This is a genomic window from Kribbella sp. NPDC054772, assembly GCF_053611945.1.
This window is the reverse complement of sequence record NZ_JBSHBJ010000046.1, coordinates 8,351-50,998: the sequence shown is the minus strand read 5'-3', so window position 1 is coordinate 50,998 and position 42,648 is coordinate 8,351. Positions and strand designations below refer to the sequence as shown.

36 protein-coding genes are annotated in these 42,648 nt (G+C 68.5%); 17 read left to right on the top strand and 19 right to left on the bottom strand.

Features of this window, described 5'->3' with window-relative positions:
* The first annotated feature begins 655 nt into the window (after positions 1–655).
* The 5 genes from ACWGID_RS38770 (at position 656) to ACWGID_RS38750 (ending at position 6,313) form a co-directional block, all read left to right on the top strand.
* Positions 656–2,086, top strand: coding sequence for an extracellular solute-binding protein (locus ACWGID_RS38770; protein WP_452204361.1), 1,431 nt, complete (start codon positions 656–658; stop codon positions 2,084–2,086).
* Positions 2,086–3,030: a carbohydrate ABC transporter permease gene (locus ACWGID_RS38765; protein WP_452204359.1), complete on the top strand. Its 945-nt coding sequence runs from the start codon at positions 2,086–2,088 to the stop codon at positions 3,028–3,030. Before ACWGID_RS38770 ends, ACWGID_RS38765 begins: the two co-directional genes overlap by 1 nt.
* On the top strand, positions 3,027–3,845 hold the full coding sequence (locus tag ACWGID_RS38760; protein ID WP_452204358.1) for a carbohydrate ABC transporter permease: 819 nt from the start codon (positions 3,027–3,029) through the stop codon (positions 3,843–3,845). The genes ACWGID_RS38765 and ACWGID_RS38760 overlap by 4 nt, the downstream gene beginning before the upstream one ends.
* Positions 3,846–3,906: 61 nt before the next feature.
* Positions 3,907–5,028, top strand: a complete 1,122-nt coding sequence (locus tag ACWGID_RS38755) for an ABC transporter ATP-binding protein (RefSeq protein ID WP_452204357.1) — start codon at positions 3,907–3,909, stop codon at positions 5,026–5,028.
* Between the two features lie 37 nt (positions 5,029–5,065).
* Positions 5,066–6,313 (top strand): CehA/McbA family metallohydrolase, encoded by a 1,248-nt coding sequence (locus ACWGID_RS38750; RefSeq protein WP_452204356.1) that lies wholly within the window; start codon positions 5,066–5,068, stop codon positions 6,311–6,313.
* 62 nt (positions 6,314–6,375) lie between these two features.
* Here ACWGID_RS38750 and ACWGID_RS38745 read toward each other — a convergent pair whose 3' ends face one another.
* The 7 genes from ACWGID_RS38745 to ssd form a co-directional block, all read right to left on the bottom strand.
* The gene (locus ACWGID_RS38745; protein ID WP_452204364.1) at positions 6,376–6,813 is read right to left on the bottom strand and encodes an NYN domain-containing protein; all 438 of its coding nucleotides are present in this window, start codon (positions 6,811–6,813) and stop codon (positions 6,376–6,378) included.
* 402 nt (positions 6,814–7,215) lie between these two features.
* Positions 7,216–7,836, bottom strand: a complete 621-nt coding sequence (locus ACWGID_RS38740) for a response regulator (RefSeq protein ID WP_452204355.1) — start codon at positions 7,834–7,836, stop codon at positions 7,216–7,218.
* Positions 7,837–8,826: 990 nt separating this feature from the next.
* Positions 8,827–9,450, bottom strand: coding sequence for a TadE family type IV pilus minor pilin (locus tag ACWGID_RS38735; RefSeq protein WP_452204354.1), 624 nt, complete (start codon positions 9,448–9,450; stop codon positions 8,827–8,829).
* A 63-nt stretch (positions 9,451–9,513) separates the two neighbouring features.
* The gene (locus ACWGID_RS38730) at positions 9,514–10,320 is read right to left on the bottom strand and encodes a DUF4244 domain-containing protein (protein WP_452204353.1); all 807 of its coding nucleotides are present in this window, start codon (positions 10,318–10,320) and stop codon (positions 9,514–9,516) included.
* A 106-nt stretch (positions 10,321–10,426) separates the two neighbouring features.
* Positions 10,427–11,143, bottom strand: a complete 717-nt coding sequence (locus tag ACWGID_RS38725; RefSeq protein WP_452204352.1) for a type II secretion system F family protein — start codon at positions 11,141–11,143, stop codon at positions 10,427–10,429.
* 861 nt (positions 11,144–12,004) lie between these two features.
* Positions 12,005–13,273, bottom strand: a complete 1,269-nt coding sequence (locus ACWGID_RS38720) for a TadA family conjugal transfer-associated ATPase (RefSeq protein WP_452204350.1) — start codon at positions 13,271–13,273, stop codon at positions 12,005–12,007.
* Positions 13,270–14,340 (bottom strand): septum site-determining protein Ssd, encoded by a 1,071-nt coding sequence (gene ssd / locus ACWGID_RS38715; RefSeq protein ID WP_452204349.1) that lies wholly within the window; start codon positions 14,338–14,340, stop codon positions 13,270–13,272. The genes ACWGID_RS38720 and ssd overlap by 4 nt, the downstream gene beginning before the upstream one ends.
* Before the next feature lie 237 nt (positions 14,341–14,577).
* Here ssd and ACWGID_RS38710 point away from each other — a divergent pair, with 237 nt between their 5' ends.
* Both ACWGID_RS38710 and ACWGID_RS38705 read left to right on the top strand, forming a co-directional pair.
* Positions 14,578–16,287 carry a glycosyl hydrolase family 18 protein gene (locus tag ACWGID_RS38710; RefSeq protein WP_452204348.1) on the top strand — a complete coding sequence of 570 codons (1,710 nt, stop codon included), beginning with the start codon at positions 14,578–14,580 and terminating at the stop codon, positions 16,285–16,287.
* Positions 16,288–16,315: 28 nt separating this feature from the next.
* Positions 16,316–17,857 (top strand): cellulose binding domain-containing protein, encoded by a 1,542-nt coding sequence (locus ACWGID_RS38705; RefSeq protein WP_452204347.1) that lies wholly within the window; start codon positions 16,316–16,318, stop codon positions 17,855–17,857.
* Positions 17,858–17,893: 36 nt separating this feature from the next.
* Here ACWGID_RS38705 and ACWGID_RS38700 read toward each other — a convergent pair whose 3' ends face one another.
* Positions 17,894–18,667: a hypothetical protein gene (locus ACWGID_RS38700; RefSeq protein WP_452204346.1), complete on the bottom strand. Its 774-nt coding sequence runs from the start codon at positions 18,665–18,667 to the stop codon at positions 17,894–17,896.
* Positions 18,668–18,755: 88 nt separating this feature from the next.
* The gene (locus tag ACWGID_RS38695; protein ID WP_452204345.1) at positions 18,756–19,643 is read right to left on the bottom strand and encodes a LysR family transcriptional regulator; all 888 of its coding nucleotides are present in this window, start codon (positions 19,641–19,643) and stop codon (positions 18,756–18,758) included.
* 71 nt (positions 19,644–19,714) lie between these two features.
* On the opposite strand from ACWGID_RS38695, the gene ACWGID_RS38690 reads away from it, so the two are divergent.
* Positions 19,715–20,926 carry an MFS transporter gene (locus tag ACWGID_RS38690; protein ID WP_452204344.1) on the top strand — a complete coding sequence of 404 codons (1,212 nt, stop codon included), beginning with the start codon at positions 19,715–19,717 and terminating at the stop codon, positions 20,924–20,926.
* A 4-nt stretch (positions 20,927–20,930) separates the two neighbouring features.
* Positions 20,931–21,380: an aminoacyl-tRNA deacylase gene (locus ACWGID_RS38685; RefSeq protein ID WP_452204343.1), complete on the top strand. Its 450-nt coding sequence runs from the start codon at positions 20,931–20,933 to the stop codon at positions 21,378–21,380.
* On the opposite strand, the gene ACWGID_RS38680 is transcribed toward ACWGID_RS38685, so the two are convergent.
* Both ACWGID_RS38680 and ACWGID_RS38675 read right to left on the bottom strand, forming a co-directional pair.
* Complete coding sequence (locus tag ACWGID_RS38680) at positions 21,377–22,279, bottom strand: helix-turn-helix domain-containing protein (protein ID WP_452204342.1); 903 nt, start codon at positions 22,277–22,279, stop codon at positions 21,377–21,379. The two genes, ACWGID_RS38685 and ACWGID_RS38680, sit on opposite strands and share 4 nt — an antisense overlap.
* A 2-nt stretch (positions 22,280–22,281) precedes the next feature.
* Positions 22,282–23,961 (bottom strand): chitinase, encoded by a 1,680-nt coding sequence (locus ACWGID_RS38675; protein ID WP_452204341.1) that lies wholly within the window; start codon positions 23,959–23,961, stop codon positions 22,282–22,284.
* A 407-nt stretch (positions 23,962–24,368) separates the two neighbouring features.
* On the opposite strand from ACWGID_RS38675, the gene ACWGID_RS38670 reads away from it, so the two are divergent.
* The gene (locus tag ACWGID_RS38670) at positions 24,369–25,178 is read left to right on the top strand and encodes an HAD family hydrolase (RefSeq protein WP_452204340.1); all 810 of its coding nucleotides are present in this window, start codon (positions 24,369–24,371) and stop codon (positions 25,176–25,178) included.
* Between the two features lie 350 nt (positions 25,179–25,528).
* Here ACWGID_RS38670 and ACWGID_RS38665 read toward each other — a convergent pair whose 3' ends face one another.
* The gene (locus tag ACWGID_RS38665; RefSeq protein WP_452204339.1) at positions 25,529–26,308 is read right to left on the bottom strand and encodes a cell filamentation protein Fic; all 780 of its coding nucleotides are present in this window, start codon (positions 26,306–26,308) and stop codon (positions 25,529–25,531) included.
* A 24-nt stretch (positions 26,309–26,332) separates the two neighbouring features.
* Between ACWGID_RS38665 and ACWGID_RS38660 the strand changes: the two genes are divergently transcribed.
* The 4 genes from ACWGID_RS38660 (at position 26,333) to ACWGID_RS38645 (ending at position 32,317) form a co-directional block, all read left to right on the top strand.
* On the top strand, positions 26,333–28,444 hold the full coding sequence (locus ACWGID_RS38660; RefSeq protein WP_452204338.1) for a bifunctional glycosyltransferase/CDP-glycerol:glycerophosphate glycerophosphotransferase: 2,112 nt from the start codon (positions 26,333–26,335) through the stop codon (positions 28,442–28,444).
* Positions 28,445–28,573: 129 nt separating this feature from the next.
* Positions 28,574–30,247 carry an arginine--tRNA ligase gene (gene argS, locus ACWGID_RS38655; RefSeq protein WP_452204363.1) on the top strand — a complete coding sequence of 558 codons (1,674 nt, stop codon included), beginning with the start codon at positions 28,574–28,576 and terminating at the stop codon, positions 30,245–30,247.
* Between the two features lie 16 nt (positions 30,248–30,263).
* Entirely contained in the window at positions 30,264–31,295 is a 1,032-nt protein-coding gene (locus ACWGID_RS38650; protein WP_452204337.1) for an alpha/beta hydrolase-fold protein, read from the top strand.
* A gap of 41 nt (positions 31,296–31,336) precedes the next feature.
* Positions 31,337–32,317: a GNAT family N-acetyltransferase gene (locus ACWGID_RS38645; protein WP_452204336.1), complete on the top strand. Its 981-nt coding sequence runs from the start codon at positions 31,337–31,339 to the stop codon at positions 32,315–32,317.
* Here ACWGID_RS38645 and ACWGID_RS38640 read toward each other — a convergent pair.
* The gene (locus ACWGID_RS38640) at positions 32,306–33,790 is read right to left on the bottom strand and encodes an MFS transporter (protein ID WP_452204335.1); all 1,485 of its coding nucleotides are present in this window, start codon (positions 33,788–33,790) and stop codon (positions 32,306–32,308) included. The genes ACWGID_RS38645 and ACWGID_RS38640 overlap by 12 nt on opposite strands.
* A 123-nt stretch (positions 33,791–33,913) precedes the next feature.
* On the opposite strand from ACWGID_RS38640, the gene ACWGID_RS38635 reads away from it, so the two are divergent.
* Positions 33,914–34,513 carry a TetR/AcrR family transcriptional regulator gene (locus ACWGID_RS38635; RefSeq protein WP_452204334.1) on the top strand — a complete coding sequence of 200 codons (600 nt, stop codon included), beginning with the start codon at positions 33,914–33,916 and terminating at the stop codon, positions 34,511–34,513.
* Here the strand turns inward: ACWGID_RS38635 and ACWGID_RS38630 are convergent.
* Positions 34,473–34,991, bottom strand: a complete 519-nt coding sequence (locus ACWGID_RS38630) for a dTDP-4-dehydrorhamnose 3,5-epimerase family protein (protein ID WP_452204333.1) — start codon at positions 34,989–34,991, stop codon at positions 34,473–34,475. The two genes, ACWGID_RS38635 and ACWGID_RS38630, sit on opposite strands and share 41 nt — an antisense overlap.
* On the bottom strand, positions 34,988–36,193 hold the full coding sequence (locus tag ACWGID_RS38625) for a DUF2786 domain-containing protein (protein WP_452204332.1): 1,206 nt from the start codon (positions 36,191–36,193) through the stop codon (positions 34,988–34,990). The genes ACWGID_RS38630 and ACWGID_RS38625 overlap by 4 nt, the downstream gene beginning before the upstream one ends.
* Before the next feature lie 123 nt (positions 36,194–36,316).
* Between ACWGID_RS38625 and ACWGID_RS38620 the strand changes: the two genes are divergently transcribed.
* Positions 36,317–37,693, top strand: a complete 1,377-nt coding sequence (locus ACWGID_RS38620; protein WP_452204331.1) for an FAD-binding oxidoreductase — start codon at positions 36,317–36,319, stop codon at positions 37,691–37,693.
* On the opposite strand, the gene ACWGID_RS38615 is transcribed toward ACWGID_RS38620, so the two are convergent.
* Genes ACWGID_RS38615 through ACWGID_RS38600 form a run of 4 tightly spaced genes read right to left on the bottom strand, consistent with a single transcriptional unit; the run spans position 37,690 to position 40,125 of the window.
* Positions 37,690–38,436 carry an SDR family NAD(P)-dependent oxidoreductase gene (locus tag ACWGID_RS38615; RefSeq protein WP_452204330.1) on the bottom strand — a complete coding sequence of 249 codons (747 nt, stop codon included), beginning with the start codon at positions 38,434–38,436 and terminating at the stop codon, positions 37,690–37,692. The two genes, ACWGID_RS38620 and ACWGID_RS38615, sit on opposite strands and share 4 nt — an antisense overlap.
* Positions 38,429–39,670: an AMP-binding protein gene (locus ACWGID_RS38610; protein ID WP_452204329.1), complete on the bottom strand. Its 1,242-nt coding sequence runs from the start codon at positions 39,668–39,670 to the stop codon at positions 38,429–38,431. The genes ACWGID_RS38615 and ACWGID_RS38610 overlap by 8 nt, the downstream gene beginning before the upstream one ends.
* Before the next feature lie 7 nt (positions 39,671–39,677).
* Positions 39,678–39,929 (bottom strand): acyl carrier protein, encoded by a 252-nt coding sequence (locus ACWGID_RS38605; RefSeq protein ID WP_452204328.1) that lies wholly within the window; start codon positions 39,927–39,929, stop codon positions 39,678–39,680.
* Positions 39,886–40,125 carry a hypothetical protein gene (locus tag ACWGID_RS38600; protein WP_452204327.1) on the bottom strand — a complete coding sequence of 80 codons (240 nt, stop codon included), beginning with the start codon at positions 40,123–40,125 and terminating at the stop codon, positions 39,886–39,888. The genes ACWGID_RS38605 and ACWGID_RS38600 overlap by 44 nt, the downstream gene beginning before the upstream one ends.
* Positions 40,126–40,241: 116 nt before the next feature.
* Here ACWGID_RS38600 and ACWGID_RS38595 point away from each other — a divergent pair, with 116 nt between their 5' ends.
* A complete protein-coding gene (locus ACWGID_RS38595; RefSeq protein ID WP_452204326.1) occupies positions 40,242–42,641 on the top strand; it encodes a hypothetical protein in 2,400 nt (799 codons plus the stop codon).
* Positions 42,642–42,648: the final 7 nt, after the last annotated feature.

The window sequence follows — 42,648 nt, the reverse complement described above, 5'->3', positions numbered from 1 at the left end:
CCGCCCGCCACGCCCGATCACCGCGGGATTGCCAGGCAGTACGGCGTACCCCCCCCGCCCCGCCCCCCGGGTCCAGATACCCCCCCCGGCCCGGGCCCCCCGCCGCCCCGCCCCCCCCCCGGGGGCCCCGGCCCGTTTTCTCTCCTTCGGATCGACACGTTCTGATTCGGTTGTCTTCTGGTGAATCGAACGACGGTCGTTGCAGTGCTCGGGGATGAGTCCCGGGATGCCCCGCTGCTTGCGCGTCAGCGGGAGCCGGGCTGTGTCGTCACCTCGCGACCGTCAGGTCCGCAGCCGTCACCAGGCGGCCGCGGTCACCACCAACACCAGCAGTCGAGCAGGTCGTCGAGAAGGCAAGCAACTCCGTGGAGCAGTCTCATGTCTGTCACCTCCGATCCACTGAACCGAACGGCAAGACAGTAGCTCCCGTGATCACCCTCTGTATCTACTCAATTACCTGTTGCCACAGAACCTTGAGCATCCTTTAACTCTTTCGCAACGCATCCCGTGGAATCCCGGCTTGACAGTCCGCTGTTGGTTGCCTACAGCACCTGACAACGTTCACTCAGGGTTGGGAAAAAGTCTTCACATAGTCGCCCGAGGATGCCAATGTTTGACCGGCACTGTCGCTGGACCACTTTTGCTAGGAGCCCTGATGCGATCTCTCTCGCGGTTGACCACCGCCGGCGTGCTCGGCGCCGCAGCCCTCGCCCTGCTCACCGGATGCCTCGGGTCGTCCGGGTCCGGCAGCAGCGGCGACCAGGATGCGAACCGGAACGCCGACGCCAAGCAGGTCGAGCTGACCATCGGCTCGAACTCGGTCAAGGGCGGCAAGAGCAGCGCCGGCGCGACCTTCATCTCCGACGTACTGATCCCGAAGTTCGTCGCCGAGCAGAAGGGCAAGGGCGTCGACGTCACCGTCAAGTTCCAGGGCGACGGCTCCGACGACGAGGTCTACAAGCAGAAGCTGTCCCTCGACCTGTCGAACAAGTCCGGACCGGACCTGTTCCAGATCGACGGCATCTGGGTCGGCGAGTTCGCCCAGGCCGGCTACATCAAGCCGCTCACCGACACCGTCGGCGACGCCGGCAAGGTCAACGACTGGGACGGCTGGAAGCAGATCCCGGAGTCGGTCCAGGCGCTGGGCAGCTACAACGGCCAGCGGTACGGCGTTCCCGGCGGGACCGACGGCCGCGTGCTCTACTTCAACAAGAAGCTGTTCCAGCAGGCCGGTCTGCCCGCCGACTGGCAGCCGAAATCCTGGGACGACATCATCTCTGCGGGCCAGGCGCTGAAGAAGATCTCCGGGGTCACCCCGATCCAGATCAACGCCGGCACCGCGATGGGCGAGGCAACCAGCATGCAGGGCGTGCTGCCGTTGCTGGTCGGCACCGGCGCCACCGTGAACGCCGACGGCAAGTGGCTGGGCGACACCCCGAAGCTGCGCCAGGTGCTGGACTTCTACCACAAGATCTACGGCGCCGGTCTCGGTGACCCGGTGCTGCAGCGCGAGGCCAAGGGCCGCGACAAGTCGTTCGCCGAATTCGCCGCGAACAAGATCGGCATCCTGCTGGAGGGCGACTACTTCTGGCGCAGCGTCGTCGAGCCGAAGGCGGGCGTCGCGAAGATGGCCGACCGGGACACCGCCGTCGGCTATGCACTGATCCCGGCCGCCCTGCCGGGTGCCGGCGTGAAGGGTCAGGACTTCGTCTCGATGTCCGGCGGCGGCGCGACCGTGATCAACCCGAACACGAAGTTCCCGCAGCAGGCCTGGGAGCTCATGCAGTTCATGAACTCGGCGGAGATGGTCAAGGCGTCCCTCGACGGCGCGGCCAAGATCACCCAGCGGAACGACGTCAACAGCGAGGTCCTCGCGAGTGACCCGATGTTGAGCTTCGTCGCCCAGAAGGTCCTCCCGATCACGCAGTTCCGTCCCGGCCTGGCGGAGTACCCGAAGATCTCGGCCGCACTGCAGCAGGCCACGGCCGACGTCGTCGGCGGCAAGTCGACGGACGCGGCCGCCCGGGCCTACCAGAAGGCCGTCGAGACCGCGGCCGGCGGCAAGGACAAGGTCGCCGGCAACTGATGACTTCCGCTTCCGCACCTCCGGTGCCCGCCGAACCGGCGCCGGGACGTGGATCGGCGCAACCCCGGGGACCCGCGCGCGACGTCGCGGGACTCGGGGTCCGCCGGGCGCTCGGATTCCTCGCGCCCGCGCTGCTGCTGATCGGCGCGTTCCTGATCTTCCCCGCGCTCTGGACCATCTACATCGGCGTCACCAACTACCGGCTGACCGGCGTCGAGGCCGTGTCGCCGTCGATCGTGGGACTGTCGAACTACACCAAGGCGATCAACGACGCGCTCTTCCACAACGCGTTGTGGCTGACGATGCTGTTCGTCCTCGGCTCGGCGATCATCGGCCAGAACGTCCTCGGCTTCACGCTCGCCTGGATCATGCGGCGCGCCCGTCCCGCGGTCCGGCGTACCGTCGAGGCGTTCGTGCTGCTCGCGTGGATCCTGCCGTCGACCGTGGTCGCGTACTTGTGGGTCGCGTTCTTCGACCGGGACGGCGGCACGCTGAACAGCTTGCTCGGGACTCCCGGGACCGCGTGGCTGATCGACTACCCGATGGCCTGTCTCGTGGTGTTCAACACGTGGCGCGGTACGGCGTTCTCGATGATGCTCTACTCGTCGGCGCTGCAGGCCGTGCCACCGTCGCAACTCGAGTCGGCGCGAATGGTCGGCGCGTCGGGCTGGCAGACGCTGCGGGACGTGGTGTTCCCGCACATCCGCGGCCACGTGCTGACGAACACGCTGCTGATCTCGCTGTGGACGGCGAACGACTTCTCGCCGTTCCTGCTCACCAAGGGCGGGCCGAACCACGAGTCCGAGACCGTGCCGGTCTACATCTACAACGTGGCGCTGCAAGGCGGTGAGCTCGGGTACTCGTCGGCGATCTCGTTCCTGCTGCTGATCGCGAACCTGCTGGTCTCCTTGGTCTATCTGCGGTTGCTTCGGAGGCGGTCATGACGTCCTTTGTGTTGCGCCGCATCGGGTTCTACGTGCTGATCTGTGCGATCACGCTGTTCTTCGCCGTACCGATGTTGTGGATCGCGTCGGCGCCCTTCGACAGCAATCCCGGCCTCGGGGTGCGCTGGCCGGACTGGACTTTGGAGAACGTCCGGAAGACCTTGGACCACCCGTATGCGATGCATTCAATGGTCAACTCGCTGCTCATCTGCGTAACGACCGCGGTGGCTGTGACCGCGTTCGCCGCGCTGGCGTCGTACGCGTTGTCGCGGGTGCGTATCCCGGGACGGGACGCGCTGCTGTACGGGTTGCTGTTGTTGTCGTCGGTGGTGACGGGGACCGCGGCGATGGTGCCGATCTTCGTGATGATGTTCCAGCTCGGGCTGATCGACTCGCGGTTCGGCGTCGCGCTGGTGATGACCGGCGGTCTGTTGCCGGCGGCGATCTTCATCCTGAAGGACTTCGTCGACGCGGTGCCGAAGTCGTACGAGGAGTCGGCGCGGGTCTTCGGCGCGTCCACGGGCCAGATCCTGCGGGACGTCGTACTCCCGGTCGCGCGGCCCGGACTGGCGACCATCATGGTCTGGGCGTTCGTGAACTCCTGGGGCAACTTCCTGGTGCCCTTTCTGCTCATCCGGTCGATCGACAAGCAACCCGGTGCGGTGCTGATGCAGACCCTCACCGACGAGGGCGGCAGCGTGAACCTGCAGGTGCTGCCGGTGTTCTCGCTGCTGTTCTCGATCCCGGTCGTCGTGTTGTACCTGTTGGTGAACTCGCGGTACGGGTTCCGCTTCCACGGAGGGATCAAGAGCTGATGTCTGTCCACAAGGATTGGTTGCTGATGGCGGGCATCTCGCACGAAGGGATCACGGTCTGATGGCGGGCATCGACATCGAGGGCCTCGCGACCGTCTACCCGAACGGCGTCCGCGCCGTCGACGGGCTGGACCTGCACGTGGCCGACGGCGAGTTCTTCGCCCTGCTCGGCCCGTCGGGCTGCGGCAAGACCACACTGCTGCGGACGATCGCCGGCCTGGAGTCCGCGACCGAGGGCACCGTCCGCATCGACAGCGCCGACGTCACCCGCACCGAGCCGGGCAAGCGCGGCGTCGCGATGGTCTTCCAGGACTACGCGCTCTTCCCCCACATGAACGTCTCCGAGAACATCACCTACCCCTTGAAGGTACGCCGAGTTGCCGCGGCCACCCGTACCGCGACAGCCGAGCGCACCGCCGGCGAACTGTCGCTGCAGGGTCTCCTCGAGCGGAAGCCCGGTCAGCTGTCCGGGGGTCAGCAGCAGCGTGTCGCGCTGGCCCGTGCGATCGCCTCCGAGGGCAAGGTGCTGCTCCTCGACGAGCCGCTGTCGAACCTTGACGCCCGACTCCGCCTCGAGGCGCGGACCTTTCTGAAGAAGCTCCAGCGCGACCTCGGCATCACCACGGTCTTCGTCACCCACGACCAGGCGGAAGCCCTGGCTCTCGCCGACCGAATCGCCGTCATGGAGTCCGGCAAACTCCGCCAGCTCGGCTCGCCGCGCGAGGTCTTCGCCCGCCCGGCGAACACCTTCGTCGCCAACTTCATCGGCTCCACGCCGATGAACCTGCTGCCCGGAAAGGTCCTGTCCTCCGCCTCGGACCATTCCGACGCTGCGCAGGGAGCAGTCGCGGTCGCCGGCGGTTCATTGCCTGCGACAACCTTCTCGGTGCCGGTCGACGCCGAGGTCACGGTCGGCATCCGGCCGGAGTACCTCACCCTGGCCGCCGGCGACGTCACCGGCCCCGCCCTCCGCGGCACGGTCGTGGTCGCCGAGAACCTCGGAACCCAGTCGCTCGTCACCGTCGAGTGCGACGACACCCTGGTCGGCGTGACCGTCCCCGAGGAAACCGAACCGTCTCCAGGCACCACGGTCGTCCTCACCGCCCCCGCGTCCCGAGTCCTGCTGTACGACCGGGACTCCGGCGAGCTCCTCGCCCGCCAACCGGCCACCGTCGCCTCATGACCGTTGCCCGAAGCCTTGCGAACTGGGATCTCATCTGATGGCTGTCACCTCCTACCGACGACGCTGGACACTCGATGACCGCGCCGAAACGGTCTGGCACTCGCTTCCGGTGGACATCCCCGCCGACTGCCCGGGCCTCCTGGTCACACTGACTGTCCCGCCGGTCGAGGGCGCGGTCATCGACATCGGCTGCGCGGGCGCGGCCGGCTGGCGCGGCTGGTCAGGAGGTGCGCGCCGGACCTTCGCCATCACCCCCGACGCGGCGACGCCCGGTTACCTCGCCGGCGACCTCGAGCCGGGCACGTGGTGGGTCGTCCTCGGTCTCCACCGAGTACCCGTCGAAGGCGTCGAACTCCTCGTCGAAGCAGTCACCGGTCCCGTCGACACCATCCCCGGCCTGACCGAGTACGCCGACGCTTCCGCGGCCATCGCCGTACCCTCGCGACCTCCTCGCCGTACCCTGCCGGCGTCGTCCGGACTCAAGTGGATCGCGGGCGACTTCCATGCTCACTCGTTGCACTCCGACGGGTCCACGCCGGTCGCCAACCTCGCGGCCCTCGGTGTGTCATCCGGCCTCGACGTACTGGCCGTGACCGACCACAACACGGTCGCCCATCACGCGGAACTCCCTTCCGTCGGTCGTCGCTTCGGCATCGGCCTCATCCCCGGCCAGGAAGTCACCACAGACACCGGCCACGCCAACGCGTTCGGTGACATCGGCTTCATCGACTTCCGCCGACCCGCCGCGACCTGGGTCTCGGAGGTCGCTCAGCGCGGCGGTCTGCTGTCCATCAACCACCCGCTCGGCGGCGACTGCTCCTGGCGTCACCCGCTCCCCGAGCACCCACCGCTCGCGGAGATCTGGCATTCCTCCTGGCTCGATCACACGTGGGGCGGACCTGTCGCCTGGTGGCAGGCCTGGGGCCTCGAAGGCACCACCCCGATCGGCGGCAGCGACTGGCACAACCCGACATCCGTCGGCACGCCGGGCGCGCCCACCACCTGGATCGCCGTCGACGCCTCCGCCGAAGGCCCCGACGAACTCCCTGCAGCCACCCTCGAAGGCCTCGCCGCCGGCCGAACCGCCCTCTCCTGGTCCTACACCGCCCCCGTCCTCCTGCGCGTCGACGACGAACTGATCGCACTGGACGCGCCCAACACCCTTGTCATCTCCCCCGACGGCACCCGCCACGCCATCAACACCTCAGAAGCCCACATCCCCGCCGCCCCGGGCCCCCACCTCCTCGTAACCCACACCGGCAACTTCCTCTCCACCTGCGCCTAACGGAGTCGACGCAGGCTGAGTGGCCGGGCGTGGGCCGTTCGGGACGAGGTCGTTGCGGCCGGTCAGCTGTGCGGTTGTTGAGGTAGCTCGTCCAGCTGATCCAGAAGCCACCGAGGCCCCGTGGCGACAGCACCGGTTGCTTCTATCCGTTGCCGAAGCCCCCGATCCGCGGTGACAACCGTGACCGCGGAATCTTGCGCAACTTCCGCCGTGACGCGAACGATGGTGTCATCACCAGACCCCGGCGCGAGCACCACACGAACCCGACCGGTATCCGGCGCATCCACCCCAGACACCGCCCGACAAGCAGCCCCCTCCAACACCACGATCAGGTCCGTCTCCACCAACTGCTCCTGCAAAACCGCTAGCCGCCCAAGCAGCCGCCGAGCAGCCCCAACCCGGTCCCGCCACCACCCGTCCGGCCGCGACCCCACCACGTTCGCAGCATCAACAACAACCTTCCGCCCACCATCCACAACCCCAGTCTCCTTCCAACCCATCAAGCTCGCCGCACAAACCTCCGACACCCGCGTCGCGTCCTTCGCCCCGACCGGGCCCCTGTCGACCTCAGACACACCCCGACTGCCTTCGTCACGATCCGGACCGCCCAGCGAGCCTCCGACATACTCGCGTCCGCGGTCGTCGCGCCCCGACCGCCTAGCGAACCGCCGACATCCGCCCGACCGTCTTCGTCGCGCCGGATCGCCTAGGAAACCTCCGACGTCCGCCCGACTGCCTTACCGCATAGGCGCCGCCTGTCGAGCCTCTGGGTGTGCCTGGCCTCGCGCGACTCGTCTCGCGACTGCGGACCTGTCACCTTTCGCCGAGCGGCGTCCGGCACGGGCCTAGCAATCAACTAGAGCGAAACGTCGTACACACAGTCGGGCGCCGCGAGCGACGGATCAGTCGAGGAGCCAGCCGTTTTGTTCGGCTACCTGGACCGCGTCGGAGCGGGTGCGGGCGCCCGTCTTGCCGATGGCGGACCACAGTCGAGTGCGGACGACTCGCTCGGATACCTGAAGCTTCCGCGCCATCAATGCGACAGAACCGCCGTCGCGCGCCGCACGGAGGGTGTCGGTCTCGTCTTCGTTCAGCGGAGTCTCGGAGTACCTGAGAGTCTCCGCCTCGAGGTTCGCATCGACGACCCGGAGTCCGAGGTGCACTCGCCGTACCGCATCCGCCAACTGCGGCGCCGGACTGCCCTTCAACGCAAACCCCTTCGCCCCGGCATCGAGCCCACGACGAAGATGCACCGGCCGCCCGTACGTCGTGAGCATCACGACGCGGCACTCGGGCATCGACGTACGCAGCTTGGTCGTGACGGTGATGCTGTTCTGCGCCGGCCCCGCCGCGTCGAGCAGCGCGACGTTCGCCCGGTGTCGCTTCGCCGCGCCCACGACGTCGTCGGTTCGGTTGAGCTCGGCAACGATCTCCAGATCGCGCTCGCGTTCCAGACCGCTCCGGAGCAAACCTCGGCTGAGGATCTGGTCGTCGACCAGCAACAGCCGAATCGGGTCGGGCAAGCGAGCCTCCGAGGTAACCGTCCGGGCGCCGGGGAAGTACGTCCGGGAAAATGAGCAGTACTCGGGTCCCGATTTTGAAGGGCCCGCGAGGACATCGTCCACATCAACGCGTCATCTCTACCAGATTGCGACCAGATCGCGATCACGCCCGCACCCACCCCGATTTGCTGCCCCATCAGGCAGGTCCCGCCCGAGAGGTCGCGGTGAGCACTGGGTGGGCCACCCGCAGATCGAGTTCAAGCGAAACCTCGACCGTCACCACCGCCGAAGTGAGGCTGCAAGCACTCAACCGCACCCCGTTGAGCGCCGCTGTACGAGCCGCCGTCACGCAAGGCCCATCCACTGACACAGCAGGCAATAGTTGCCGATTGCTGGGGGCTAGCGGCGCACGTACGACGAACACACTGCCCGCCTCACCGACCGCTGGAGCAGCCTCACCAGCTGATCGGGGCGCAGCCGGAGAAGGCGTCGTAGTCGGCGCGGGAGTCGCAGGAGGTGGCTGGGCTCTCGGGGAAGCAGTGGCACCTGACGACCAGGTAGTGGCTAGTGGCTGGGCTGTGGCTGCGGACCGAGCGGTGGTTGAGGTCAGGGCGACGGCTAGCGCGGGAGTCCCGGCTGCGGAAGGAGCGAGAGTCGGCGCGGGGATCCACGCTGGTGGCGGAACGGCAGCCAGCGCGGGGGTTGCGGCTTGTGAACTCGCGGCTGTCAGCGACGGGTCGGTGCTTGCGGACGGGTCGGTGGTCGCCGACGGGGCAGTGGTTGCGGACGGCGCGGTGGTTGCGGACGGGTCGGTGGTCAGGGACGGCGTGGTGGTCGTGGACGGGGTGGCTAGGGACTGGGCGGCGCTGAGGGCGGTTAGGTCTGCTGCGGCGGCGAGTTTGTGGCGGGCTGTGGAGATGGCGGACCAGAGGGTTGCGGCTGCGAAGGCGGTGAGCAGGAGTGTGGCGGCGATGAGGGTGTGGAGCGTGGCGCTGCCTCGTTCGGATCGGGTCATGAGGTCTCCGGTTCGGCCTGGAGGGTTGCGGTTGCCGTGATGCGGGTGGGGGTGATGAAGGTGAGGAGCGGCGGCTTGTTGGCGGGGGTGGCTGTGACGGTCACCTGGATGTCTGAGGCCTCGCGGGTGATGGTGACCGAGCCTGTAGGGATGGCTCGGCGGCCGATAGCTTCGGCCTGATCGGGTGGCTCACCCCGCGCGACTGCGCGTGCGACGTCTCGGGCTGCGTCGATGCACTGGATGTTGAGGACGACCAGGCCGATCGCCCAGATACCAAGCATCAGAAGGGCAACCAGTACCGGCAGAGCAATCGCCAACTCCGCCACAACAGCACCACGCTCACGCTCATCCACCTCACGGGCCTGCCCCAGCCATCCGAGCCTGTCCGGGCGGCGACCGGACGTCTTCGTGCCGACCGGAACGCCCGATCCGATCGACGCGCTCGGCCCGACCGGCGTACTCGGCCGGGTGGAGTCGATCGAGCCGGCGGGACGACTGACCTGTTTGGCGCGGGTCCACCTATTGGTCTGGCGTCCGGCTCCGGCCGGGGCTCGCGGATTGGCATAGGTGCGTATGTGCGCGTGAAGTCGTCGTGCGTTGGTGTTGCGGTGGGAAGGCATCCGGGGCTCCTTGGGGTGGCGACCGGCCGGGGAGGGGTAGCCGACCGGTCGCCGGATTGGGGGTTAGAGGTGGACGCCTTCTACGCCGGCTAGCTTCAGGGCGTAGTTGATGAGGGCTTTGAGGGCGTTCATCATCACGGGGGATTTGAGGAGTGCGACGAGGACACCTCCGAGGCCGCAGGCGGCGACGATGGTGATGGCGTACTCCGCGGTTGCGGCGCCTCGCTCTGTTCGTGCACGAAGGTGGTTGAAGGCGCTGGCGCGGAGTCGTCGGACCGAGTGAGGGCTGCGGCAACTAGCCAGGGTGAGGTTGCCGGGTTTGGGGAGCGGCATGCTGAGCGCTTCGGCGAGACGGATGTTGAATGGCTCGGCAGTGCGGATGGTTGCCAGCTCGACAGAGTCCCTGCCGGACAGCGTGTCAGGACGGATGCTGTTGGAGCCGGCGGGGCGGATGTCATCCGACGAGGCTCGGCGGGTGTCGTCGGGCTCGACGGCACAGCCGTCGGCCGGCTCCGCGGTGTAGTTGTCGGCCGGTTGGGTGGTGCGGGTGTCGATGGGCTTCGCGGTGCAGCTGTCGATCGGCTCCGGAGTGCGGCTGTTGACCAGGTTAGCGGTGCGGCCGTCGACGGGCTCCGCGGTGCAGCTGTCGATCGGCTCCGGAGTGCGGCTGTTTACGGGGGCTGCGGTGCGGCTGTTGATGGGTTTGGCAGGAGGAGCGCATTTCAGGTCGGCGGGGTGGGTGGTGGACGGCTTGGTCGGGTGGGTGGTGGGTGGGTTGGCGGAGTTGGTGTTGGGGGGTTCGGTGGCGGTGGGGAGCGGGTGTTGGGTGGGGTTGGGCGGGGTGTGGGGGAAAGTTGTTGGGTTGGGCATGAGGGGCTCCTCGGCGGGTTTGGGGCGATGCGTGGTGGGGGCTTGAATGGAGGATGCCGTTGTTGGGAGGCCTTTTTTATAAGGAGTTTTGGGCTGTGGATGAGGGCTAGGGGTGGAGGAGGTTGGGGATGAGGGCGTCGGCGATGGTGGGGACTATGGAGAGGAGGACGAAGGCTGGGAGGAAGCAGAGGCCGAGTGGGAGGGCGGCGCGGGATTCTGCGGATCGGGCTTGTTGGTCGGCGGTGTGGTGACGGGTGCGGCGGGTCTCGTCGGAGAGGTGTTCGAGGGTTTTGGAGAGGGGCGCGCCGGAGCGGAGGGAACGGGTGATTGCTCGGGCCATGGGGGCGCAGGCGGGTTCGGCGCGGAGGTGGGACCAGGCGGTGGTGGGGTCGGCGCCTAGTGCGAGGTGGTGGGCGATCTTGGTGAAGACGTCGGCGAGTGGGCCGGGGAGGGCTTCGGCCACCAGGGCTAGGGCGTGTTGGGGTGGGCGGCCGGCTCGGAGGCATGCGGCGAGGAGGTCGATGGCCAGGGGGAGGTCGCGGGCTAGTTGGGCGTTGCGTTGTTTGGTGGCGGCTGGTTCTAGGCGGGCGAGGGCTTTGGGGATGGCGTAGTACGCGATCGCGGCCGGGATGACGCCCCAGGGGAGGCCGATGATGAGGAGGGTGGCTAGGGCGGCGACGGTGGCGGCTAGGCGGGCTGGGCGTGGGGTTTTGGGACGGTTGCGGGGCTTGGGTGGGGTCAGGCGGCGGAGGTTGGGGCGGGGCGGGATCAGCAGGTAGGTGCTTAGGGCAACAGATATGGCGGCGGCTGTGGCTTGGGGCATGCGGGAGGCCTGGTCAGGTTGAGGGCTTGGAGAGGTGAGTGGTCCAGTGGAGGCCTGCGGCGGTCAGGGCCAGGCCGGCTGTTAGGCAGAGCCAGCCGGGTGGGGTCGCGGTGAGGAAGGTGAGTGGGTCGGCGCCTAGGGAGTAGCCGAGGGCTATGCCGAAGGTGGGGAGGGTTGCCAGGAGACGTGCGGTGGAGTGCGCGCCTGCGAGGCTGGATTCGGTTTGGCGGTGGATGGCTTCGTCGGCTCGGAGGGAGTCGGCGAGGCGTTCGGTGAGGGTGGCGAAGGCGGCGCCGGATTGTTCGGTGACTCGCCAGGCGGCGGCCAGTGCGCGGAGGCTGGACGCTCCGGGTGCGGTTGATGCTCGGGTCAGGGCGGCGGGGACGTCGGCGCCGAGGTTGGCTGCTGCGTGGGCTACTTGGAGGTCTGGGCTGATTGAGGCGGCGCCTTCCAGTGCCGCTATGGGTGGGCGGCCGGCGGAGAGGTCTGCGGCTAGGACGTCGAGGGCTTCGATGATTTGGGCTCGGCGGGCGGAGGTGGATTTCTGGCGCCGGTGGTGGGCTCGTTGGGTTGCGATTAGGGCTAGGACGGTGGTTGTTGCGAGGGTTGCGACGAGGGCTTGGGGGCCCAGTGCGGCGGTGGCTATGGCAGTTGGTGCGGCCAGGAGCCAGATGCGGGTTCGTGGGGTGCGCCGGCGTCGGCGGGGCGGTTCGGGGTGGGTTGGGTCTGGGCTGGTGCGTTGGTTGCGGGTGAGCTGGCGGCGGGCGGCAGTTGGTTGCAGGCGGTGGAGGCCTGGGGATGGGGGCGGGAGGGCGAGGGCGCAGGTGAGGAGGGCGAGGACAGCCGCGAGGAAGGCTGGGCTCATGTGCCACCGGTCGCGGGTGTGAGCGGTGCGGGAGCGGGCTGTGTATCGGTGGCAGACGCCGATGTCTGCGGCGTGAGCGCAGTGCGGGTGGCTGGGGAGGGTGGGGCGGGTGGCGGTAGTTGGGTGAAGAGGTGGGCGGGTGGGTGGAGGGTGAGGGTGTTGTTGGGGTGGAAGGTGACGGCGGGGTGGGTGGTGAGGGGGCCGGTGGGGGATCTGGTGAAGGTGTGGATTTCGGCTATTCGGCGGTGGCCGGTGGGGGTTCGGGTCAGGTGGATCACGGCGTGGAGGGCGGAGGCTGCCTGGCTGTGGATGGCTTGGGGGGATTGGCCGGCCAGGGCGCCCAGGGCTTCGAGGCGGGCTGGGACGTCGGCGGCTGAGTTGGCGTGGATGGTGCCGCAGCCGCCCTCGTGACCGGTGTTCAAGGCGGTGAGGAGGTCGACCACCTCGGCGCCGCGGACCTCGCCGACGACCAGGCGGTCGGGGCGCATGCGGAGGGCTTGACGGACCAGGTCGCGGAGGGAGATCTCGCCGGTGCCTTCGACGTTCGGCGGGCGGGCCTCGAGGCGGACCACGTGCGGATGGTCGGGGCGGAGTTCGTTGGCGTCTTCGACCAGGACCAGGCGTTCGGACGGGTTCGCCAGGGACAGTAGGGAGTTCAGCAGGGTGGTCTTGCCGGTCCCCGTGCCTCCGCTGATGAGGAACGCTACGCGTGAGTCGAGCAGGTCTTGGAGGATTGCGGCGCCGGGTTGCGGGAGGGCGCCGGCGGCGACGAGGTCGTCGAGGGTGAAGACCTTGCGTGACGGTACGCGGAGCGACAGGCAGGTGCCTGGCGCGGCGATCGGGGCCAACACGGCGTGGAAGCGTGTGCCGTCGGCCAGGCGTACGTCGACGTACGGGGTGGAGTCGTCGAGGCGGCGGCCGGCTGCGGCGGCGAGGCGGGTGGCCAGGCGGCGGATGGCGGGTTCGTCGCCGGTGCGGATGGCGACGAACTCGAGGCCGCGGCCGCGGTCGATGTAGACCTCGTCGGGGCCGTTGACCAGGATGTCGGTCACGCCGGGCTCGGCGAGCAGGCTGTCGAGAGGGCCGGCGCCGAGGGCTTCGCGGCGGAGGGCAGTAACGACGGCCAGGACCATGGCGTCGCCGCAGATAGTGCCGTCGGCGCGGAGGGCTGCTGCCACGTGGACCGGGGTCGGTGCCGCGCCTGTGAGGGCCAACGTGCCGCGGACGCGATCGAGCAGGTCGGCGGGAACGACCGTGCTGGTCATGCGAACACCGAGCTTGCGAGAGCGGATGGGGCGGCCGAGTCGGTGAGATCGAAGAGGTCCAGGAGGGTGGTGGCCGCGCGGGTCAACGGGCTTCTGGGATGCGGGACGAAGTGGCCCTGGTCCATCGCGCGAGGAAGCGTACGGTCGGTGCCGATTTTTGTTGCTACGGGCAATGAGAGGTGGGTTGAGACGTCGGCGGCCGAGAGGCCGGGGCGGGATTCGCGGAGGACGACGCGCAGGTCACCGGCAACGGAACGGAGTGGGCCGGAGAGGCGTTTCGCGGCGGCAACCGAGCGGACGTCGCACGGGATGACGAGGAGGGTGGCGGTGGAGCGGATGAAGCCTTCCTCGACGGTGGGATCGGCGTGCCGGGGCAGGTCGAGGACGACGAGATCGTTGCTGCGTTGGGCGGCGCCGATGACCGAACTCATGGTGTCTGGCGGCAGCACGGTGACATCGGACTGGTCCCAGGACAGGACGGCCAGGCCGTCGATCGAAGGGAGCGCCGAGCGCAAGGCCGACGCGCCGATCCGGCCGGAGGCGTTCAGGAGTTTGGGCCAGCGGTCGCCGGCGTCGCGCTCGATGCCGAGAGCGAGCTCGATGCCGCCGCCGAGCGAGTCGCCGTCGATCAGCATCGTGCGGAATCCACGGCGGTTGCCGAAGACAGCCACCGCAGCCGCGAGCGTGGTGGACCCCGCTCCCCCGCAGCCGCCAACAAACGCCAGCGTGACGGCGGTGCGCGTCGAACCGTCCAAGGCGTCGGCCAGCTTGCCGGCGAGCGTGGTCTCGTCGTCGGGCAGTCGGCAGACCACATCCGCTCCGACGTCGAACGCGCAGCGATAGAGATCGTCCCCGTCCAGCGCCGAGCCGACCACGACGACGCCAGGTCGTTGGGCGGGCTGGAGACGAGCCAGCGGCTCGGCGAGGTCGCGACCGACGACGACCAGGGAACAGGTGTGCCAACTGCGCCGGAGGCCGAGCAGGTCGGGCTCGACCAGCGGTGTGATCGACGCAGCCGCGGCCAGTCTGAGCAGGTCGTCGAGAAGCGCCTCGTTAGTAGTTGCCATGAGCACCGATGGGGTTGGTGAGTTCGTGTCCATGCCTAGAACATGCCGTTGTTCGGCCCGTTCTGAGCACGCGACCGGATCACCTGTGGACAAAGGGCTGTCGGGTTTCCGTCAGCAGCGGGAACCCGCCACGACGAGCCCGCGACTAACCCGCCGGGAACGGTTACGGTTCCTTTCGAAGCGTCTTTAACTAAATTTCACCGGACCGCTTCGCCCCATCGCTCCGGAGGAACTCTGATGAGTCGATTGCGCACGCTCGCCGCCGCGGCCACGGTCGCCGCCACAGCCCTGATCACCGCCGCCGGCGTCTCGCTCGCGAGTCCGGACGCCACCGCGGCCACCACGGCGCCGCAGGCGACCAGCGGTGGCGTCAAGACGGCGTACTTCACCCAATGGGGGATCTACGCCAACGCCTTCTACCCGAAGAACATGGTCACCACCGGCGTCGCCGGCAAGCTGGATTTCCTGAACTACGCCTTCGCGAACATCGACCCCACCAACCACACCTGCTTCATGGCGAACAAGGCCGCGTCGCAGGACGAGAACAACCCGAGCGCCGGAGACGGCGCAGGGGACGCGTTCGCCGACTACGGCAAGTCGTACGGCGCCGACATCAGCGTCGACGGGGTGGGTGACGTCTGGAACCAGCCGATCCAGGGGAACTTCAACCAGCTGAAGAAGCTCAAGGCGAAGGCCCCGAACCTGAAGATCCTGATCTCGATCGGCGGCTGGACCTACTCGAAGTACTTCTCCGACGCCGCTTCCACCGACGCGAAGCGCAAGGCCTTCGTGAGCTCTTGCGTGAACATGTTCGTGAAGGGCGACCTCCCGGTGATCGACGGGTTCGGTGGTCCCGGCTCGGCGGCCGGCATCTTCGACGGTGTCGACATCGACTGGGAGTACCCCGGGTCGCCGAACGGCCACGTCGGCAACCACTACAGCGCCGCCGACAAGCAGAACTTCACGCTGCTACTGGCCGAGTTCCGCGCGCAACTCGATGCCTATGGCAAACAGAGCGGCAAGAAGTACTACCTGACCGCCGCGACCCCCGCCGGTCAGGACAAGATCGCGACGATCGAGACCGACAAGGTCGGGCAGTACCTCGACTACAACAACGTGATGTCGTACGACATGCACGGCGGCTGGGAGGCCACCGGGCCGACGAACTTCCAGGACCCGCTGTACACGGCGCCCAACGACCCGAGCAACCCGATCCCACCGGGTCAGGGGAAGTACTCGATCGACTCCGCGGTGAAGGCGTGGACGAAGGGCGACTCGGCGTACGGCATCCCCGGTGGGTTCCCGGCGAACAAGCTGAGCATCGGATATCCCTTCTACTACAGGGGATGGAAGGGCGTTGCGGCCACGGACAACGGCAAGTACCAGACTGCGACCGGACCGGCCGACGGTCACGCGATGAGCGGCAACGTGCCCGGAGTGTCGTTCTACAAGGAGCTGACCGGTTTCGTGGACAGCCCGGTGGCGACGCACTTCGACGATGTCACGAAGTCGTCGTGGTTCTACAGCAACGGCACCTTCTGGTCCGGTGACAACGCGCAGTCGATCAAGGCCAAGGCCGACTACCAGCACTGCAACGGACTGGCCGGCGCGATGATGTATTCGCTCGAGGCGCTCGACCCGAACGTCACCCTGTTCAACAACGTGGTCGACGCGGTCAACGCAGACACCGCGGGCTGCAGCGGACCACCTACTACCACTCCGCCGACGACGCCTCCCACGACGCCGCCGACCACTCCGCCCACCACACCGCCCACGACTCCCCCGACCACTCCACCGGGTACGGCGGCTCCGTGGGCCCCGAACACGGCGTACGCGACCGGTGCGCTCGTGACCTACAACGGCGTCACCTACAAGTGCATCCAGGGCCACACGTCCCTGACCGGCTGGGAACCGCCGAACGTCCCCGCACTCTGGGGCCGGGTCTGATCAAGTACCGCCCACTGATCGGAGCATCATGAAACGCATCTCCCTGGCGATAGCAGCCATCACCGCGGTGGTCGTCGCCCTCCTCACTGCACAGACAGCCAGCGCGGCAGGAGTCTCTGCCACCTTCACCAAAGTGTCCGACTGGGGCAGCGGCTTCGAGGGCAAGGTGACGGTCACCAACGGCACCACCAGCTCTCTCAGCACCTGGTCGGTCTCCCTGGACTTCCCGTCCGGCTACAACGTCACGAGCACCTGGGACGCCAACCACACCAGCAGCGGACAGACGCATACGTTCACTCCGCCGAGCTGGGCCGGCCCGCTGGCGCCAGGAGCGTCCGTCTCCTTCGGCTTCAACGGCAGCCCCGGCAACTTCGCCGGAATCGCGTCCTGCCGTTTGAACGGCGCCGCCTGCTCCGGCGGCGGTGGCGGCACCGTCCCTGGTGCACCAACAGGTCTCTCCGGTACGGCGTCCGCGTCGTCAGTGAGCCTCACCTGGTCGGCCACGTCCGGTGCAGCCAGCTACAACGTCTACCGCAACGGAGCGAAGGTGGGCAGCCCGACCGGTACGTCGTACACCGACTCGGGGCTCACCGCGAACACGTCGTACAGCTATCAGGTCAGCGCCTCCAACAGCGCGGGTGAGGGCGCGAAGAGCAGCAGCGTCTCCGTCAAGACCGGTATCGGTGGTGGAAACACCGGCAGCAAGCAGGCCGCGCCGTACCTGTACATGGGCTGGGGTGACCCGCCGAACCCCGCGACCGTGATGAACGCGACCGGGATCAAGTGGTTCACGATGGCGTTCGTCCTGGCGTCCGGTGGCTGCAACCCGGCCTGGGACGGCAGCCGACCGCTGCAGGGTGGTGCCGACGCCACGGCAATCGCCGCGATCCGCGCGGCCGGTGGCGACATCGTCCCGTCGTTCGGCGGCTGGAGCGGTAACAAGCTCGGCCCGAACTGCGGTACGCCGGAAGCTCTCGCCGGCGCGTACCAGAAGGTGATCGACGCCTACAGCCTGAAGGCGATCGACATCGACATCGAGAACTCCGACGAGTTCGAGAACGAGGCCGTGCAGGACCGCATCCTGAACGCGCTGAAGATCGTCAAGCAGAACAACCCCGGCATCCAGACGATCGTCACCTTCGGTACGTCGACCACCGGGCCGACGTACTACGGCAACCGGCTGATCGACCGGTCGAAGGAGCTCGGCGCGAACATCGACGTCTTCACGTTGATGCCGTTCGACTTCGGCAGCTCGAACATCTACAACGACACGGTCGGTGCGTCGACGGGTCTGAACAACAAGCTGAAGAGCACCTTCGGGTGGACCACCGCGGAGGCGTACGCGCACCAGGGTGTCTCCGGCATGAACGGTCTGTCCGACCAGCAGGAGATGACCACCACTGCGACCTGGCAGAACATCACCAACTGGGCGAAGACCAACGGGCTCGCCCGGCTGGCGTTCTGGTCGGTGAACCGCGACCGCGGCTGCGCCGGCGGCGGCGTGGTGTCCAACTGCAGCGGTATCGCTCAGGGCGACTGGGACTTCACGCGGATCACCGCAGGCTTCTGAGGGGACGAGGTCGGCTGGGTGTGGCGGGTGCTGCGCTCAGCCGGCCTTGATCGCGTCGATGATCAGGCCGTTGCGGGCGTTCTGCCCGAGCGGGACCGACGGGTGCAGGCCGTCGCGGAGGTAGCGGGCCAGCCGGTTCGGGCTGGAGGCCAGGTGCTCGGCCCAGTGCACGATCCGCAGGTTGTCGTAGCGACGCTGCGCATCGGAGAGCTGCAGGTTGATCCAGGCGCTGTTGCGCTGGTCGGAGACCTTGACGTCCACACCGTGCGCCGTCCGCGCCGCCTGCACGTTGACCCAGTAGACCGTCCGCTCGTCGCCGACGATCTGCATCGTGCGGTCGACCTGGGCGGCGACCGCCGGCGGCGTGAAGATGTCGTTCGAGCCGACCGACATCAGGATCCGGTGCGGCAGGCCGTAGTCCTGCGCCCAGGTGTCCAGTGCGTCGACCGCGGGGGTCACCGGGCGACCGGCCCAGTTGTGCACGGCAATGCTGATCCCGAGCTTCGTCAGCTGCCTGGCCAGCGCCGGTCCGTCCTGGACGCCGATGCTGTCGCCGAACATGAAGACGCCGTCGTTCTCCCGGGCGCGGCGGATCTGCGCCTCGTTCGAGATCGCCCGTGCCTGGCGCTCCCAGGCGCCGAGCACACCGGACCCGTAGTTGCCCAGGGCGCCCGCGGCGTCGAGGGCGGCCTGCGGGGAGCCCGGGGCCGCCTCGGCGGCCGTGGCCGCAACCGTCGACGCAGCCGCCGCCGTCCCGGCTGCGAACAGCAGCCGGCGACTCGGCCGGAACGAACCCAGACGCTTCCTCACGCAGGAAAGAGTGCGGTGGAAAGCCCTCTCACTGCAAGTCGACACCGGGAAAATTGGACGAACGCTGCGGAAGTCACTGTCTCAGCAGTCAGCTGGACGTCACCGGCCGAGATCGGACAAATGTCCGGAACCGCTCCGCCGCCGGAGTCAGCGGCGCACCCAATCGCCAGGCCATCCCGATCTCCCGACGAGCCTGTACGCCGGCCAGCGGCACGGAAACCGCCCCGCTGTCGTTCCCCCGCACCGCGCCGGCCGGCAGGATCGCCACGCCGAGGCCCGCGCCGACCATGCTGTCGATCGTCGCGAGGTCGGTCGCCTCGAAAGCGAGCTGTGGACTGAACCCGGCCGCCGCGCACAGCTGGTCCGTCACCCGTCGGAAGCCGAAGCCGGGCTGCAGGCCGACAAAGGCCTCGTCCCGCGCCGCCTCCAGCTCCACCCGGTGCCGGGTCGCCAGCGGGTGGCCAGGCGGCACGTGCAGGCACAGCCGCTGACGCTCGAGCAGGTGCCAACCGAAGCGCGAGGGGTCCGGCCGCGGCGCGATGATCGCGATCTCCGCTTCGCCGGTCTCGAGATCCTGGACGATGTCGTGCGCGGGCTCCTGCCGCAGCGCGAACTCGACGTGCGGCGCCACCGCCCGGAACGCCTTCAGGAGGTCGGGCATCAGGCTGGTCGCGACCGAGTGCAGGAACGCCAGCCGCACCGTGCCGGACTCCGGGTCGAGCAGCGCGTCGATCCGGCGCTGCGCAGTATCCACTGCCGTCGTCGCCGCACGGGCCGCCTCCAGCACCAGGCGGCCGTAGGGATTCAGCCGTACGCCGCGACGCTCCCGCTCGAACAGCGGCACCCCGAACGCCCGCTCGACGCGCTGCAGCGAACGGGTCAGGTTGGGCTGACTGGTCCCCAGCGTCGCGGCGGCCTCGGTCAGGTGCTCGGTCTCCGCCAGTACGGCGAACCACCGCAGATCCTCGACATGCATACTGAAATCGTATCGATTTCTGCTGAGATCGACATTTTACGTATCGCTCCAGGCGTGCGACCGTCGAAGACATGCATCAGTCCGTCGCTCGCCACACCGGGTACCTTCCCGGGGATCCGGAGTACCGCAAGCTGTCTGTCGCGCTGTTCGCGGCCGGGCTGGCGACGTTCGCGCTTCTCTACAGCACGCAGCCGCTGCTGCCCCAGCTCGTCGACGCCTTCCACGTCTCCCCCAGCCAGAGTGCGTTCAGCGTGTCCTTCGCGACGTTCGGCCTCGGTCTGGCGCTGCTGGTCGCCGGCCCGGCGTCCGAGGTGCTCGGGCGGACCAATCTGATGCGCTGGTCGGTCGCGGCGACCTCTCTGTTCGCACTGCTCAGTGCCTTCGCGCCGACCTGGCACCTATTGCTCGCGCTGCGCGGACTGCAGGGCATCGCCATGGCTGGGCTGCCAGCGGTCGCTATGGCGTACCTGCGGGAAGAGGTGCATCAGGACAGCCACGCACGCGCCAGCGGGCTCTACATCGCGGGTACGGCGGTTGGCGGCATGGCGGGCCGTCTGATCGCAGGAGGACTGTCGGACGTCGGCGGATGGCGCTTCGCGACCGGCGGGATCGCAGTGGTCGGCGTACTGTGCGCGGCTGTCGTCTGGCTGCTGCTCCCGGCGTCGCGGAACTTCCATCCGAAGGCCGCGCGGCCCCAGGACCTCTTCCAGGTACTACGGGATCCCGCACTGCTCGCGCTCTACGGGATCGCTACGACGGCCGTAGGCGCGTTCGTGGCGGTCTACAACGGGGCGGTCTTCCGACTGTCGGGTTCGCCGTACGAGCTGAGTGCTGGGGCGGCCGGACTGGTGTTCTGCGTCTATCTGCTGGGGTCGGTGGGGTCCGCGACCGCGGGGACGCTGGCGGATCGGTACGGGCGGCGCGCTGTGGTTCCGGTTGGCTGTCTGATTACGCTGGCTGGTGTAGCGATCACACTGGCCGCCCCGCTGCCGTTCATCGTGCTGGGGCTGGCTGTGATGACGGCGGGGTTCTTCGCGGTCCACGGAGTGGCCAGTGGCTGGGTGCCGGCTCGGGCGCACGCGAGTGGAGTCGGGACCGGACAGGCATCGAGCATGTACCTGTTCGCGTTCTACCTGGGCTCCTCGGTCTTCGGAGGCCTAGCGGGTACGGCGTGGAGCCGCGCGGCGTGGACCGGGGTCGCGGGAGAGGCCGGGGTGTTGTTCGTCGTGACGCTCGTCCTCGCCGTACTGCTCAAGAACGTTCCCAGCAAGGTGCAAAACTAGCCGGGTGACGAAAGCTACCGATGCGGCCGATCAGCTGGGTCTCAGCTACGAGGTGACCAGGCACGGCCGGGTGAACTCGCTGGAGGAAGCCGCAGCGGCGCGGGGTATCGAGCCGGCGCGGTTGATCAAGACGATCGTCGTACGGCTGTCCGACGACGACTACCGCTTCGTGCTGGTGCCGGGCGACCGGGAGATCGCGTGGCCGAAGCTGCGGGCGCTGCTCGGGGTGAACCGGATCTCGATGCCCGACAAGGACACGGCGTTCGACGTCACCGGGTACGTGCGCGGGACGATCACGCCGCTCGGCAGCACCCGCGACTGGCCGGTGATCGCCGACGAGCGGATCACCGGCACGATCTCGATCGGCGGCGGGGACCACGGCGTCGGGATCACCGTGGACGCCGAGGCCCTCACCAAGGCACTCGGCGCCACCGTGGCTGATGTGACCGACTAGACCAGAAGGCCTTGCTGGCCGGCGCGCAGGCCGGCTTGGAAGCGGGTAGTGGCGTCCAGCGCCTTCAGGATGCGTTGCATGCGGCGTTCTACGGTGCGTTGAGCGACGCCCAGGCGCCGCGCTATGGCTTGGTCTGTCAGACCGGCTGCGGCCAGTGAGAGCAGTTGCTGGTCGTCGGACGTGAGTGGTCCCTCGGACACGGCCGGAGTCAACGGGCTGGCCTGTTGCCACAGCAGGTCGAAGAGGCGCACCAAGGCGTCCAGAAGACCGGAAGGGCCGAGCTCGACGACGACATCAGGAGCTGTTGGCAGCAGAGCGATCCGGCGATCGACCAGAACCAGCTTGAGCGGTACGTCGCGCAGCATCCGGCAGCACCCGGTCGACCGAGCAGCAGCCAGGTCGTCGGGCTCGGACAGAGACGCCATGTCATAGATCCGTCGGTACCGCAGTCCCTGGGCCCGACGTGGCTCCACCAACATCCGGTCCAGCACGAGTACTTCGTCCTGCGCGCACTGCTGGGCCTGATAGAACCGCTGCGCAATCGCCTCGGCGCCACGGATGACAGTGAAGGCATCCGGCTGCCGGAACTCCGCAGCCAACACGGCAGCACCCAACCGTGCCTCCACGATCGCCTTCTGCTTCCGCAGCGCGAGCAGCTCGACCGCAGCCTCTGGCACTGCCGGCAGGTAGCGAGCCGGTCGGCCTGGCGTCCGGGACGCCAGGCCGAGAGACAGTAGAGACCTGAGGTGCCGGCCGACCCGGTTCGCCGGCCAGGCCACGAAGGAGGCCAGGTCGGTCGCAGTGGATTCCGGGCGGGCCAGAAGCGCCCGGTAGAGCTGCTCGTCCTCCGAGCAGACACCGAGCGCCTCCAGCACCGGAGCCGGTCGATAGTTGTGCATGATCAGGGCAACGCGTGGACGTGGCCGCCGACCTGGGAAGCGAACTGGTTGCCGTTCGTCGCGTCCCAGTTCGTCGACCAGGTCATCGCCCCACGCAGCGACGGCCACGGGGAGCTCGGCTTGTAGTTACCGCAGCCGGTGCCCTTGGTCAGGCAGTCCAGTGCGTTGTTCACCACCGACGGGGCGACGTACCCGCTCCCGGCGGCCTGGGAGGACGCCGGCAGGCCGAGGCCGACCTGGTCGGGACGGAGACCGCCCTGCAGCATGATGCAGGCCTGCGAGGTGATGAAGTCGACCGAACCCTGCGAGTAGACCTGACCGTTGCAGCCGTTCATCGAGCCGGAGTTGTAGTACTGCACGTTGACGATGGTCAGGATGTCCTTGATCGCCAGCGCCAGCTTGAAGTACTCCGTCGACGTGCTCTGCATGTCGATCGTCTGCGGCGCCATGGTGATGACCAGCCCGTTGCCGAACTGACTCTGCAGGCTCTTCAGCGCCTGACCCATGTACTGCGCGTTGACGCCGTTCTCGAGGTCGATGTCGATCCCGTCGAACCCGTACTCGCGCAGTACGGACAGGGCGCTGCCGGCGAAGTTCGACGCGGCCGTCGGGTCCGCGACCGAGATGGTGCCGTTCTGGCCGCCGACGGACAGGATGACCTTCTTACCGGCCGCGTGCTTCGCCGCGATGTCGGCCTTGAACTGGGCGACCGTGTAGCCACCCAGACCGGCGCTGTCCAGATTGAACGTGATGGCGCCGGGCTTCGACGCGTCGGCGTCCGCGAAGGCGACCGCGATCAGGTCGTACGCCGCCGGTACGTCCGCAATCTTCTGCACAGTCGCGCCATTGTTGAAGTTCTGCCAGTACCCGGTGAGCACATGCGACGGCAGGTTGCTGACCGGCGGGTTGGTCCCGCCGTCCGACGTGGTGCCCGACACCGCAGCGCCGTACGGCGAGCAGTTGCCGCTCGGGTCACAGGCCCGGACCTTGAACGAATACGTGGTTTGCGGGCTCAGACCGGTCGCGGTCCAGCTGGTCACGTTGCCGACGCTCTGCGCGGCGCTGGTACCGCGGACGACGTCGTAGTGGTCGATACCGCTGGCGTCGGACGCGGCCGACCAACTGAGCTTCAGTGAACTTGAAGTCGGGCTGCTCACCGCCAGACCGGCGGGTGTCGACGGCGGCGTGGTGTCCTGTGTTCCACCGGGACCGTCCAGCACGACGTCATCGACCTGGTACGCCGGGAGCGCGTACCAACTGTTGACGTAGATCGTCACCGACGTCGCTGAACTGCCCGTGATGAACGGGACGGTCAACTGACTCCAGCTGGAACTGGTGGTCCACGTACTCGGGCCACCGTCCACACCGAGGTAGACGTTCGATCCCTTCACCCAGGCCGACAGCGTGTACGCCGTATTGGGCTGGACCGCAATCGATTGGGAGCACCGGGCGATGTCACTCCCGCTCGGTGTCGCCTCGAGGGCGTACGAACCGGAGTGTGGCGTGGAGGTCGTGACGCCGCCGGCCGGACACGACCAGCCGGAGAGCGCGCCGGACTCGAAGCCGGAATTCGTGACGAGATTGGTCGCCGCGGAGGCGGCGCCGGGGGCCAGGAGGCCCATGAGTACGGCGAGCAGGCTGATGACGACCGCTGCCTGGGGGCGGTATGCAGGCGGTTTCATGCCTTACAACCTGTGACTGCGCGATTACATTGTCAAGACCCTGCATAAAGTGGGAACGCTCCCACGCACACAAAAGCGAGAATCTTTACGGGTCCTTCGCGAACCGCAGGAGGAAAGGCGACGGCCCCCGGCGGGGGGGTGACCGGGGGCCGTCTTCGGCCACGGGCTCGGGGGGAGGAGCCGGGGGCCGTTCAGGAGGCGACAGTCTGCCACTGTCGGGGGTTATATACCCCCAAGACCGGGCTCTACACATCTCAGTTCGATTTCGACTGCGAGCGTTTCACCCAAACGCTGGTCCCACCCGATCGGGCGCTTCCAGCCAGTGTCACTGTCACACTGATCACCAGTCTAACGGGATACCGGCCCATGCAAAAGCCCGGGTCCCCCGGCGTTTCTCACCGCTGCCTATGCTCGGTCCCATGGCGCACCCCGGAACGGCCCGACCGGCGGCATTCTTCGATCTGGACAAGACCATTCTGGCGCGCTCCAGCACCCTCGCGTTCTCGCGGCCGTTCTACACCGGCGGGCTGATCAACCGCCGGACCGTCCTGCGCAGCGCGTACGCGCAGTTCGTCTATCTGCTCGGCGGCGCCGACCACGACCAGATGGAGCGGATGCGTGAGTACATCTCGGCGATGTGCACCGGCTGGGACGTCGCGACCGTGAAGACGATCGTCGCGGACACGCTGGACCACATCGTCCGGCCGATGATCCACACCGAGGCCGTCGAGCTGATCGCGCAGCACCACGCGGCCGGCCGGGACGTGGTGATCGTGTCGTCGTCCGGCGCCGAGGTGGTGGAGCCGATCGGTGCGATGCTCGGCGCCGACAAGGTGATCGCCACCCGGATGGTCGTTGCTGACGGCAAGTACACCGGCGAGATCGCGGACTACGCCTACGGTCCACACAAGGTCACCGCGATGAAAGCGCTGGCGGCGACCGAGGGCTACGACCTGGCGAGTTCGTACGGTTACTCGGACTCGATCACCGACGAGCCCTTGCTGGCCGCGGTCGGGCACCCGTTCGCGGTCAACCCGGACAAGGCCTTGCGCAAGATCGCGGTCGAGCGCGGCTGGCCGGTACTGGAGTTCACCGAGCCGGCCGAGCGGCCCGTCTTCCCTGCCGTACGACGGCCCGCGGTGGCCGCCGGGGTGGCCGCGGCAGTGCTCGCCGGCGTCGTCCTCGTGGCCTCCCGCCGACGCTCCCGGGCAAGCTGAATCCAGCGGTCCCAGGGAGCTGAAACCGACCTCCCACCACCGGTCCTGGAGGGCTGAAAGCTGAAGATAGCTTCATTGTTCTCAACTCCATGAAGACGCCGCATCCCCTTCCCAGAAAGGGGTTTCAGGAGTACAAAGGAAGGCAACAAAGGATCTTCGGATCCGGTAGAGATCGCACGGCAGCCAGGCACCCACGCGGCGACCAGCCCATCCCAAAGGGGCAGCGCGACCCAGGTTCGACCTGAGGCGGCAGACCGGTGCACGCATGGTAACCAGGATGGCGTGCCAGCGACGGCGTTCTCATCAGAGAGCGCCGTTCGCATGTGTGGCGACAGGTGCGGCGGAGGCCTTCAGTCGGTCGAAACCAGCGGCGACAGCTCGGCACCTTTTGTCACGACCTCGCAGGACCGCAGCAACCAATCACGGACCCCCGTCAAACCTCGCGCTGCGTAGTCGCGCAGGCCGGACGCATAGGTCGCCTGCAACACATAGTGACCGGCCTCGGGGACCGTGACCGCGACCGGGTCGATGCCCCGGGCAACCAAGAGGCAGCGCTCGGCGGCCCGGGCGACGAGACCGTTGGCGGTCGGGAACGGACGCAGTACGGCCAGCTCGGCGTGCACGATCGCCGCGACCACCAGACCGGGTGCCTTGGTCGGGCGCGTGAGGTTCTGGGCTAGCGCACTCAACCGCTCCCACATCTCGTCCGCGGGCGGCGCCGGCGGCAGGCCGGGGATGTCGTCGGGGATCGGCTCGGCGGCAGTCCGCAGGTGACCGAGTTCGGCCGCCGGTCCCAGGTCCAGACCGGCGAGCTGGTGCAGTCTGGTCCAGACCTGGACGGGTGCCTTGTCCACCTGCGGTGCGAGCGTCATCAGCTCACCGGTCAGTCGCACCGCGCCGGAGGCGAGTCCGTCGGCGACACCACGGCGTACCTCGTCGGGGGTCGCCGTGCTGCCGGCCAGCGCGGCGGAGGCATGCGCACCGCGCAGCAGCGCCTCGGCGGTCATGTCCGACCCGACCCGTCGCAGCCCACGATCCCGGAGCAGTACGTCGACCGCATCGCGGGCCGCCCGCGCCGCGGACCCAACCCCTTCCAGCCCGGCCAACGGCTCGAACACGTCAACACTCATGCCCGCAGCCTAGGATGACGTGGCATGGCGCTCGGCACCGTCCCCAGGTTCAGCATCGTGGTCCCCTGCCATGGCTCGCGGGCCTGGTTGCGTCCCTGCCTGGACTCGGTGCTCGGCCAGTCGTTCACCGACTTCGAGGTGATCGGGGTGGACGACGCGGACCACGACGGCTCCGGCCGGATCCTTGACGAGTACGCCGCCGCCGACCCGCGGGTGCGGCCGCTGCACCTGGACGAGAACATCGGGCTCGGGCCGACCCGGAACGCCGGGCTGAAGGAATGCCGTGGTGAGTACGTGCTGTTCCTGGACGCGGACGACGTCTGGCTGCCCGGCTCGCTGGAGGCCATCGCGACCAGGATCGACAACGCGCGCCAGCCCGACATCGTGATGTTCGACTACGAGCGGATCTTCTGGGACGGCCGCGTGGTCGGCAGCCAGCGGCACGACGCGTTCGCGCGCGAGGGCGCCGGCGTGTTCAGCGCGGCCGAGCGGCCGATCTTCCTGACCTTCCTCGAGGTGGTGTGGAACAAGGCGTACCGGCGGGCGTTCCTCACCCGGCACGGGTTCGCGTTCACGTCCGGCTTCTACGAGGACGCGCCGTGGACCTACTCGACGATGCTGACCGCCGAGCGGATCGCCACCCTTGACCGGGTCGTCGTGCACTACCGGCAGCACCGGGCCGGCGGCAACATCCACGCCACCAGCGGACGCTCGCAGTGGGACATCTTCGACCAGTACGACCGGGTGCACGCGTTCATCCAGTCCGACCCGGAGCTGACCGGCTGGCGGCGGTTCGCTTTCGACCGGTCGCTGGACCACATCATCGCCGTACTGGCGAAGCCGGAGCGGATCGACACCGACGACCGGGCCGACTTCTTCCACGCCGCGCATGCGTTCGCGAAACGCTGGAAGCCCGACGGCTACACCAGCGACCGGACCGCCCGCGGTTTCAAGCGGTGGCTGCTGATCCACGACGACTACGCGACCTACTCGACGCTCAAGCTGAGTGCGCGGATGCTGCAGGCCTCGAGCCCGCGCAAGACCGTCGGCAAGCTGTTGCGCCGTACCAAGCTGGACCCGAACTTGGTCGCTTACGCGGCCTACCGGTTCCAGCAGTACGCCTGCAACCCGCGGGCGATCTTCGAGAAGGCGGCCGAGCTGGCGCCGCACCTCCGCGGCGTCTGGGTGGTCGACAACGAGCACGTGGACGCGATCCCGGAGGGCGTCGAGTACGTCGTCGCGGACTCCCCGGCGTACGAGAAGCTGGTCAGCCGGGCGACGTACTTCGTCAGCAACATGAACTGGCCGAAGGACCTGGAGAAGCGGGCGGGCCAGATCCACCTGCAGACCCAGCACGGGACGCCGCTGAAGCGGACGGGCACCGATCTGCGGGCAGGGCAGGACGCGGACCTCGACGAGCTGATGCGCGAGGTCGACCGCTGGGACTTCAACCTGTCCTCGAACCGGTACTCCTCGGAGATCTGGGAGCGCACCTACCCGGCGTACTTCGAGGAGCTCGAGTACGGGTACCCGCGCAACGACCGCCTGCTCACCGCGACCCTCGACGACGTCCGCGCGATCCGGGCCGAACTCGGGTACGACGACTCGCACCTGGTGATCCTCTACGCGCCCAAGGATGCGGCACGGCTCGACCGCGACCAGCTGGCGCAGGCGGCCTGCGAACACGCTCGCGTCCTGGTGCGCTCGGACGGCGTGTTCTCCAAGGCCACGGATGCCCGGCAGCCGCGGATCGAGGACCTGATGCTGGCGGCCGACGTACTGGTCTCGGACCACTCGTCCCTCACGTTCGACTACGCGAACCTGGACCGGCCGATCGCCCTGCACGTTGAGGACACCGCGGTCGACACGTACTTCGACGTCGCCGAGTTCCCGCCCGGCGTGGTGGCGCGCTCCGCCGAGGAGCTGTTCGCCGCGTTGCGGACCGGCACGTTCGCCTCACCGGAAGCGGCCAAGCACCGGCAGCTGTACCGCGAGAAGTTCTGCGAGTTCGACGACGGGCAGGCGGCCGAGCGCGTCGTACGACGGGTGCTCCTGGGCGAGACCGACGTACCGGCGATCGTGCCGCTCGCGAACCGGTCGCCGGCACCGTCGGCGTACTTCGTGCATAATGGCTGACATGTCGATCAGCCTGAAGCCTTCTCACGCCCTTCGCGTGCGCTTCAGCCTGCGACGACGACGCACTGTCTGAACACCTCAACCTGTTCCAGTCGCGTCTTCCTGAAGGACCCTGCCATGTCCGCAGTTCTGCCTGTCCTGTCCACCCGGCTCTCCGTTGCCGCCGAGGCCGCCTTCGGTACGCCGTACGACCCTGAGCTGCGGTCGGCGACCAAACCCGAGTTCGGCCACTTCCAGAGCAATCTCGCGTTGCGGATCGGCAACGCGGTGGGTCTGCCGCCGCGGGAGGTCGCGGCCCGTCTCGTCGAGGCACTGGAGATCGACGACCTGTGCGAGAGACCGGAGATCGCCGGGCCCGGGTTCATCAATCTGACGCTGTTGCCCTCGACGCTGGCCGCGGCGGTGAACGAGCCGGAGACGTTCGGCAGCAACGGCCTGCGGGTCGTCGTCGACTACTCGCAGCCGAACGTCGCGAAGCAGATGCACGTCGGCCACCTCCGGTCGACCGTGATCGGCGACGCGCTCTGCAACGTCCTCAGCCACGTCGGGTACGACGTGATCCGGCAGAACCACGTCGGCGACTGGGGCACGCAGTACGGCATGATGATCGAGCAGCTGCTCGCGGAGGGTATCGCGGCGGAATCCCTTGATCTGGAGGGATTGCAGAAGCTCTACGAGCGGAGCCGGAAGCATTTCGATGCCGACGGCACCTTTGCGGACCAGGCCCGGCTGCGGGTCGTCGCGCTGCAGTCGGGTGACCCGGAGACGCGGACGATCTGGCGGCACATGGTCGACGTGTCGATGGACGACTTCGAGAAGGTGTACGCCTTGCTCGGGTCGAAACTCACCCGGCAGGACGTGGTCGGCGAGAGCGCGTACAACGACGACCTGCCGCGGGTCGTGGCCGAGCTGGAGACGCAGGGTCTGCTGACCGAGTCCGACGGGGCGATGTGTGCGTTCCTCCCCGGCTACCTCGGCCGGGACGGCGATCCACTGCCGGTGATCGTGCGGAAGTCCGACGGCGGATTCGGCTACAGCGCAACGGATCTGGCCGCCGTCCGGCACCGGGTGAGCACGCTGCACGCCGACCGGATCGTGTACGTCGTCGACCATCGGCAGGCGTTGCACTTCGACATGATCTTCACGCTGGCGCGGACCGCCGGCTGGCTACCGGCCACTACTCCGGCTGAGCACGTTTCGTTCGGCACCGTCCTCGGTCCGAACGGAAAGCCCTTCAAAACAAGAGAAGGCGGCACCGTCAAGCTGGTCGACCTGCTGAACAGCGCGGTTGCGCGGGCCGATGCGTTGCTGGACGGCCGGGAGGGTGTGGACCGGAACGCGACCGCGAAGGCGGTCGGCATCGGCGCGGTCAAGTACGCCGACCTGTCGAGCGACCGGGGCAACGACTACGTCTTCGACCTGGACCGGATGGTCGCGATGACCGGCAACACCGGCCCGTATCTGCAGTACGCACACGCCCGGCTCACCAGGCTGCTGTCCAAGGCCGGCAGTACAGGCGGTCAGGTGACCGTCCTCGAGGAGCCGGCCGAGCAGCGGCTGGCCCTCCTCCTCACTGGTTTCGCCGCCACCGTGCAGCAGGTCGCAGACACGCTCCAGCCGCACAGACTGTGCACCTACCTGTACGACGTCGCGTCAGCCCTGAGCGTCTTCTACGAGCAGTGCCCGGTGCTGAGCAGTGAAGGCGCGACCAGAGCAAGCCGGGTCGCCCTCTGCACGGCAACCCGCAAGGTGTTGCAGGATGGACTCGGCCTGTTGGGGATCGAGGCCCCCGACGCAATGTGACTCTCTGGAGGTACGGATGCTGCCGTGGTCTGCCGAGCTCGCGGGACGACTGGACCAGACGACGTACACCAGTGAGTTGTTGTGGGGGAACCCGCTCGGCGATCCGCACGAGCGCCCGGTGCTGGTGTACCTGCCGCCCGGGTACGACGACTCGGACGACCGCTACCCGTCGATCTACGTGACGATGGGCTACACCGGGCACGTCGGGATGTGGTTCAACCGGACACCGTTCCGGCAGCCGTACCCGGAGCTCCTGGACGCGATGTTCGCCGACGAGGGCGTGCCGCGGGCGATTGTGGTGTTCGTCGACTCCTGGACCAGGTACGGCGGGAGCCAGTGTCTGGACTCCCCCGGGACCGGGCAGTACCAGTCGTACCTGTGCGACGAGATCGTGCCGTGGGTGGACGCGACGTACCGGACCATCCCGGACCGTGACCACCGCGCCGTCACCGGCAAATCGAGTGGTGGGTACACGGCGATGGTCACGCCGTTGCTGCGGCCGGACGTGTTCGGCGCACTCGCGACGCACGCCGGTGACGCGCTCTTCGACGTCTGCTACCGCCCGGAGTTCCCCGAGCGCGCCCGGACGCTGCGCGACAAGTACGACGGGAGCTACGAGAAGTACTTCGAGGTGCTCGCGACCCGCACCGGCCGGACCACCAACGAGGACCTGCACCTGCTGGAGATGTACGGCTACGCGTCGGCGTACTCCGCCGAACCCGACGGGACCGTCCTGCTGCCGTTCGACGACCTCGGGGCGATCGTCCCGGAGGTCTGGGCCCGCTGGATGTCCCGCGACCCGGTCGAGATGGCGAAGGAACCGCAGTACGCCGAGGCGTTGCGATCGCTGCGCGCGGTGTGGATCGACGCGGGCCGGCAGGACGAGTACTACCTCGATCTCGGGGCGACCGCGTTCCACCGGGCCGCGCGGGAGGCCGGTCTGCCGGACGGGCGGATCCATTTCGAGTTGTTCGAGGGAACGCACGGCGGGATCGAATACCGGTACCCGATGGCGGTGCGCTGGCTGGCGGAGCAACTCAGCGCGTAATTGGTGTGCCGTCGCCCCCGTGGACACCGTACCTTCGAGCCATGAACTGGCCGGAGGGAATCGAGGCGCGCCCGATCGACAAGGGCGACGTGAAGGCGTGGGCGGCGCTGCTGGCCGCCAAGGAGAAGGTCGACAACGAAGGCGAGAACTTCGGGGTCGAAGACCTCGCCGAGCAGCTCGAGCGGCCGAACCTCGATCTGGCCCGGAACAGCATCGGCCTGTGGTCCGGCGGCCGGTTGATCGGCTACGGCATCGCGCACGCCTCGACCTCCGTGGCGGACGTGGACCGCGTCCGCGTCGAGGGCACGATCGACCCGGAGTGGCGCCGGCAGGGCCTCGGTACCACGCTGATGCACTGGCTGATCCGTCGCGCCGGTGAGCTGCACGCCGAGAAGCATCCGGACACGCCCGGCCAGGTCGGCGTCGGCGCGAGCACCCACAACGTCAGCGCGGACAGCCTGTTCCGGAGTCTGGGCTTCGAGGACGAGCGGTACTTCTTCGACATGCGCCGGCCGCTCGACGAGCCGGTCCCGGCCGCGCCCGTGGCTGACGGATTCGAGCTCCGCTCGTACGACCCGGCGTACGAAGAGGCCTTGCGGGAAGCACACTTCGAGTCCTTCTCCGACCACTGGGGCTGGTCACCGCCGACCCCGGAGGCCTGGCGGTCCCGGAACGTCGGATCACGGGCCTTCCGCGGCGCCCAGTCGTACGTCGCCCTGGACGGTGACACCGTCGCGGCATACGTGAACGGCTACGAGTGGGAGGCCGACACCGAGGTCACCGGTGTCCGCGAGCTGTACATCGGTCAGGTCGGCACCCGGCGCGCGTACCGCGGGCGTGGTCTGGCCCGGGCGACCATCGCCAAGGTGCTGGCCGAGGCCGCACAGGCCGGCTACCAGCGGGCTTCGCTCGGCGTCGACGCCGACAACCCGACCGGAGCACTCGGCCTGTACGAGCACCTCGGCTTCACCACTCACAACAAGTTCATCAGCTACCAGCTGGCGATCCCGTCAGACGTGTGAGTCCACGACGACCGGAGCCTCGACCTGCTCAGGCTCCGGTTCGGTCCGGAACCAGTTCCACGGGCGGACGGTGAGGATGATCATCGCCAGGCTCAGGCCTGCGTAGACCAGGGACCCGATGAACGCCGCGTGCACGCCGTCGACGAGCACCTCGCGCGGGATCGTCGACGTGGAGTTGCGGCTCGCCGTACCGAAGATCGTGACCAGGATGCCGAGGCCGAGCGCGCCGCCGACCTGCTGGACCACGTTCAGCATGCCGGACGCGGCACCCGAGTCCTCCGGCGCGACGCCTGCGATCGCCCGGCCGACGAGCGGGATGAAGATCATCCCGGCGCCCGCGCCGAACAGCAGCAGCGGACCGACCACGTCGTGCAGGTAGGTGCTGTGCGCCCCGAGCCGGGTCAACCAGACCGTGCCGAGCGTCACCAGCGTCGAGCCGAGCAGCATCAGCTTCGCGCCGTCGATCCGCGCCACCAGCTTCGGTACGACGCGGGACGCGGTGAACAGCAGACCGGTCAGCGGCAGGAAGGCCAGCCCGGCGGCGAGCGGGCTCAGCGCGAGCACACCCTGCAGGTACTGCGTCAGGAAGAAGAACATCCCGAACATCGTCCCGACCACCAGCAGCATCGTCAGGTACGACGCCGAGCGCACCGGCGACCGGAACAGCCGCAGCGGAACGATCGGGTGGCTGACCCGGCGCTCGACCAGGACGAACGACACCAGCAGTACGACGCCCACCGCGAACGCGGTCAGCACCTCGGGCGACGACCAGCCCTTCTCGGCGACCCGAATGAACCCGAAGACCAGTGACGTGATGCCAAGGGTCGAGGTGAGCGCGCCGGCCACGTCGAACCGGCCGGTCTCCCGCTCGGTCTCGGTCAGCACGCGACGGGCCGCGAAGACCAGCGCGATACCGATCGGCACGTTGATGAACAGACCCCAGCGCCAGGACACCCAGTCGGTGAGCATGCCGCCGAGGACCAGGCCGACGCTGCCGCCACCGGAGGACACCAAGCTGTAGTAGCCGAGCGCCTTCATCCGCTCGGGGCCTTCGCGGTACGTGAGCATCAGCAGAGTCAGCGCCGCCGGAGCCGCGATGGCACCACCGATGCCTTGCAGGACGCGGGCGGCGAGCAGGAGCTCCGCGTTCGGCGCGAGACCGCCGAGCAGGGAGGCGAGCGTGAAGACGCTGATCCCGGTGACGAAGACCCGGCGACGGCCGAGCAGGTCACCGGCACGGGCGCCGAGCAGGAGCAGACCACCGAACGCGAGCGCGTAGGCGTTCTGCACCCACGACAGGCTGGACGGGCTGAAGTGCAGGGCCTGCTGGATGTGCGGCATCGCGATGTTCACCACGGTGCCGTCGAGGATGACCATCAACTGGGTGACCAGGATGACCGCGAGGACTACCCCCGGCCGCCGCGCGGGCGTGCCGGATCCGGCGCTGGCCGGCGCTGCGGATGTTGCCGACATATTGCTCCTTACCCCAAGGGGGCTACAGTTGAGAGTGAAAGCGGAGCGCTCCTCCGGATACGATACGGAGGCATCCTCCGCTTTGCAAGCGATATCGTGGTCGGACCCTCGGGAGGAGGCTGGATGGCGCCGCAACCACTGCCGTGTTCACGGCCGACCCGCGCGGACGCGGCGCGGAACTACGACCGCCTGGTGACCGCGGCCCGGGAGACGTTCGCCGAGCACGGCACCGACACCTCGCTCGAGGAGATCGCCCGCCGGGCCGGCGTCGGCATCGGCACGCTCTACCGCCGCTTCCCGAACCGGACCGCCCTGCTCGAGGCCGTCTACGTCGACGAGATCCAGTCCGTCGTCGACCGCGCCTACGACTTCGACCGGGAGCTGGAGCCGTTCGACGCGCTCTCCGCCTGGCTGCGCAGCTTCGTCGGGTACGGGCTGTCCAAGAAGAGCCTGTCCCACGAGCTGACGCTGGCCATCGGCCAGGAGTCCCCGTTCTTCCAGGCCTGCAAGACGAACGTGCAGGCAGCCGGGAGCCTGCTGCTGGACAAGGCGAAGGCAACCGGCGACGTGCGGCCCGAGGTGGATCTGATGGATCTGCTGCGGCTGGTCGGCGGCATCACCCACTCGCCCGACACCCCGCCCGAGCAGGCCCAACGCCTGCTCGACATCGTGCTCTGCGGGCTCAGGCCCGCTGCTGCCGCAGCTGCTCCAGCGAAGGGTTAGCGGCGTCCTTCTTGGTGTACCAGAGCGGCTGGACCGGCCAGTCGATCGCCAGCTCCGGGTCGAACAGGTCCACACTCACCCGCTCCGGCGACCAGTACTCGTTCACCAGGAAGTTGTACGTCGTGTGCGGCGTCAGCGTGCAGAACGAGTTCCCGACGCCACGGGGCACGTAGAGCGCGTCCGACGTACCGAGCTCGAAGGTCTCCACGGTGCCGAAGGTGGCGGTGTCGCGGAGGTCGACGATCGCGGCGAACACCCGGCCGGACGACGGTGACAGGTACTTGTCCCACGGCTCCGCGTGGATCCCCCGGACGACGCCCGCGAACTCGAAGTACGCGACGTTGTGCTGGACGACGTCGAGCCCGATCTCGGCCAGTTTCGCGCGGTGGAAGTTCTCCTTGAACCAGCCGTCGTGGTTCGGCTGGACCTCCAGCTCGATCCGCAGTACGCCGGGAATCGTGGTCTCCGCGGTCCTCATCGGCGCACCTGCCGCCGGGCCTCGAGCTGGGCCTGGTCGGCGGCGGTGAGGCCGGCGTGCCACCCGGCGCCGTTGGTGATCCGCGTCCGCCGGGTCGTGGTGTTCGGGAACAGTTGGGTGAACAACGCGTCCACGTGCTCCTCTCTCCGTGCCAGCACCGGCAGCAGACGGCCCGCGTCAGCTGCCGGTACGGCGGCCTCGGCCGCGGCCGCGGTCTGCTCCAACCGCTCGCCGATCCGCTGCGCGTAGGCCATCAGGAACGACTGCCGGAACGAGCGGGTCCGGGACTCACCCCGGTGACCGAAGTGTTTGCCAGCGGCAAGCATCGCCCGATTGGCCTGCACCAGCAGGGAGGTGCTGAGGATCTCGGTGTGCTGCAGGTCCAGCTCGGCGCCGACGATGGTGACGACCGCCAGGTCCTCGATCACGACCGTGCGGCACCGGTTCGCAGCGGCGACCGCACCGACCAGCTGCGCCTTGGCCGAGACGTACGGCGTCTCGACCCACACCCGGCGCCCCGCGGAGTCGTCCGGGATCTCCACCTCCGCCTCCAGCAGCGCACTGTCCAGCGAGAACTTGGCCATCAGCTCCTGCGCCTTGCCCGACAACGCCTCCGCCTCCTCCGGGAACTCGGTCGCTTCCGCCTTCGCCAGCAGCCCGCGAATCCGGGCCAGCATCTTCCCGTTCGCCGGTACGAGGGGTTGCTCGCGGCGGACCGTCGTACCGGGCAGGGGGTAGAGGCGGGCCAGGACCGGCAACGTCTGGAGGAAGCCGGCCAGGGCGAGGGCGTGGTGCAGCGTGAGGTAGCGGCCGACGCGCGCGCCGGCGGCCCACGCGGTCAGGCTCAGCGTGGTGAAGGGCTGTGGGACGCCGACGTCGGTCAGTTGGCCGAGCCAGCGTGAGTCGATGGCGCCGCCTGAGTAGCCCAGGTGCTCCGCCGAGATCGCGGCGAGCAGCAGCGGTTCGGCGCCGGGGTCGAGGGTGCGACGGCCGTGCTGTACGACGTCCGCGGGCGCCCAGCCGCGCTCCCACGCGGTCCGCAACAGGCCAGTGAGGAACGCCTGCACGCATCGGTCCACCTGCGCCTGGTCGATCTCGTCGTACGCACCCAGCCGGGCCAGGTGCGTGTCGGCGCGATCGTCGCGCTCGGCAACACCGGCGGCGGCAATCGGTAACAGTCGCAGGATTTCCTCGTCACTCACGTCATCGAGTCTGACACTCACCGAAGTTCCCACTCAAACGGGAATTCTTCCCCTTGTGGACAAGCCCGCGACTCTGGAGGCTGGCAGATTCAGCTAGTGGATTCAGATGGGGGAGGAATCGGAATGACGCAGAGCGTGGGGGAACTGCGCACGGTGCTGAGCGGGGCCGTGTACGCACCACAGGACGAGGGGTACGACGCGGCGCGGCGACTGTGGAACGCCGAACACGTCCGGGAGCCGGCCCTGATCGCCCAGGTCCGGTCGGCGGCGGACGTCCAGGCCGCCGTTCGGTACGCGGTGGCCGAGGGACTGGAGATCGCCGTCCGCGGCGGCGGGCACAACATGGCCGGACTGGCGTCGGTGGACGGTGGTCTGATGATCGACCTGAGCCGGATGAACCAGGTCACGGTCGACCCGAAGGCTCGCCGCGCGCGGGTCGGCGGCGGAGCGCTGCTGCGGGATCTCGACGCCGCGACCCAGCAGCACGGTCTCGCCGTACCCGCGGGGCTGGTCGGTCACACCGGAGTCGGCGGGCTCACGCTCGGCGGCGGGATGGGGTGGCTGTCCCGGTTGTACGGGCTCAGCATCGACAACCTGGAGTCCGTGCAGATCGTCACCGCGGACGGCAGCATCGTGCGCGCGAGCACGGACGAGAACGCGGACCTGTTCTGGGCCGTCCGCGGCGGTGGCGGGAACTTCGGCGTGGTCACCGAGTTCGAGTTCCGGCTGCACCAGGCCGGGCCGGTCGTGAACTTCGGGATCGCGTTCTGGAGTCAGGACGAGGGCGCCGAGGTACTGCGGACAGCTCGCGAGGTGATCCCGGCGCTGCCGCGTGAGGTCAACGTGGTGATCGCCTGCCTGAACGCGCCGCCGGCACCGTTCGTCCCGGCGGAGCAGCACTTCAAGCCCGGGTACGCGCTGGTGGCGATCGGTTTCGGCCCGGCCGAACAGCACGCGATGGCGATGGACCGGTTGCGCGGGAAGCGGCCGCCGGTGTTCGAGTTCACCAGCCCGATGCCGTACGTCGCCGTACAGCAACTGCTCGACGAGGCGAACGCGCACGGGATGTACCACTACGAGAAGGGCACGTACCTCGAGACGCTGTCCGATCCGGTGATCGACGTGATCACGACGCAAATGCCGCAGAAGACGTCACCGATGTCGGTGGCGATGATGTACCGGCTCGACCACGGGTACCTCGAGACCCCGGACGACGCCACCGCGTTCGGCGGGCAGCGGACGCCGCGCTACGCGATGTTCACGATCGCGACCACGCCGGGACCGGAGGGGCTTGACGCGGAACGGGCCTGGACCCGCGGGTTCTGGGACGCGTTGCAGCCGTACGCGATCAGCATCGGCAGCTACATCAACGGCATCGCCGAGACCGACGAGGCGCGGCTGCGGGCGTCGTACGGCCCGAAGTACGACCGGCTCGTCGAGATCAAACGCAAGTACGACCCCGACAACGTCTTCCACCGGAACCAGAACATCAAGCCTTAGATCGAGGCTGCGCCGTCCACCACGAGGACCTGACCGTTGATGTTGGTGTTCTCGAGCAGCAGCATCCGGACGAGCGGGAGGACGTCGTCGGGCTCGGTCAGGTGACCGGTCGGGGTGCGGCGGACGATCTGGTCGAGCTGGGTCTGCCCGAGCACCGCGGACATCTCCGAGGCGAAGAAGCCCGGAGCGACGGCATTGGCGAGGACGCGGCCACCGAGTTCACGAGCGAGTGAGCGGGTGGCCGCGTCCATGCCGCCCTTGGTGGCGGAGTACGCGACCAGCCCCGGGTACCCGCGTTGCGCGCAGATCGAGGTGATGTTGACGATCCGGCCCTTGAGGCCCTTGGCGAGCATCCGGCGCAGGACGAAACGGGTGAGCACCAGCGGCGAGGTCAGATTGGTCTGGATGATCTCGGCCAGCCGCTCGGCCGAGGTGTGGACGTGCAACGAGTCCTGACCGATCGCGGCGTTGTTCACCAGGCCGTCGATCGGGCCGAGCGTGCTCTCGACCTCCTTCACGAACGCCTGCGCGGCCGCGGCGTCGTTGACGTCGACGGAGCCGAAGTGCAGGTGGTCCGGGTACTTCTCGCCGAGCGCGCTCAGCTCGGGCGTGACGGTCCGGGCGAACGCGGCGACCTTGACCCCGGCGGCCAGCAGGTCGGTGACGACGGCCAGGCCGAGGCCGCGGGAACCGCCGGACACCAGCACGACCGAGGCCGGTGGGACAACACTGATCTCAGACATCGCTCTTCAGGGTTTCCTTCTGCGGGATCTGGTCGAGGAATCGGATCCGCCGCGGTACGCCGTAGTCCGGCAACCGGGTCGAACACCACTGCACCAGGTCGGCGTCCGTGATCGGACCGAGCGCCAGGTTCGGGACGACTTCGGCCGCGACCATCCGGCCGACCAGCGGCGCCTTGCGCGCGAACACCCGCGCCCACGCGACGCCGGGGTGGCCCATCAGCACGTTGCGGACCACACCCGCCGAGACCTTGGATCCGCCGACGTTGATCTCGTCGGTGTCCAGGCGCCCGGTGATCAGCACGCGGTCGGCGTCGTACTCGACCCGGTCGCCGGTGTGCACCGCGCCGACCAGGCCGGCGCCGTGGTGCGGCGAGCGGATGACGAGCTCGTCGCCCTCGACGCTCAGGGTCGGCCGGTCCGGAGTGGGTTCACGATCCAGCCAGGTCTTCGGGAATCCGGCCTTGCCGTCGTGCACCACGATCGAGGCGCCAACTTCGGAGGACGCGTAGATCCAGGAGATCCGGGTCTTCGGGAACAGCTCCCGGAGCTGGTCGAGGATCGCCTGGTCGACAGGCTCGCCGCCGAGCGTGATCTGCTCCAGCGGTACGGCGCTCAGCGCGTCGGCGTCCCGATAGATCGCCTGCCGCCAGAAGGTCGGCGTACCCGAGGCCGCGGTGACTCCGTGCTCGGTGGCGATCGCCGGCCAGTTCTCCAGCTCGCCGGGCTCGATCACGACCAGGCCCTGGTCGGCCTGGGTCAGCGAGAGCGTGACGACCTGCCACCAGGCGTAGGTCCCGGGTGAGTACGGCAGCAGCCAGGTGCGCGGCGGCTGGTCGCCGGTCACGGTGGTCAGCGTCTCCAGTGTGTGGCCGATCCGCTTCGGGCGGCCGGTGGAGCCGGAGGTGAGCAGCCAGGCGCGGCCGGACTCCTCGACGCGCTTCAGTTTGGCCGGCGTGACTGCCCCATCGGGCAGCACGATCGCGAAACCGGACTCGCCCAGTTCTTCCCGCATCCGCTCGTCGACACGGGACTCGGTGGCGACCAGCAGCTCGGTGCCGTGCACCGCGTGGTGGCGCAGGGCAGCGAGCGCGTCGGCGCCGTTGTCGACCAGGACGGCGGCGGGTGATGGCAGTTGCGGCAGCTTGTGCAGCGTCCGCCAGGTCAGGCGCTTCCCGGCGACGACCACGGTGTTGTCGTCACCGATCAGGGCGGTGCTACGGCGGCGGCTCGTCACGGCGCCGTCACGCGGACTGGAGGTGCTCGATGAAGTCGAGTACGTCGCCGACCGTCGCGATCCGGCGCAGCCCGGGGGCATCGAAGTTCAGCTCGTCACCGAGCTCGTCCTCCACCCGGAGGGCCAGCTCGGAGAAGTCCAGCGACCGGAACCCGATCGCGCGGAGATCCGCTGTGTCGTCGGCCGGCAATGCCCGGCCCTGGGCCGTCATCACCTCACCCATCAACGCCCTGACCCGACTCCGATCCACCGAACTCATAGTCCCGAAGCCTAGCGTCTCCGTCCGGCGAGCCCTCGGTCCCCGGAGATTTGTCACGCCGCAAGAGCCAGGCCTTCAGGCGTTTGAAACGAGCGCTGATCTCCCATCCGACCAGTGCGATCACCGGGGCCGCGGCGGCCAGTGCCGCCAGCAGGACTTCCTCCACCGGCAGGCCGGCGATGTGCTCGACAACCATCGAACCTCCCGCACACAGCAAGGGCTTGGGAGATTACCCAGTGTAAACGCGAAGCCCGTGGTGGTAAACGGCTCACCGGCCGTCAGCCGGTCAAGTAGGGCTCATACACTTTCCCGATGATCAGAGCGGGCCGGCGGCGTATTGCAGGGCGGGGCAAGCGGTCCGCGGCACTGGTCAGTCTTCCGGTGCTGCCGCTGGCCTGGTTCGTGGCATTGCAGGAGCACCCGCCGTGGATGCCGGCCGTGTACCTCGCTTACCTCCTGGTCGTCATCGTCGTACCGGGCACGATGTTCTGGCGCCGGCTGACCGGCGGGGTCGGGTGGCGCGCGGCGGACGTGGTGCTGGGGACCGCGTTCGGGCTCGCGGTCGAGGCGTTGCTCTATCCGATCGGCATGCTGTTCCAGATGCCGTTCGCGGCGTTGCTGATGCCTGCGCTGGCGTTCGGGATGTGGCGGGCGTTGCCGCGGCGCAAGCTCCCGGAGCGGCCGACGCCGTGGTGGTCGATGGCCGGCGCGATGGTCGCCGTCGGGGTCGCGGCCGCCTGGTTCGTCCGGGCCGGCGCGCACCTCATCCCGCTGAACGGGCCCGAGGCCCTGCGACCGAGCTCGGACGCACCGCACAATCTCGCGATCGCCGGCGAGGTGGCGCACCACTTCCCGGCGCGCGTTCCGTACGCCGATGGTCGGTGGCTGACGAGCCACTGGGCGGCGTACGACCACATCGCGTCCGCGCACTGGATCACGACGGTGCCGCTCGACGTACTGACGCATCGGATGGTGCCGTTCGCGTGGATCCTGCTGACCGTGCTGGGCGCTGCCGCGGTCGGGATGCTGCTGACCGGGCGTGCGGTGGCCGCGCCGATCGCTGCTGGGCTTGTGGTGGCCGGTGGCGATCTGGTGGCTTGGCCGTGGGCGGTGTCGGATCGGGTGTTCGCCGACGGGCCGTTCTCGCTGGGTGAGCTGACCAATCCGCCGCAGGCCTTCTCGACCGTGCTGTTGCTGCCGTTGATCGCGGTGACGACGTTGCTCCTGCGGCGTCGCCCCGGCACGACCCGAGGTCAGTTGTTTCGGCTCTTCGTCGCTGCCGGTGTGCTGATCGCCGTGCTGGCGATGACGAAGGCCACCACCTTGCCCGTCTACGCCACCGGGCTCGCGGTGGCCTGGATTTACCTCACGGTCCGCGCGGGGCGGCTCAATCTACGAGCCCTGGTTCTGGGGATCGGGGTCGCGGCGGCCTATGCGCTGACGTTCTTCTTCGTACTGCGGGGCGCGGCGTCGAGCGTGCGGTTCGATCCGGGGGCGACGTTCACGAGCCTGGCGGATCGGATGGGCGGTGGTTCCGCTGTTCCGGTGATCGCTGCGGTGGTCGTGGTCGGCTGGGTGATGCCGCTGGTCGGCGCATTGCTGATCAAGCGGCGTGTGGCGCGCGATCCGACGGTGGTCTTCCTGGTCGCCGGGTTCGTGGCGGCGGTGCTCGGTGCGTCGCTGCTCGCGGATCACGGGGACACGCAACTGTTCTTCGTGCGGACCGGGTTCGTGTACGGCGTACTGCTCGCGACCTGGGGTCTCGCGTCACTCGAGCGGCGGCTGTTCTGGGTCGCCGGCGTCGCGCTCGCGATCGGGGCCGCGGCGATCTACTGGGGCCGCTACCGGTCCCCCGACACGTGTACGTCGGCGAACTGTTTCGGGCAGGGACTCGTGGTCGCGCTGGTGATCGCGGCGCTCGGGATCGGTGTGTTCGGGCTGGTGCTGCGCGGATCCCGGCGTACCTGGGCCGTGATCGCGGTGGCGGTGCTGATCGGTACGACGGTGTCGCCGACGGTCGCCGCGATCCGGACGTTCGCCGATCCACCACTGACGGAGTACGAGTCGATCGCACCGGGCGGGATCGAGGCGGCCCGGTTCATCCGCCGCAACTCGGGGTCGGACGACCGGATCGCCACCAACGTGCACTGTCACCAGGCGCGCGCGTCACACTGCGGGACCGGGTCGTACTGGATCGCGGGGTACGCCGAGCGGCGGGTGCTGGTCGAGGGATGGGCGTACCAAGCACGCGTGGACGACAGCTATCCGGCCGGCGTCCAGGGACCGTACTGGAACCAGGACCTGCTGAAGCTGAACGACGAGGTCTTCAGCAACCCCACGCGACAGACGATCGAGACGCTGCGGACGAAGTACGACGTCCAGTGGTTGCTGCTCGACGAGCGGGTCGGCGCGGCGCCGAAGAACCTGGACAAGCTGACCGAACTGCGGTTCCAGCTGGGCAGCGTCCGCGTGTACCAGATCTATCCGCCGCCGCCGGTGAACCCGTACCCGTCGAAGTCACCGTCACCCACAGGTACGCCGACTTCGTCACCAAGCTTCCCGACAACCACAACAGGCCCGTCGTCGGAGCCGTCATCGGGAACGTCGTCGGACCCGTCGTCGAGCCTGCCGACGACAGGGGCGGCGTATTGGCCGGACATCACCGGGCCGAGAGTAACCTCCCGGCCCCCCCCCCCGGCGGGTGGGGGTTAGGGGCGGG

Coding starts and splice junctions, on each gene's coding strand:
- ACWGID_RS38665 (WP_452204339.1), bottom strand. CDS start 26,308: ATGAGTGTTGACGTGTTCGAGCCGTTGGCCGGGCTGGAAGGGGTTGGG.
- ACWGID_RS38735 (WP_452204354.1), bottom strand. CDS start 9,450: ATGCCTTCCCACCGCAACACCAACGCACGACGACTTCACGCGCACATA.
- ACWGID_RS38750 (WP_452204356.1), top strand. CDS start 5,066: ATGGCTGTCACCTCCTACCGACGACGCTGGACACTCGATGACCGCGCC.
- ACWGID_RS38640 (WP_452204335.1), bottom strand. CDS start 33,790: ATGTCGGCAACATCCGCAGCGCCGGCCAGCGCCGGATCCGGCACGCCC.
- ACWGID_RS38760 (WP_452204358.1), top strand. CDS start 3,027: ATGACGTCCTTTGTGTTGCGCCGCATCGGGTTCTACGTGCTGATCTGT.
- ACWGID_RS38645 (WP_452204336.1), top strand. CDS start 31,337: ATGAACTGGCCGGAGGGAATCGAGGCGCGCCCGATCGACAAGGGCGAC.
- ACWGID_RS38770 (WP_452204361.1), top strand. CDS start 656: ATGCGATCTCTCTCGCGGTTGACCACCGCCGGCGTGCTCGGCGCCGCA.
- ACWGID_RS38615 (WP_452204330.1), bottom strand. CDS start 38,436: ATGTCTGAGATCAGTGTTGTCCCACCGGCCTCGGTCGTGCTGGTGTCC.
- ACWGID_RS38605 (WP_452204328.1), bottom strand. CDS start 39,929: ATGAGTTCGGTGGATCGGAGTCGGGTCAGGGCGTTGATGGGTGAGGTG.
- ACWGID_RS38725 (WP_452204352.1), bottom strand. CDS start 11,143: ATGCCCCAAGCCACAGCCGCCGCCATATCTGTTGCCCTAAGCACCTAC.
- ACWGID_RS38705 (WP_452204347.1), top strand. CDS start 16,316: ATGAAACGCATCTCCCTGGCGATAGCAGCCATCACCGCGGTGGTCGTC.
- ACWGID_RS38695 (WP_452204345.1), bottom strand. CDS start 19,643: ATGCATGTCGAGGATCTGCGGTGGTTCGCCGTACTGGCGGAGACCGAG.
- ACWGID_RS38650 (WP_452204337.1), top strand. CDS start 30,264: ATGCTGCCGTGGTCTGCCGAGCTCGCGGGACGACTGGACCAGACGACG.
- ACWGID_RS38630 (WP_452204333.1), bottom strand. CDS start 34,991: ATGAGGACCGCGGAGACCACGATTCCCGGCGTACTGCGGATCGAGCTG.
- ACWGID_RS38730 (WP_452204353.1), bottom strand. CDS start 10,320: ATGCCCAACCCAACAACTTTCCCCCACACCCCGCCCAACCCCACCCAA.
- ACWGID_RS38765 (WP_452204359.1), top strand. CDS start 2,086: ATGACTTCCGCTTCCGCACCTCCGGTGCCCGCCGAACCGGCGCCGGGA.
- ACWGID_RS38600 (WP_452204327.1), bottom strand. CDS start 40,125: ATGGTTGTCGAGCACATCGCCGGCCTGCCGGTGGAGGAAGTCCTGCTG.
- ACWGID_RS38710 (WP_452204348.1), top strand. CDS start 14,578: ATGAGTCGATTGCGCACGCTCGCCGCCGCGGCCACGGTCGCCGCCACA.
- ACWGID_RS38755 (WP_452204357.1), top strand. CDS start 3,907: ATGGCGGGCATCGACATCGAGGGCCTCGCGACCGTCTACCCGAACGGC.
- ACWGID_RS38690 (WP_452204344.1), top strand. CDS start 19,715: ATGCATCAGTCCGTCGCTCGCCACACCGGGTACCTTCCCGGGGATCCG.
- ACWGID_RS38635 (WP_452204334.1), top strand. CDS start 33,914: ATGGCGCCGCAACCACTGCCGTGTTCACGGCCGACCCGCGCGGACGCG.
- ACWGID_RS38660 (WP_452204338.1), top strand. CDS start 26,333: ATGGCGCTCGGCACCGTCCCCAGGTTCAGCATCGTGGTCCCCTGCCAT.
- ACWGID_RS38675 (WP_452204341.1), bottom strand. CDS start 23,961: ATGAAACCGCCTGCATACCGCCCCCAGGCAGCGGTCGTCATCAGCCTG.
- ACWGID_RS38595 (WP_452204326.1), top strand. CDS start 40,242: ATGATCAGAGCGGGCCGGCGGCGTATTGCAGGGCGGGGCAAGCGGTCC.
- ACWGID_RS38670 (WP_452204340.1), top strand. CDS start 24,369: ATGCTCGGTCCCATGGCGCACCCCGGAACGGCCCGACCGGCGGCATTC.
- ACWGID_RS38680 (WP_452204342.1), bottom strand. CDS start 22,279: ATGCACAACTATCGACCGGCTCCGGTGCTGGAGGCGCTCGGTGTCTGC.
- ACWGID_RS38745 (WP_452204364.1), bottom strand. CDS start 6,813: ATGGGTTGGAAGGAGACTGGGGTTGTGGATGGTGGGCGGAAGGTTGTT.
- ACWGID_RS38720 (WP_452204350.1), bottom strand. CDS start 13,273: ATGACCAGCACGGTCGTTCCCGCCGACCTGCTCGATCGCGTCCGCGGC.
- ACWGID_RS38620 (WP_452204331.1), top strand. CDS start 36,317: ATGACGCAGAGCGTGGGGGAACTGCGCACGGTGCTGAGCGGGGCCGTG.
- ssd (WP_452204349.1), bottom strand. CDS start 14,340: ATGGCAACTACTAACGAGGCGCTTCTCGACGACCTGCTCAGACTGGCC.